The organism is Providencia sp. PROV268 (assembly GCF_028477805.1).
Lineage (GTDB): Bacteria > Pseudomonadota > Gammaproteobacteria > Enterobacterales > Enterobacteriaceae > Providencia > Providencia stuartii.
In genome coordinates this window covers 1-57671 of the sequence record NZ_JAMPLW010000024.1, presented here as the reverse complement: position 1 = coordinate 57671, position 57671 = coordinate 1, and the positions used below count along the sequence as shown (strand labels likewise).

The window sequence follows — 57671 nt, the reverse complement described above, 5'->3', positions numbered from 1 at the left end:
CTTCGCGTTTGGCGAGAATATCTTCTAGGAACTCATCATGGCTGCTGAATTGGCTTTCTAACTCTTCTAATTGGACTAATAGCCTAGATAGCTGGTCATCGCAGCGTTCAGGATCCGTGGAGAGTGATAGGGCATTTGTAATGCCTTGGCTAAATAGGCGGAATTGTGCGCCAAATTGAGCCACAGTCTCGACAGCACTTTGTGATTTACGTTTTTGTTGTAAACGAGCGCGTGACTGGTTTAATTGGGCATAAATTTGTGAAATTGCATCAATGATGTTGGTTTGTTGAGTCACATCATCAAATTTTAGCGAAGCCATTAGATTCGATAGCATATCCAAGTCGGCAGACATTTTTTCCATGCCATTCATTGGAATATCGAGCTGCGCACTATTTTGAGCACTCTCCATTTGCTCTTCAAACTGAGAAAGTTGCGTTTTAAATGGTTGTAGTGCTTTATCGCTCGCTAGGAAAGTCGCGGTAGTTTGAGAAACATACTGCTGTGCTTGCGTAATTTCTTCTTCCATCTGCGCGAGTTTCGTTAAATCCATATAGCGGAATTCGCGTAAGGAGATCAGGTGACCACGTTGGGCACTGAGTGCATTTAACCCATCAACAAACTGCTGAATATCATTCCAGCTTTCAGGTAGTGTTAAAGACATCAGTGTCTTTTGCCGATTAACCGCTTCATTCATCGATTTTGCTGATTGCTGGCGGATACTCTCGACTTTTTCATACTCATCTAAGACCAATTCACTGGTTTGTGTGATCTCTTTGAGTAATTTACCGATACCTAAACATTGCTCGTCATTAAACCAATAATAAATATCAAGTAGGTTTTTCGGTTGTTGGCTCAGTTGTTCATAGCGGGCAACGGAAACTTGATTACCTTCAATTTCTTTAGCAATATGCAGAATTTCTGAGATACCACGTACAAGATCAGCGTTACCAATGCGACCAAAAAAGCCCCCTCGCGCAGGCTGTTGATCGGCAAATTCTTCTGAATAGAAAGGGGTTTGCCAAACTTGCATCGGGTGAACTCGAGTGGCTTCGTCACCTTCACCTTCAAAGAGAACCATTTTCCCATCTTCAAGCATGGCATAACCATGCCCGATCAGCGGAATCGCCAGTTTTCGCTCAATCAAATTATAATTAAAGAGGGCGATACGACCTTGGTTTGGCGAATAGAAGACATACAGGACATCCTCACCGTTTGGGGAACGGCGCAAGCGACGAAAACGCATGCCATCCATAGGTTGATCAAAGGTTTTATACTCACCATTTTGTAAGTAATATCCACCTGGGAAAATAATGCCGTGGTCTTCGGGAAGCTGTACACATGCCTGACCAATCGCATCAATGCGTTGAGCTGTTTGAGTCAGTGTATTGTAGACGAGATAGCGCCAGTTCTCTTCGCGATAGGGTAATATTTTCAGTAAGATCAGGCTGCCTGTTTGGGCATATTCAATTTGGGCATCATCTAGGGATTGGTTTTTATCTAACACCGCTTCGCGATAAATGCCGAGGCCATCTTCTGTGTTATTTTCGCATTTTATGGTGAGGTCGCCACCAATAGTTTCAACGAAAACAGTATCTAAAATATTGATATGCGGAAAACGACCATTAACCGTGTTTTCACGGGTTGTTTTCACCCATTCAAAGTCATAGGCAGGGGGAAGGGCGATGTCGCGTTCACCGCGGTTGTCGATATAATCGATTTTGCTTTTATCACTGGAGATAGACCAGCGGAAAACCCGCACATCGGTGATACGTTCACCAATTTGAAAGCTAGCTAATAGCTTACCATCACGTTCAACTAACTGTAGTAATTGGGTGTTTTTGTAATAGGTGTAAAGCTCAGTAAAATCTTGGATAAAGCGCGTATCACTGAGGAAGGTGCCGTCATAGGAGACCGCTTCAACATCAAACTCACCTTGGTTATCAATCAGTCGATACAGAGAAAACACATCTTCAATTTGTGTTTCTCTTTTGAGGCCAAGGAAAACGTTATAGCCAAATAGAAGCCATTCACCAACTCGGACAATATCCCTTGCTTGGCAATTATTTTCTGTGCGAATACGAATACGGCCAATAATATCCATTTGGCTTTGACCGAACTCTTGTAAACGACTGTCATTGAGTTGCGCTGCTTTTTGATGAAGCTGTTGCCCTTGTTCTGTAAGGCGTTTGCGTAATATTTCATATGCGCCGCCTTGCGCAACAGCACTATCCAGTATGTTTTGCTCGTGACTCGTATCCTGAATTGACATGCGTCGTTGGTTTCCTTGGCTATAACAAAAGACAAAAGTTGAAGGCATACCCGATATGTATGCCTTTGAACTAGGATGCTCGTTTACCGTTAAATGATTATTCGCTACGGTATGAGTGCCATACCGAGCCAGTAATATAATTTAAACACGTTAGAGCATACCCCATTAGAGCTGATCATCCGTTGGTGCTTCAGGTTTTGCCGAGACGGTTTTAACCTGCGGGTTTGCACCTTTTGCAGCCATAAAGCTGTTAATCAAATCTTGAACCTCAGGGTTTTTCAGTAAAGCTGCAATATCGATTTTCTTATCGTCTTTACGGTTGATCAGCTTTTCGACACTCTCTTTAGCAAAGCTGCTTTTATCCATAAAGCCATCAACGGCTTTACCTAAGCTAAGCGCTTTAGAGAAGGTATTAAAGAAGCTACCGTCACCGCCCACAATTTCGATATTGGTTTTGGTTAATGCAGCAGCCAATACATCGGCTTGCTCACGAGCAATCTCTTTATTTGCGTCAATTGATGCCATAGCTTGCTCAAACTCTTTCTCAAGACGCATACGGAACTCTTCATGAGCACGGGCAGTATCGCTGAGGTGATCCATGGATTTGAATTTATCGGTCAAGCCATCCGCTTCTGCTTTCAGACGTTGACGGATCACTTCGGCTTGTGCGGCACCTAATTGACCTTCCCCTCGAGCTTGGGCAGCCAGTTTCTCTTCAAGCACTTTCGCATCCGCCAAGCCCAGTTTTTCTTTCGCATTGGCTTGTTGCTCTTCACCGCGTGCTTGAGCAGCCAGTTTTTCTTCGAGGACTTTCGCTTCAGCAAAGCCTTGTTGTTGTTCAGCAAGCGCTTTTGCTTCCAACACTTGTGCTTCAGTTAAGCCTTTTTCTTTTAATCCACGCGCTTCTGCTAGGAGTTTCTCAGCGGTGATATTCGCTAGGACTAATCCCTCTTTTTCTTCCGCTTCGGCTGTGGCTTGACGTACTCGTGCTTCTGCGAGGCCGAGTGCAGCATGTTCAGCTTCAATCCCTTCTGCTAAGCGTTTTTTGGCTTCTGCTTGTTTTGCTGAAGCTTCAAGTTCCGCTTGTGCCATGGTGCTGATTTCTTCGGCTCTGTGTTTTGCACTCGCTTCATCGGCTTCGGCTTTCTTCACTTGGCGAACTAAAGACTCTTCCGCTTCTGCCTGAGCGTTGATAACGGTCACTTGTCTTAAGCGATCGGCTTCTGATACTTCACGTACCTCTTTGATACGCTCTTCTTCTTGGGCAACGCTTTTTTCAACGATAACGCGTTCACGGATCACGTTAGAAATATTTTTGCGTTCTTCTTCCAACGCTTTTTCTTTTTCAATACGTTGTAGTTCAACCTCACGTTCGCGGGCTACGATTTCGAGGTCACGAGCACGATTAACGCGTTCCTGTTCAATAGCAACTGCGCGGGTCCGGTTCTGCTGAGCAACTTCAACTTCACGCATGCGATTTTCTTCACGAATTTCAATTTCTTGCTGAGTTTGAATACGTGCTTGCTCTGCTTTTAAGCGCTCTTCTTCTTGTACGCGTAATGTTTCGGCTTGCTCACGAGCACGAATATTTTCAATCTCACGTTTTTGGCGAGCTTCTGCATCCGCTTGTTGGCGTTCAAGGGCTAGGCTTGCTTCACGGGTTTCCACATTTTTCTTTTGAATAGCCAGTTCTTGGTCGCGCTCTTTCTGGTTAGTTTCAATATTATGGATAGCGGTGATTTCAGTGATTTTACGGATACCTTCGGAGTCGAAGATATTATTTGGATCAAGAGCGGCTTTTGGCGTTTGTTCAAGGTAGTCAATGGCCACATCTTCAAGTGCATAACCATTGAGATCTTTACCGATAACATCCACGATACGATCACGGAAGTTCTGCCTATCTTCAAATAGCTTAGAGAGTTCAAACTGCTTACCAACCGTTTTGAGTGCTTCTGAAAACTTAGCGCTAAATAAGGTACTGACGGCTTGATGATCGGATGCGCGGTCGACCCCAATGGCTTTAGCCACTTTGAGTACGTCTTCAGTGGTCTCATTAACACGTAAATAGAAAGCGACAGTAATATCTGCACGTAAGTTGTCTTGGCAAATCAGGCCATCTTTACCGCGGCGGTCAACTTCCAAAGTTAAGAGAGAAATTCTCATAAACTCTTTTTTGTAGATGACGGGATAAACTAAAGCACCAGTAAAGTGAACTTTTGGTTGCGACGACATGTCGTTAACAATCAATGCAGTTCCTTGTGGGACCTTGATATAGAAGGCTTTAAATAGCCCAAAAAAGCCAAGTATGACTATGATGATGCCCCCAATAATGGTTAAAAAGGGCATTAGGTCAGCCAATTCCATATTTTCTCTCCATGGGTTTCGATAATGTCGTCGTTAAAGGTTCAAAATAGTGTTTATTACTGGCGAAATTCATCTTCCGTCACCACATTGTAGCTGTGTGACACGGGGTCATAACTAATGATAACAACGCGGTCACCTCGCTTAATATTTTCAGTAGCAGCGGCACGAATTTGCAGAATTAACCCTGCACCACCATCTTCTAGTATGGCTTCGCCTTTATGTTCGGTGACTTCTCCTGAACGTACGGTGGCGAGTTTACCCATTAATCGCTGGGCTGTTTTTGGCGTATTAGATTTAGCCAATTTCTCACGTAATGGTTTTAAACATAGGGCGGTTAAGTGGATTGAAATAAAGGATATAACGAAGAATACAGTGAAGCCGACAAGGTAGCGTAGTAGTGTAATATCAATAAAGCGAATAAACCAATGAACACTAAAGTAACTTAATAACCAGCCAAATAGTGTAAATAAGGTCAGAATAATCGTGACTGGAATACCTGCAAGCCCGAGTTTTGTGAGCCAGCCAGCAAACCCTGTAGCATCAAAGCCGCCACCATCAACGGATGTATCAACATTAAATAAATCAATATCTAATAATCCAAAAGCGGCGCATAACCAATAAAACATAACAATAATAAGTAGGCCGCTAAAAATAATGACGGGGAAGGTCAGACAGTTTTGTAGAAACAAACTCATAAATGTTCTCTCTATAATATTTAGAGTTTCAATTTTGTTATTACCATTACCGTTAACTTAATCATATCAATTTCAATGATTTTCAGTATCGGACTAGTCTTTATTATCTGGCTGATTTTCATGAGTTATTTATGAAATTTTTCTAAGTATCATCAATGACTGATAAAAACGGGCTAGATAGGAGTTATTTTGCCATTAATTGTTAATAAAAGATAATGAATCATAACAGCAATATGTAAGATTATGTTATAACTTATTGAAACCGTAGAATTAAAAAACTCTGAAAAATGCATCAATATGAAAATATTATTTTTTAAATTATCTTTTTCTAGTGATAAACAATAAAATGGTTATTAATAAAAGAAAAAAGTGAGATTAAAGGCGTGCTATAGATTCAAAAACACAGTAAAGCAGCCCATTTCCATGGTCAGCTAGATATTCGTCAATTCACACCAGGCATTGCAATTTTTACCTACAATTTGTGACCTTTAACTTAACTAGCATTATGAAAATAGTTTACAGATACGTACGCGTCATTACGCCATAACTGAGTTAGGTTTGCTTGATATATTTGACATGTTCTATCGGAGTCTATTCGATAAAATAGCAATAAGTGGCTGAATGATGAAAAATTCCTCGTTCAGCCAAAATATCACTAACATCGGCATAGCTCAGAGATATTGAATCATAGCTACGTATACACAAAGGGTGATAGAGGGAGCAAAATACTTCCATTTAAAATCATTCAGTGACATGGTTATTTTCCTAAATAATGAGTAATAACGTCACACCAATGCACTTTTTGCAATAAGCGCCTTTAATCCCTATATCCTAAAGTGACAATCTTAATTCCTTTACTTTTACAAATGAGGCTTCGGTTTGCACCTTAACAACTAACATCGAGTTATATTGTTCATAGTTGTATGGTTGTATACTTATGCTAAAGAGATTATTTAGCGCTTTGCAATCCGATAATATTACAAGTAGATATACTTGAAAGTTCATTTCAATATTAAAAAAACCAATTACGTCATTTTTAAATTCATTTAATGCGTTAATTTCAGGATCACCATAGAAAATTTGAGATGTTGACATGACGTCTTCTATAGTACTAACACAGTCTTGCAGGACACTTATTTGTAACGATATATCATTAATGACATTAGATGAATCAAGTTGCATTTTAGAGAATGCTTCACGACAACTAGATATGTCATTCATATTTATAAAATTGGATATTGATTTAAGTTCATTAATCCAATTTTGGATTTGAGCTGATGAAGCCTCAATAACTTTCTCGCATACAAGCATTGAATTATTAATTGCGATGATTATTTTCTGGGCATAAAAGGGCAAGTTCCATTGCGAATTATTATACTTGCTTAATATACCAAGATAATTAAACATTAGGCTTTTATAATTTAAAATGTTCATACCTTCACCTTATGATTGAGTTAATTTTACTTCATGTTATTAACTTCCTATGCTATTTTTAGTGCTGATTTTTAATTAACATTAATTAAATCATAAGTTAACTTTTTAGGGTTGATGACATATTCAACACCACTCATTTGCGATTTAATTGTATCAGTATCTTTTAATACGATTTTAACTTGGTTATTAGCACTAGATAAGAATAATTCTCTAACATTATCCGTATTGATAATTCCCATATTTAGGTCACTAATAAGGTTATCTATATCATTAGAGAGAAACTGCCATGCATTTGACATTTCAAGTGAAGCTTGAGCTGCTTGTGATATACAAGTTGCCAGTTGCGCATTTCCCGTTGAACATGCTTGAGCGACTCTAACCTCATTTTTCAAATTAGCATCTTCAATTAATAACTTCTCTTTCAATCTAAGGTCACCCTGAAGTTTAAGTACCGCACCTATAACACCAGCAAGACCTGTTGCTATTGCCACCGCCCCTCCAATCACCATGCTTACTGCCGCCCCTCCGGTAACGAGGGAACCCACAGCCCCCACAATAATAGAAAAGAACCCTCCAGCAATACCTAAAGCACTAATCGTTATACCGGCTTGATCAGCAGCTATTTGTGTTTGTATATTGAGTATATTATTTCTATTTTGAGACAGCGCACCGTTATCACCTAGTATCGCGGTGTTTAATCTATCAACAACATCATAGAAACTCGCTACACTATTATCTAGCTTATGGCTAAATTGTGATAAGAGTGTGCTAGTTACATTCGCCTCACTTGCATATTTGTTTGATTGATCTCTAATCGCACCTAAAATATTTAGCCAATCAGAAATACTTTTTCCCGCCGGAACTTGGGATGCTATTGAATTATGAATTGTATAGTAAGCACTAATGCTGGAAATATTCCTAATTATCATTGGTTGTATCGTATCAAGATAATATTTTGCATTTTCTTTTGCTGTGCCTAATGCAGAATTGACATCTTGCTGTAAGCTAATTAATGACGGATTATTAGTGAAATTCACTAATGGCTGTTGCATAACGGAACGACAACTACTTTGTACAATCAAATCAAAACTAGATTGTTTTTTGTTTGCACTATTTATAGCTAAAGGAGATTGATTAAAATCCATGATATACCTCATTAATGTAATGCGATGCTTTATTTCATACGATTTAATTAATCATATGAAATAGAGAGATTGTTTAGTAATATCGGAGTTATCTTTTGCCATGATAATCACAGCCACTACATCAATTGATATTTTAAAAATATCTGATAAGTGATATTATGCGTTTAGAGTTTAAAAGACTGGCTTATCTGATAACCGATAAGGTCTGCTAAGGCGACTAATAAATTTAATGACTCCTAGCAATATGTGAACATATAGTTCATGATTTAATTTAATCATGAATCATAATTATTTTTTTGTGATGAAGTTGGCAAAAAATCAATTATAATGTCTTTATTATTATTTTGTCGTATTTATAGTTCACAACTAGTAAGCGATGGTAAAGTGATTTAATCAATCAACTAATAAAAAATAGGCATGTCGCTAGCCCTATTTCATTGTCTAATAGTTAGACAGCTTACCCTTATATGTTGATGATAGCTCACCAGCTTCGTTAATATGATGGACTGTTTTCACTTAGTTAAATTGCGAATGCTTATGATGTTATTCGATTATTTAAGATAATTTCTGACTGGTTAAAAGGGAGGCTATATTATAATTAACCGTATGTTTAATTTATTTTTGAATCTTAAGTCAAATGAATTTAATCATTAATTGAAGATTTTCTTATTGACACTGGTAAATAAAAATATCAATAAAAACAATATGTAGCATTAATAAGTTGAGCTTTGATAAAAAATAAACGCACCATTTTTAACAGTGACAATAATCATTTGATAAAGAATAGGCTATTGCCATTAATTGGCGTTCAATAAATCTATCTGTCTATTGATAGACTGGGGGTGTTTGTCGAGGGGATGCTAAAAATAGTCATGCCAGATGTGAATTGTTGAATATCTTTTTAGCCATTATTATGGGGCGTTTTACGGTGTTTTGGTTCCCGATCTCACTATTTAAAAACTGAAACAACGAAAAGAGACACGGTGTATTTAGCGCTGCTTCAGTTTTTTTAGTATGAAAAAATTTAAATAGAATTAATCAAGTAAGTTTAAACACGCAGCACCTCTTGCACCACCGGAGTCACCATATCGTGCTTTTTCAATGGCAGGGAGATTCGCGATACCATACAAATACTGAGGCAAAACATCAGGCAGAAGTTGGTAAATACCATCAAATTGCGATAATCCGCCACCAATCACCACTAAATCAGGGTCTAGTATGGTCAATACTTGACCTAAAAACATCCCTAATAAATCGATATAGCGTTCAACATGCTGTTTTGCATTGCGGTCGCCTTGGTAGTAAAGCTGGATAATTTCAATCGCTGATTTTTGTTCACCTGTAAATGAGGTATAGATGCGTTCAAAACCTGGGCCGGACAAATAGGTTTCAAAGCAAGCAGGTTTACCACAACCGCACATGACTTCCGGAACTTGGTTTCCAAGTAAACGAGCGCCCTGTAAGGTCACATTCATATGACCAATTTCGCCAGCAATGCCATTTTTACCGGGAAGGACTTTACCGTGGGTGACAAAGCCGCCACCAACGCCAGTGCCTAATATCAGACCAAGTACCGTTGGGTAATTTTTAAACTCAGGCGCCCAAGCTTCTGAAAGCGCAAAACAGTTAGCATCGTTCTCTACTTTGACTGGGCGTTGTAAGGTATCGGCTAAGTCATAGACCAAAGGCTGATATTTAGCGGCGGGTACATTTGTAGTAAATACCGTTCCTTTCTCGTGGTTGACAATACCGGGTATGCCAACTCCCACCTTTCCTTGACCGTTAAATTGAGTATCAGCTTCTTCAGTAAGATGACGAAAAGCATTAAGGAGAGCTTGATAATCATCTTTTGGTGTTGGTACGCGTTTTTGCCAAATGGGGTTGAGTGATTCATCAAACACAGCAAGTTCAATTTTTGTACCGCCCATATCAAAGCCGTAATACATAGGTATCTCCTTAATGGTGACAATTATCTAATACGCTTAGTATCACTTTGATAAGTCATAAATGGTAGCGTTTGAGGCTGATTATATAAAAGTTTTTAGTCAGATAATGCGGCTTTGCTGCTAGACATTGTTTTTGTTCATGTTAAAGAAAGCGCAGATTTTGCCGTGGCAGTGTAGGGAGGGCAATAAGAGGCTAGTTGTATGGACAAACGAGCCTCCTGTTGTTTTTTTAGACGGTTTAAGGTTCGCTGATTAATATTGATTTGTTCTGTGGATTAAAGTTTTTATAAATAAAATGATGCAATTCCATCGCAATAATATGATGGATTTCTTGGGTTGGATGTACCTCGTCAACAAATACATAGTGAGGGTCGATTTCTAAGGGAGCGTTCCCGAAGATGTACCCATGTGAAAAAGCCTTGTTTACCTCATAAGATCCCGGCTTTCTGGCATTTATGTTATTGACGACATTCATAATGTTATCCATGGTGTTATTGACGTCAAAGAACATGATCCGACAAGGTTGCTGTAAATTCATAAGCTCAACGAGTTGTCTAAGTTTATGATTATGTTCAATAGAAATACGTTGCATTTCCTGCCGGTATTTGGGGTTTTTCTCTGCGACCTTTTTGGCGTAAGGGGTTTGAGAAAGGTCGGGTATCCCCATGACTAAAATTTGCCTAGCGCCTTTTTGCACCATCTTCTCAATTGATTTTTTTTGACTCAAAACGACGAAATTCACGTCTGTTTTATGATAAGTGAGATAATCATTGGCACCGATAAAAACAATGACTAAATCTTTTTCGGTAAAATTTAACCCTTTTATCTGTTTTTCCATATTAGAGAGAAACCTAAATTTAGGGGATGACGTTGAATAAGATGCACAAGGTGCCCCACCTTCTGCCCTATTAATAAGCGTCACTTTCGGGTCGTGAGATATCCCTTTATGGAATGCCACGCTTTGCATTGTCAGAAATTCGGTCCATACGCTGCCATTAGTAAACTTACCTTTATAGTATTGAGAGGAGCGGGGGATAAGCCCTTTTGACTTGTGATACATCCTCTTTTCTGAGTCAGACAAGCTATCACCAATCACAATGACTCTGTCAAAATAATCAATAATGGATTTTTTCGGGTCATTTTCCATTGATAAAAGGCTATCTAGGCTTGATGTATGCACGTTGTGGTGTGGCGGAAAGGTCTTTTGGTACTCCATAGCCAATTGGAACGTTTTGCCGGGGATCCTGCTTTCTATTTTCTTTTCACTACTGAGTGTGGCATGTACTTTGGGGGCAGAAGATTTTATCTTATTTTGTATACTCTTAATCGAACCTAGTAGCGTGTCAGTGAAAGAAGGTTTTATCTGTTTAGCGACAGTATGCTGAGAAGTAATTGATTCTACGTTCATTGATTTACTCTATTAGTTGTTTTGATGATTAATAAAACTATCAACTAATAGTTGGTCTAAATATCAAATAAAGATTATAGCTCCCTATAAAATCAGTGCGTTTTATAGCAAAAACATTCATTTCCACAATAAAAACAAATATTTAATAATTTTTTAGTGTTCCTTTTCAATAAAAGGATTGCATCGCTATTTAAAAGTGTATATTGTTATATTATAACATAACAATTAGAGACGTTATGATGAAATCTGGGATCCATCCTCAATATCGAACCGTCGTGTTTCACGACACCAGTGCTGATGCTTATTTTAAAGTTGGTTCAACGATTAAAACGGAAAAAACAATAGAGTTTGAAGGTGAACGCTTTCCATATGTCACTTTGGATGTCTCTTCACAGTCACACCCGTTTTATACCGGTAAACAAAAAATGATTTCACAAGAAGGGAAAACCGCGCAGTTCCAGAAACGTTTTGCTCGCTTCCTATCAAAAGAGGAGAAATAAACGTGAAAGTCTTGAGTTCATTAAAAACCGCTAAACAGCGCCACCCTGATTGCCAAGTCGTTCGTCGGCGTGGTCGTGTTTATGTGATTTGCAAAACGAATCCACGTTTTAAAGCGGTACAGGGTTGTAGAAAGAAACGTTAAGCTTATCTAGGAACTGTTAGTGATTGATTTTCTTGACTTCAGTTTTCCTGCGCCATCGCGGCAGTCCTGTGTCGCGATGGTTTTTTTTCATTAGCCCCTCTACGTTTAGCCTTTTGCGCGTAGGGTATAAGCGCCAAGATAGGGGGATCATTAGGCACATTTCTAATCTTCTTACTATTAGTGAATAAATTCACTTGCACACTGGTTCATATTTTGTCAGCTTTAATGTACCCAATAAATTTTTTGTTTCTGCTGAGAGCAAAACCTGTTTTCGGATGGAGCAGAGCATTTATTCGGGGGGAGAATTTTAAACAGACAGGGTGAACATAATGAAAAATGTAGGATTTATCGGCTGGCGAGGTATGGTCGGTTCAGTTTTGATGCAGAGAATGGTAGAAGAAGGTGATTTTAATGCAATTCATCCTGTATTTTTTACCACCTCGCAACATGGCGCTGAAGCGCCAACTTATGGTGGGCATCGCGGAACGCTGCAAGATGCGAATGACATCGATGCATTAAAAGCGCTAGATATCATTATTAGTTGCCAAGGCGGTGATTATACGAATGATATTTACCCTAAATTACGTGCATCAGGCTGGGAAGGCTATTGGATTGATGCGGCATCAGCCTTACGTATGAAAGATGATGCGATCATCATTCTCGACCCCGTCAACCAACAACATATCCAAGATGGACTGAATAAAGGCATTAAGACCTTCGTTGGTGGTAACTGTACGGTCAGTTTGATGCTAATGTCGCTAGGCGGCTTGTTTACCAATAACCTCGTTGAATGGGCTTCTGTCGCAACATATCAGGCAGCTTCAGGGGCTGGCGCGCGCAATATGCGTGAACTATTAATGCAAATGGGTGCATTACATAATCAAGTGGCTAAAGAGCTACAAGATCCTGCATCGGCCATTTTAGATATTGAGAAAAAAGTGACCGACTTTACTCGTAGCGGCACCATGCCAACCGATGCGTTCGGGGTACCTTTGGCAGGCAGTTTGATCCCATGGATTGATAAAGCGCTAGAAAATGGCCAAAGCCGTGAAGAGTGGAAGGGCCAAGCGGAAACTAACAAAATTTTGGCAACAGGTAGTAATATTATCCCTGTTGATGGTTTATGTGTACGTATTGGTGCATTACGTTGCCATAGCCAAGCATTCACATTAAAACTGAAAAAAGATATCCCGCTCAATGAAGTTGAACAGTTGCTGGCTTCTCACAATGAATGGGTGAAAGTCGTCCCGAATGATCGTGAAATCACCATGCGTGAGCTGACACCTGCTGCGGTGACTGGCACATTGAGTACCCCTGTGGGCCGCCTGCGTAAACTGAATATGGGGCCAGAATATCTGTCTGCCTTCACCGTCGGTGACCAACTGTTGTGGGGTGCTGCCGAGCCACTACGTCGTATGCTAAACATCCTACTATAAGCCATATAGACATATTAATCTGCACCTCACATCCAACGTGGAGGTGCAGTTTTTTATCTTCTTTTCTGCTCCGCCAGTCTGTTCAAATAGTCCTGTAATAGCATTAGCCTCTTTGGATTATCGTGGTTATTACTTAATCGCTGAATGATTCGCTCTAGCTTGTTTGCATCGATTTTGTCGTGTTGTAAGCGAAAAACTAATGCATTTAGGGCGCGTTTTTTTGAGGGTTGATGCATAAATTGTTTATGCAGTATAACTAAAATCAACCAGATACCTTGCCTTACCTCGAAGAAATCAAGTGTAGCAGAGAAAGACTGCTCGCTTTTTTTGGCAAGTATTAACCCATTTAATAAACGATGCATTAGGCGCGTTGTTGATGGTTTATGGCCTTGAATAAGCTGTGCAACCCCTTGCTTAAATTGTTGATCAGCCAGTTGAAGCAGATGTTGGTAACGTTTTTGGGGGTTAGTTGGATAAATCCACATAAAGGCAATCATAGCCACAAGAGGTCCACAGACAATCGCAATCGCATTCCCCACACTGGTTGTAAAAGAAATTGAAAATGGGTAGCTAGGTTGCAGTAAGATCAGTGAAACCATTATGTAATCAAAAGCAATAAATATTAATCGGCTATGAGCAAAAATAATGATGCCGCTAATGATGACAGGGATAATTAACAAGGTCATTTGCCATGATGAGCTTGCAAAAGGCCACAGGCACCAACTGCAAATTAAGGCGGCAATAGCCCCCAAAAATTGCCCCGTGAAAACATTTTTCATGAACTTATCGGGGTAATCAAATGAAGCAAATATGGTTAGCATCACTGAAAGGCCTAAAGTGAGATAAGCCAGTGTCTGCCATTGTGTTAATAGCCAAAGCACCCCAACCACACCAATGGTGATAAATGACCGCGAAAATGCATGCCATGCCGAAATCTTGTCTTGATGTAATTTGAGCTTATCGACTCGGCTTTCACGCTTTATCGAGGTGCCTTTAATTGCGTAATAGAGCGTGACCAAAAGATTTTTTAAGGGGCCATTTGGGCAAAGTGATAATAAGTGTTTCCACTCTCTTTCTGACGGCTCTTGGTCTGGAAAGGGGAATGCGGCAATCGATTTAAATTGCGTTAAATGCAGTAATATTTGGCTTTGGGCAATTAATCGTTGCCGTGCTTGAGTCACCTGTTTTCGATGGTAGCGCCAACCAATACGGTTTGCTTCTAACTGCTCATCATAGCTTGCGATTTGCTGCCAGAGATGATGAATATCATCTGGTTTAATCGCTTCTTTCTTATGTAAGGCTCGATGTAAAATAGTATAAAACTGTTGATTTATCTGGTTTTTTAAAACAGTTATAGGTGCTTGGTCTCGCTTTGGCGTGAATAGATAATTAAAAATCACAGCAGAGAGAACGCCGACCAAGATAGTCCATAGCCTATCCCAAGCCACCAAAAAGATATTGTTTGAGTCATGTACGCTAAGCATGCTTACCATCACGGCAGAATAACCTGCGAGTAACGTACCATAAGCCACAAATCCTTTTTGGAGTTGCCCAATACCGCTACACGCCCCTAGCCATATGGCAAGCCCAAAGATAAACAGTAGCGGGTGGATAAAATGCAGGTAGATGAGTAGTACCCCAGCGAGTACGCCACTGACAGTACCGGCAAAACGCCACCAACTCTTTTCGAGTAAGTTTTCACGCCAAGGCTGAGCAGATGCCCACACAGTCATCGCTGCCCATTGTGGATGGACAAGCTGAAAATATTGAGCAACAAACAGCGCAATAATTGAGGCGCAAGCAGTGATTGTGGCAAAGCGTAAGCGATCTGAATTAAAACCTAAACGCTGCAACAAAGCATTATTTTGTGACATAAAGTATTGAATATGGGTAATATCTGCGTGTGAATAGTAAGATTAGTTGATATTATCAACTAAATGGATAACAGATTATTAACTAATTAGTTGATAAAATCAACTAATGGGGTATTTATGCGGACAGACCAAGCGCGTGTTTTTGGGATAATTAGCCGTGCAGCCCATCGCTATATGAAATGGATGGGGGAGCCTTATGGGATCAATGCGATTGAGTGTTTGATGTTACTTCATATTCAGCAATATGATGAATCGACGCTTGAGCAAATCTCGCGTGCAATGGTGATTGATAAGTCGGTAACAACGCGCGGGATCAGTAAATTCCTTGAGCAAGGATGGGTCGAGAAGAAGAGTAGCTTAATTGACAAGCGTGCTTACCATATCTCGCTAACGGCGGTTGGGGAGCAAATTGTTGAGGAGCTGAATGATAAATTAAATAAGTGGAATGATTACTTGGCGGCAGATTTAACGGAACAAGACGCTGAGCAACTATTTGGTTTTCTTGACAGCCTGGCAAAGAATGCCGTTGATATTTCTATTAAAGATTTCCCTGAACGGTTTACGGATAACCAAGAGTGATGCACTCGCTCCAATGATTTTAGAGCGAGCCATTGCCTGATTATTGTGGTGATGTCTGTTCTGAGGGGAGCGTATTGAGCTCCAATAAGTTTCGATTACCATCAATCATGGTGATCATTTTCTGTGGCTGATAGCACTCGCGTAGTGGAGATAAACAGGCTTTAGAGGAGCGCTGTTGTATTCCTAACCAATCACTCATTAGCCAATAATTATTCGCGGTAGAATAGGGCTGATTGAGGGCGGTTTCGTTCAATACAGGTTTGGACGCACTCTGGCTGTACCATATAAACAGGGGAATTTCATAGGCCTCTTTGCGTGGGCTATTGACACCATGGTGGTAGTGAATGTTACGGTCACTGTCTAATCGCTGTAAGGCATGATCAGAAAAATACATGACGGTTGCAGCCTTACCATCTAATTTTTGCAAGATCTTATCGATAAATTTATCGGTATAGGCAATCGAACTATCATAACAGTTATCATCCTCTTGCTTGCTAAATTCTTGGTATTGGTCTTCAGGGAAGCGATTACAGGATGGTTCATGACTACCATAGGTATGTAATACAATCAGTTTTTTCTTTTTCCCATTCTGCGGATCATCGCTAATGGCTTGGTCGAAATAGTCTAAAATCTCTTCATCGTAACCGACAAACTCATTCCATTTCTTGTGTTTTGCCATGCTAGCAATGGTGGAGATAACGCTGGTTTTTTTATTGGTTTTACCTTGATTGCTGATCCAATAGGTATCAAAGCCCGCATGGTTAGCTAAGGCAATAATGTTATCAGCATAGTGCTGCTTATCCTGCATCTGTGAAAAGCTAATGTTTGAGAGAGACACTGGCACCGATAGGATGGTGACTGGTGCAGGCGAATAGGCCTGATTAAACAGCAGCATTTGTGGTTTACGGCGGTTTAAATTGGGTGTTGTATCGTATTGATAACCATAAAGGCTTAGGTGGTCTCGGCGTACCGATTCGCCAATGATCAAGACATAAACATCGGCAGCAGTTTCTTTTTTATCGTATTGATATTGAACAGTATAACTGGATATCTTCCGAATGCCTCTATTTTCATATAAATTTCTGATCAGTGCAGACGCGTTATAAAAAGGGGTGTGAGAGAGATATTGTTCCCCTAAAAGTAGATAGCTATCTTGTTTCGCGAATAACGCGGAATAATAGGTTGGGATCAACACAAGATAACCACAAAATAACCCCAAGCTTGCCCAAGTGACTTTGCGATTGAGGTATTTAGCACCTTGACGAATACTCAAAAAATAAACAGCGAAAACAATAATATAAAATAGAACATAGTATTTGTTGTAGGAGAGCATGCCTACAGTTTCACTGCTATTGGTGTTGATAAATGTTTCGGCAATCGACGAGGAAAAGCGGATATCGTGTTTTTGATAAAAGAAAAATGAAACGGAGAGGTTGAGCGCCCATAAAAAGGTAACAAATACCGTGATGATTTTCCCAGCCAGCGTGCGGTAGATCCCCGCACAAAGCAACATAACTAATGCGCCCGTTACGGTGATCGCGAGCTTGGAAAGTAAACTAATATCACCACCCAATAGTGCGGGTATAGCGGAAATCAGCAAAAAGTAAATTAAAGTGATAAATAAACGCATAGTGATAATGATTGGTTATATCTAATTTAAAGATTTAATTGGGTATTATTTTTAATTAAGTTAATTAGGTATGTATTAAGCGTTTATAACATAAAAAAAGAGAGTTTAATCAATATACAAGGGGTAAAAAACTGTAAACTAGCGTTATGTTAAGTCATGGATAAAAGAAAACCCTATGTTTTCACACAGGGTTTTCAAGCTGATAACGGTTTTTTCTCGCCGCAAATTAGATATCAATATTTGCCGCTTTCAGAGCATTCTCTTCGATAAAGGCACGACGAGGTTCAACGGCATCACCCATCAAAGTGGTGAACAGCAAGTCGGTTGCGATAGCATCTTTTACGGTGACGCGCATCATACGACGTGTATCAGGGTTCATAGTGGTTTCCCAAAGTTGCTCAGGGTTCATCTCACCAAGACCTTTATAACGTTGTACCGATAGGCCACGACGTGACTCACGACTTAACCACGCCAGCGCTTCCTCGAAGTTTTTGATATTCTGGCGGCGTTCACCACGTTCGATATAAGCACCTTCTTCAATTAGGTCGGCAATCATGTCACCTAAATGGGTGATGCGGCGGTATTCGCTACCGTGAACAAAATCAAAGTCGAGATTGTAGTCAGTATCGACGCCATGAGTACGGATACGAATGGTCGGTTCAAATAGCTGACGTTCGCGATTTTCCTTGATGGTATAGCTGTAAGTACTACCAAGCTGCTCATTGTCTTCTAAGCGTTGAACTAAGCCTTTAGTCCACTCTTCGACTTGTTCACTGCTTTTCAGTGCTTCTTCCGTCAAGGTAGAGTGATACACCAAGCTATTCAGTAATGCTTGCGGATAGAGACGCTCAAGACGACGAATGATCTTGTGTGCAGCATTGTATTCAACAACCAGTTTTTCTAGCTCTTCGCCTTTCATCGCCGGTGCATCAGCACTTAGATGTAGCGCGGCTCCATCAAGTGCAATAGAAATGAGATACTCATCCATCGCATCATCATCTTTGATGTATTGCTCTTGCTTACCTTTTTTCACTTTGTACAGTGGAGGCTGAGCGATATAAACATGACCACGCTCAACAATTTCAGGCATTTGGCGATAGAAGAAGGTCAATAACAACGTACGGATATGCGAACCATCGACGTCAGCATCCGTCATGATAATAATGCTGTGATAACGCAGTTTATCTGGGTTATATTCATCACGCCCAATACCGCAGCCTAAAGCGGTGATCAACGTAGCGACCTCTTGTAAGGAGAGCATCTTATCGAAACGCGCTTTCTCAACGTTAAGAATTTTACCTTTTAGAGGCAAAATAGCTTGGTTCTTGCGGTTACGGCCTTGTTTTGCAGAGCCGCCCGCGGAGTCCCCTTCCACAAGGTAGAGTTCAGAAAGTGCTGGGTCGCGCTCTTGGCAGTCTGCCAGTTTGCCCGGCAAACCCGCCAGATCTAAGGCGCCTTTACGGCGAGTCATTTCACGTGCTTTACGTGCTGCCTCACGCGCACGCGCTGCATCAATAATTTTACCAACAACAATTTTTGCGTCAGTTGGGTTCTCTAATAGATACTCAACAAACCGTTCATTCATCATGGTTTCAACGGCTGTTTTCACCTCAGAAGAAACGAGTTTTTCTTTTGTTTGTGATGAAAACTTAGGATCAGGCACCTTAACAGAGATAACTGCAATCAAGCCTTCACGGGCATCGTCACCGGTTGCACTGACTTTAGCTTTTTTCTGATAGCCTTCTTTATCCATGTAGTTGTTGAGTGTACGTGTCATTGAGGCACGGAAGCCTGCAAGGTGAGTACCCCCATCACGCTGTGGAATATTATTGGTGTAGCAATAAACGTTTTCTTGGAAGCCATCGTTCCACTGCATGGCGATTTCAACACCAATACCATCTTTCTCAGTTGAGAAGTAGAATACAGATGGGTGAATTGGGGTTTTATTGCGGCTTAAATACTCAACGAACGCTTTAATTCCACCTTCATAGTGGAAATGGTCTTCTTTGCCATCACGTTTATCAATCAGTCTGATTGAGACACCAGAGTTTAAGAATGACAGTTCGCGCAGACGCTTAGCTAAAACGTCGTATTCAAATTCAGTGACGCCTTTGAAGGTGTCTAAGCTTGGCCAAAAACGGACGCGAGTTCCGGTTTGATCGGTTTCACCAACAACAGTTAGTGGGCCTTGTGGCTCACCGTGGCAATAAGTTTGTTCATGAACTTTACCATCACGGCGGATAGTGAGCTCTAATTTTTCGGATAAGGCGTTAACAACAGAAACCCCAACTCCGTGTAGACCGCCGGAGACTTTATAGGAGTTATCGTCAAATTTCCCGCCCGCATGCAGTACCGTCATGATAACTTCTGCTGCTGATACCCCTTCTTCCTCATGGATACCTGTTGGAATACCACGACCATCATCTTGAACAGAGACTGAGTTATCAGCATGGATTGTGATCACGATGTCGTCACAAAAACCGGCGAGGGCTTCGTCGATAGCGTTGTCGACAACCTCGAAGACCATGTGATGAAGACCTGTACCATCGTCGGTATCACCGATATACATGCCTGGGCGCTTACGCACGGCATCCAGCCCTTTTAATACCTTGATACTTGAGGAGTCATATGTATTCGACATCAACGTTTCCCGCTATATTTATTCCTGTGGTTTAACTTCTATTTTGCCATGTTCTACGCTAAACATCTTGCTATTTACATCAATCATGTCTTTAACTTGCTCAGGTGTTATTGCACTAACAAACACTTGAGCTTGCGTAGCCTTAAGCCGAGCAGCCAATAATTGACGGCGTCCCGAATCAAGTTCTGAGGCAAAATCATCCAGTAGATACAGGCATCTTTGCCCGCTCTGTTGGGTGAAAAACTCACCCTGCGCTAACCTTAATGCGCACATTAAAAGTTTCAATTGACCGCGTGAAAGCATATCTTCCACAGGGGTTCCATTCGCCCTGATCCGCAAATCAGCTTTATGTGGCCCAGAGGCGGTATAGGTTAACATTTTATCACGCTCAAATTGGCGTTCTAATAGCTCTGAATAATCGATTTCTTTATCCCAACCGCGTTGAAAAGAGACCGATAATACAAATTCAGGCAAAAATTGTTGGCAGGTTTGCTCAATATTTTCCGCAATACCTGCAATATATTCACTACGCCATTGGCTGATTTGCTCTGCAAGCGGAGCTAATTGCTGATCCCAATGGCGTATTTGTTCATAGCGACTGACCTGCCGTAATGCAGCATTGCGTTGCTTTAATAACCGTTTTAAGTCTGACCAAACGGAAAAAAACAACGGTTCGTTATGAAAACAGCCCCAGTCGATAAATGCACGTCGATACTTAGGGCCACCGTTTAGTAAGGTAAACCCTTCTGGGGTAATTAATTGCATTGGCAGTAATTTTGCCAGTTCTGCAATTTTATGGCCGTCTGTGCCATCAATTCTGACTTTACTGTCACCCTCACGGTTTTTACTCAACCCTAACGACAATGCTTTGCGCGATGCATCCAGATGGCCTAATTTCCCATGTAGGATAAATTGAGCCTGTTCGTGACGGATCACGCGGTTCGCTTGGATACTACGAAAAGCACGACCATGTCCCAAGGTGTATATCGCTTCAAGCACACTGGTTTTGCCGCTCCCATTGGGGCCAATTAAAAAATTGAACCCATTAGCTAAAGCGAGATCGGCATCTTCAATGTTACGAAAATCGCGGATCAATAAACGCGAAAGGATCATAAAACGATTACAAACGCATTGGCATAACAACGTAAACAGCCGCGCTACTTGCGGAGTCTTCAATTTGAACACTCGACACAGCATCGGTTAAAAACAGAGTGACGTTTTCACTCTTCAGGGCATTGAGCACATCAAGGATATAGCTAACGTTAAAGCCTATTTCCATTTCAGTACCCTGATAATTCACATCAACAATCTCTTCCGCTTCTTCTTGCTCTGGGTTGTTTGCCGTAATGCGTAACTGATTTTCACTGAAATATAAGCGAACGCCACGGAATTTTTCATTCGATAAGATGGCCGCGCGTGAAAATGCTTGCTTGAGCAGATCACAACGAGCTTCTAATGTCTTATCCGGGTTTTTCGGCAGAACACGACGATAATCAGGGAACCTGCCATCAACCAGTTTTGAGGTGAAAATAAAATCACCCACATGGGCACGAATATTATTACTGCCTATTTGCAATTGGACAGGGGTATCACCGCCATCCAAGAGGCGCATTAACTCAATGACCCCTTTGCGTGGCACGATGACCGAATGTGAAGGTAAATCTTGCCCGATATCCATCGCACATACAGCAAGGCGGTGCCCATCGGTTGAAACGGTTCTTAATAACTGGCCTTCGGTTTCAAATAGCATGCCGTTGAGGTAATAACGGACATCTTGATGAGCCATTGAAAACTGAGTGGCTTCGATTAAGCGTTTGAGGATTGACTGTGGAAGCGAAAACTCCACCTCACTTTGCCAATCATCTAAATTCGGGAAATCTGTGGCTGGTAATGTCGATAGTGAAAAACGGCTACGCCCTGAGCGAACAAGCAGCCTGTCATCATCGAGTTCTACACGAATTTCAGAACCTTCAGGAAGCCCACGCCAGATATCAAAAAACTTGCGTGCTGGAACGGTGGTTGCTCCAACGTCATGCTCCTGCGTTAAAGGAACATGGGCCATCATCTCCATTTCTAAGTCGGTTCCGGTTAATAGCAAAGCGCCTTCTTTAACTTGTAAAAGAAGATTACCTAAAATAGGTAGCGTTGGACGCCCACCTAATGGACCACTAACCTGTTGCAACGGTTTTAATAACTGCTCGCGTTCAATAGTAAATTTCATAGCAATTAAGATGATAATGTTCTGATTAAGTTAGAAAAATCCTCTTTGATGTCATGGCTTTCTTCCCGCAATTGTTCAATTTTACGGCAAGCATGCAATACCGTTGTATGATCACGGCCACCAAAGGCATCCCCGATTTCAGGCAAACTATGATTGGTCAGTTCCTTCGCCAACGCCATCGCCATCTGGCGCGGACGGGCGACAGAGCGAGAACGACGTTTAGAAAGTAAATCCGCAACTTTTATTTTGTAATATTCAGCCACAGTTTTCTGAATGTTATCGATAGTTACCAGTTTTTCTTGTAGTGCTAGCAAATCTCGCAGCGCTTCACGCACAAAGTCAATGGTGATAGCGCGGCCAGTAAAGTTTGCATTGGCAATAACACGGTTTAACGCACCTTCCAGTTCACGCACATTGGAGCGTAGGCGTTTAGCGATAAAAAAAGCCACCTCGCCCGGAAGCTGGATCTCATTTTCATCGGCTTTCTTCATCAAAATCGCTACACGGGTTTCTAATTCAGGTGGTTCAATGGCCACTGTTAAACCCCAACCAAAACGCGATTTTAAACGATCTTCAACCCCATTGATCTCTTTAGGGTAGCGATCGGAAGTCAAAATAATTTGTTGGTTGCCTTCCAACAGCGCATTGAAGGTATGGAAAAACTCTTCTTGAGAACGCTCTTTATTCGCAAAAAATTGGATATCATCAATCAGCAGTGCATCAACAGAGCGGTAATAGCGTTTAAACTCTTCAATCGCATTGTTTTGTAAAGCTTTGACCATATCTTGCACAAAACGTTCAGAATGCATATATACGACACGCGCATTGGCTTTGTGCTGCATGATGCTGTTGCCTACAGCATGTAATAAGTGTGTTTTACCTAAGCCCGTTCCCCCATAAAGGAATAATGGGTTGTATGCTCCCCCTGGATTTTCGGCAACTTGCCTCGCAGCAGCACGAGCGAGTTGGTTTGATTTACCTTCAACAAAGTTATCAAAGGTGTGTTTGGGGTTAACATTGGAGCGATAGGCAACATCAGGTTGCGCTTTGGTTGAGTTATCCCAACTTGGCTTCACTGGCGCCGACGGAACGGCGATAGCTGGCGCTTCATGGGTATGGCGAGCCTGAGTATTGGTAGGAGAAACGGTGATGGGTTTGCTCCCCACCTCAAAACGCAGAGCTGGCGCATCAGTACCACAAAAGTCATTCAATAACTCGTTGATGTTATTGATGTACTTATCTCTAACCCAATCAAGGACAAAACGATTCGGGGCATAAAGTGCCAGTGTATTATCGTTTAATTCAGCTTGAAGAGGGCGTATCCACATACTGAATTCTGTGGCAGGTAGTTCATCCTGCAATCGGGCAAGACATTGCTGCCAAAGCGAAAGTGACACGGTGGACTCCCCTAAACAAGATCAATGAAACAAAAGAAGTACGGATTAAACAAAGAATTTTTTACTGGCCGCTTTTTTATACAAGCGCCAGAGAAGTCAAAGTGATTCATTTTTACTCATCGTATTTTTCCGATCCGCAGATCAGAAACGTGACCAGAGATCATACCGTAAAATTGGCAAGAGATCTTCATTCTTTTACACAGTTTTTATGCTTTTTATCCACAGGTAATTGTGGTAAGACATCGCGATTAGAGGAGAACCCTCTTGTTTGATCTCGATCATTTGCTATTTTTCCACAAAGCTGGGGATAACTTTAGACGATTTATGGAAAATTTTCTCTAAGGATCAAAAAATATTTTTAGATCGGCCGATGATCCTTGCGCTTTGAGGCGGAGTCCGTATAATCTTCCACCCTGTGTACTGCATTGAAGTGATTTTCACGATAGACCATTTCGAGGTAAGTTATGAAAATGGCGCTTCATTCGCTGTTGCAGCATATGTCAGCAAACCTGTCAGCCAGGCTATAAATAAAGTGGTTTGATTGCGTCATTTCATTGACGTGACCCCCTATGTTTTATTACAATCCTGCCTCTTTCTATATTGTTGCGATAGAGGCACAGGTGTAAATCAGTTTCCACTGGTTGCCAACGCGTTTACTGAATCAGTAATAAATTTTAAAGTTAGGTAGAAATCGTTATGAAACGCACTTTTCAACCGTCCGTACTGAAACGCAACCGTTCACACGGTTTCCGTGCTCGTATGGCCACTAAAAATGGTCGTCAGGTTCTGGCTCGCCGTCGTGCTAAAGGCCGCGCTCGTCTGACCGTTTCATCTAAGTAATAAAGCTAGCCCTCTATTCAAGTGGTTACGCTCGCTTTTACCCGGGAGTTACGTTTGTTAACTCCCAGGCACTTCGATAATGTCTTTAAGCAGCCGCAGAGGGCGAGTTCCCCAGAGATAACAATCCTTGGTCGCCTAAACGAGCTGGGGCATCCCCGCATCGGTCTCACCATCGCCAAAAAAAATGTTAAACGAGCTCATGAGCGAAATCGTATTAAGCGATTAGCCCGTGAATATTTTCGTTTGCATCAACATGAGTTGCCTCCCATGGATTTTGTGGTATTGGTAAGAAAAGGGGTTGCTAATCTCGATAATCAACAAATAACGGAAACATTGGGTAAATTATGGCGTCGACACTGTCGCTTGGCTCAAAACTCCTGATTGGGTTGATTAGGGGATACCAATTGGCAATTAGCCCACTGTTAGGGCCTCGTTGCCGTTTCAATCCAACTTGTTCAAATTATGGAATTGAGGCATTGCGCAGGTTTGGAATGTTAAAAGGTAGTTGGTTAACGGCGAAACGCGTATTAAAATGCCACCCTTTACACGCTGGTGGAGACGATCCTGTTCCGCCTAAAAAAAACGATGATAATAGAGAATTATAACGATGGATTCGCAACGCAATCTTCTACTCATCGCTTTGCTATTTGTTTCGTTCTTAGTATGGCAGGCCTGGGAAAGCGATAAAGCTGCTCAGGATCTAAAAACTGTCCAAACGACACAACAAACAGATATGCCAAGCAGTGATTCCCAAGCTGTTACAAGCAGTGGGCAAGGTAAGCTAATCACAGTGAAAACGGATGTGTTAGATTTACGCATCAATACTCGTGGTGGTGATATCGATGAGGCTGACTTGTTAGCCTATCCTGCAACCCTTCATTCGGAAAGTCCCTTCCGTTTACTGGAAACTACACCCGATTTTATCTATCAGGCACAAAGTGGTCTGATTGGCCAACATGGCCCAGATAACCCAGATAATAGCAATGGTCAACGCCCTGTTTATAGTGTGGAATCATCAAGTTTCATTCTTGCGGATGGCCAAGATGAGCTACGTGTTCCGATGACATTCACCGACAAAAACGGTGTGGTTTATCAAAAAACCTATGTGTTGAAACGCGGCCACTACAATGTTGATGTTGAATACAATATTCAGAACCCAACAGCGCAAGCTTTGAACCTTGCCTTCTTTGGTCAGTTAAAACAAACTATCCAACTACCAAAAGAACGTGATACAGGTAGCAGCAACTTCGCATTACATACATACCGTGGTGCAGCCTATTCTTCAGATGAATCTAACTATAAAAAATATAGCTTTAGTGATATCGAAGATAAAAAACTCAATGTCACCACTAAAGGTGGTTGGGTGGCGATGTTGCAACAATACTTTGCAACCGCGTGGGTTCCTGCAAGTAATGAAAATAGCACGTTCTACACCATCGACCTTGGTCAAAAAGAGGCGATTATCGGTTATAAGAGCCAACCATTAACGATTGCTGCTAATGGTGCTGGTACTTATTCATCGACGCTATGGGTAGGCCCTGAAATCCAGTCAGAAATGGCTGAAGTGGCACCTCATTTAGACTTAACGGTTGATTATGGTTGGTTATGGTTTATCTCTCAGCCACTGTTCAAGCTGTTGAAATTTATTCACGGTTTTGTCGGTAACTGGGGTATTGCTATCATCATCATTACCTTTATCGTCCGTGGTATTATGTACCCGCTGACTAAAGCACAGTACACCTCAATGGCGAAAATGCGTTTATTGCAACCAAAACTGGCGGCAATGCGTGAGCGTATTGGTGATGACAAACAGCGTATGAGCCAAGAAATGATGGCGTTGTACAAAGCAGAGAAAGTCAACCCACTAGGTGGTTGTTTACCGCTGCTTATCCAGATGCCAATCTTCCTTGCTCTTTATTACATGTTGATGGGTTCTGTTGAACTACGTCATGCACCATTCTTTGGTTGGATTCAGGACTTGTCAGCACAAGACCCATACTACATCCTGCCAGTGTTGATGGGTGTGACTATGTTTGTTATTCAGAAGATGTCGCCAACAGCCGTGACCGATCCTATGCAGCAGAAGATTATGACCTATATGCCGGTCGTCTTTACTATCTTCTTCCTGTGGTTCCCTTCTGGTCTGGTACTGTACTACATCGTGAGTAACTTGGTGACCATTATCCAGCAGCAGATCATCTACCGCGGTCTGGAAAAACGTGGTCTACATAGCCGCGATAAAAAAGAGAAGAAATAATAGAGGTCTTGGGTAAGCAAGAAGCTTATTTCAGGATATAGTATTAAGGCGGCCATTCATGACCGCCTTAATTTTTTATAGGAATGACAGAGAGACATCATGCAAACCAACGATACGATTGTTGCACAGGCAACACCTCCCGGTCGTGGTGGGGTCGGTATTTTACGTGTATCAGGCCCAAAAGCGGCTGTAGTTGCTCAAACTGTGTTGGGTAAGCTACCAAAACCGCGTTATGCGGATTACCTACCTTTTCGTGACGTCGATGACACCGTACTGGACCAAGGTATTGCCATTTTTTTCCCCGGCCCTAACTCATTTACAGGGGAAGATGTTCTAGAACTGCAAGGCCATGGTGGTCCTGTCATTCTTGATTTATTACTTAGACGTATTTTGACGATTGATGGGGTGCGTATTGCTAACCCAGGTGAGTTCTCTGAACGTGCATTTTTGAATGACAAATTAGATTTAGCACAAGCTGAGGCGATTGCAGATCTGATTGATGCAAGTTCAGAGCAAGCCGCCCGTTCGGCAATGAACTCGTTACAAGGGGCATTTTCAGCACAAATCCATCAAATGGTCGAAGCATTGACGACATTGCGTATTTATGTCGAAGCTGCCATCGATTTCCCTGATGAAGAAATTGATTTTCTTTCTGACGGTAAAATTGAAGCCAAATTGGATGACGTGATAGCGGATTTAGAGCGAGTGCGCTCAGAAGCTCGCCAAGGCAGCTTGTTGCGTGAAGGGATGAAAGTGGTGATTGCGGGTCGTCCTAATGCAGGGAAATCGAGTTTATTGAATGCGTTAGCAGGTCGTGAAGCAGCGATTGTGACTGATATTGCAGGAACCACACGTGATGTTTTGCGTGAGCATATTCATATTGATGGTATGCCATTGCACGTGATTGATACAGCGGGCTTACGTGAAGCGAGTGATGAAGTTGAACGTATTGGTATTGAGCGAGCATGGAAAGAGATTGAACAGGCAGACCGAGTTTTGTTTATGCTTGATAGCACCACCACGGATGCGACAGAGCCTCAAGAGATTTGGCCTGAATTTATGGCACGCCTGCCAGAAACATTGCCTGTTACTGTGATCCGCAATAAAGCGGATAAAACAGGTGAAAAAATTGAGTTTGTTGAAGATGTTCGTTACCCATTAATTCGCCTATCTGCACGTGAAGAGAAAGGGATTGATTTGTTGCGCGATCACCTAAAAGAGACGATGGGTTTTAATAGTAATACCGAAGGTGGTTTTTTGGCTCGTCGCCGTCATCTACAAGCCCTTGATGCAGCGGCAATGCACTTAGCGCAAGGTCATGAGCAATTGGTCGTTGCTCGCTCCGGTGAGCTACTTGCAGAGGAGTTGCGCCTTGCACAGCAAGAGCTGAGCGAGATCACCGGTGAATTTACATCAGATGACCTGTTAGGCCGTATTTTCTCCAGCTTCTGTATCGGCAAGTAAAAATTTGCTTAGCTAAAAGTTGTGGCAGCTTGCTATCTTATCAGCAAGCTGCAGTCAATCTATCGCCGTTAGATCTGTTAACTGGTTATAAAACTGAGACTTCACAGGATATGCATGACGATCGGTGAATACAAAAGGTATCTTTACGGCGGCTAATGAGGTCTGTATTGTCAATAGTCACCCAATTCGGTGACAGATGTTCACTATTTCCTGCATATAAACTATTGGCAAAAAGCCAAAGGGTGCCTTAGGATAATTTTCCAGTTTTCTTTTTAAGCCAACTCTCTTTTAATCGTAATGAGTACAAATTTTTCATTAGGAAAATTTTTTTGCACTCTGCCATCAAAGGGATTGCGTGAAAACCAATGAAACGGAACATAGCTATCTAATTGATGTTTTTTTCTACCTTCGATGATCTCTTTGTCTGCAATATCATGAAATTTCTTAATGTCTACTCTTGGCTTTAAGCCCTCAATCAATATATTTCTTATATTTTTCAAACTAGTAAGATGATATATTAGCTTTTTTGTTTTGATATCATTCATATAGTATTCCTTTGATTATTATAAAAATAATATAATTAGAGTGTTAGTTTAATTATTTCATCTAATTATCAAGAGAATATCGCAATATATGGCAAAGAGCAGTGATAGTGCTAACATCATTAAGAAATACTTATTATTTGGATGATGTCTGCTTAACGTTAATTTTGTCTTAATCCTTCTTGTGATTTTTCTTTTTATAATGTCGAGCTAATTTTAGTCATAGGTTATATTCATGAGCATTAAGCTTCCTACCAATATACACATCTACAATTTTGTACAGCGACCTGACCTTATCGATGAATCCGATGAACTGCTGGATAAATTATGGCCAGAGTTTATGAGCCAAACTGCTGTTTGTGATGAATATTGGCAAGTATTGTATGAAGAGCCGAATGCACAATTTCAGTTTTTAGCTGTCGCGAATGTGGATGGAAAAGAGAAGGTCGTCGGTGTCATTAAAGCGATCTCCTTTCTATGGCCTGATGAAAATCTGACAAAACTGCCTGATTTTGGTTGGGATGATATTTTCAATTTTGCGGTTGAGAATAAACAAGGTGAAGATCGCTATATTTCTGCATTATCAGTGACGATTGAGCCTGAATATCGTGGTTATCAAATTCCAGCACTACTGATTAATGCGTTGAAAAAAGCGGCTGTAGCGTATGGGGCGAAGGCGGTTGTTGTTCCTGTACGACCCACTTTAAAGCATCGTTATCCTCTACAATCATTTGACGATTATTGTGCATGGAAAAATGCACAAGGGGAGCCTTTTGACCCTTGGATACGCACACATTGGCGATTAGGGGGTAAAATTTTACAGCCTGTATATCGTTCTATGGTGATTGTTGGCACCATTAAACAATGGGAGTCATGGACAGGCATGCGTTTTATGCAGTCTGGCCAATATATTGTACCGCAGGCGTTAGTTCCCGTTAATATCGATACACAAGCTCAATGGGGCGAATATATCGAGCCTAACCTTTGGATGTTGCACTCTCTGGGAAATGAATAAAGGGAGTGCTATGTAAATGTTTATGCATGCCATACTATTTCTAATGTTAGGGCGTTGATATTTTTCTTTTTTAATTGTTTATTTGAAATATCAGTCGGTGACTTAATCTGTAATTCGATTACTGTGGGTAAATACTGTGGCTTTTCCTTGGCGGCAGAAACCGACTAACGTTAAATTTGCTTTTTGCGCGACTTCAATGGCTAATGAGGTCGCAGCAGAAACAGCAAACAAAATTTCAGCGCCACAGCTTGCCGCCTTTTGCACCATCTCATAACTCGCTCGACTAGAAACCAATACGGCACCTTGTTGCCAATCATGACGGTGTTTCATACCTAAAAGTTTATCCAATGCGACATGGCGACCAACATCTTCACAACCGCCAACCAATTGGCCCTCTGGTGAAATCCACGCGGCAGCATGAGTACATCCAGTGAGTGCTCCGATTTCTTGCACTTTTTTTAGCTCAGATAATGCGTTATCTAAGTGACTTAGTGAGAAAGTTTGGGTGAATGGCAGTGGGGAAATAGGTTTAAAAATTTCGTCGAGTTGTTCCGTGCCGCAAATACCACAGCCTGTCCGGCCGGCGAGGTTGCGCCTGCGCTCTTTCAACCCCATAAAACGGCGGCTGGATAATTCAACATGCACTTCAATACCACGATGGCAGCCTTGAACAATATCAATTCCACGAATTTCTTGCCTTGACTGTATGATCCCTTCCGATAATGAGAACCCAACAGCAAAATCTTCTAAATCTTTTGGCGTTGCCATCATAACGACATGAGATATCCCATTATAAACCAAAGCAACAGGTAATTCTTCGGCTACCCAATCAGTTACAGACTGATCGAGGTTGCCTTTTTGTTGCACACTTGTGTGATTTGCGCCAATCATTTTGATGGATTTTGACAATTTCGTGTTATTTGTTTCATGCATTAGATGAATTCCTAGCATTAATGATACATAATATTGATTATGGGTAAAAAGAATTTACACCATTTATCAGGCAATGAACCTGAATACGATACGGAAGACGTTGAATAAGAACAGTTTACCTGAATAATGCGATTTAAAACATTCACCGGGTAACAAGAGCAATGTAAATGAGGAGATCCCCATGCAAGTCAGCAGAAGACAGTTCTTTAAGATCTGTGCTGGCGGTATGGCGGGTACGACGGCAGCAGCATTGGGTTTTGCACCCTCAACTGCGTTAGCGTCCACACGTCAGTATAAATTACTGCGTGCGAAAGAAACCCGAAATACCTGCACGTACTGCTCTGTCGGTTGTGGGCTATTGATGTATAGCTTAGGCGATGGAGCGAAAAATGCGAAAGAGAGCATTTTTCATATCGAAGGTGACCCGGACCATCCGGTAAACCGCGGCGCACTCTGCCCGAAAGGTGCAGGACTTATCGACTTTATTCATAGTGAAAGTCGACTCAAATACCCTGAAGTACGCGAACCAGGTACGAATGAGTGGAAACGTATCACTTGGAACGAAGCGTTTGACCGCATCGCCAAGTTGATGAAAGAAGACCGTGATGCCAATTTTATTAAACAGAACAAAGATGGTGTAACGGTTAACCGTTGGCTGACAACAGGTATGCTCTGTGCATCAGCCGCCAGTAACGAAACAGGTTTTGTCACCCAAAAATTTAGTCGCGCCCTCGGCATGCTTGCCGTGGATAACCAAGCGCGTGTCTGACACGGACCAACGGTAGCAAGTCTTGCTCCAACATTTGGTCGCGGTGCGATGACCAACCACTGGGTTGATATTAAAAACGCTAACCTTGTTGTTGTTATGGGTGGTAATGCGGCAGAAGCGCATCCAGTCGGTTTCCGCTGGGCGATGGAAGCCAAAATCCATAATAAAGCCAAACTGATTGTTATTGATCCACGCTTTACCCGTACAGCGGCAGTGGCGGATTTCTACACGCCTATACGTTCTGGTACTGATATTGCGTTCTTGTCAGGTGTGATCAAATACCTACTGGATAATAAAAAAATCCAGCAAGAGTATGTGGAAGCCTACACTAACGCCAGCCTGATCATCCGTGAAGATTACGGTTTTGATGATGGTTTGTTCACAGGCTATGATCCCGAAAAACGTCAGTATGATAAAACGACGTGGAACTACGAGATGGATGAGAATGGTTTCGCACGACGCGACCCAACGCTCACTCACCCTCGCTGTGTCTTGAACTTACTAAAAGAGCACGTTAGCCGTTATACACCAGAAGTGGTGAATAACATCTGCGGTACCCCAATCGAAGATTTCCTGAAAGTTTGCGAGTACATTGCAGAAACGAGCGCGAAAGATAAGACGGCCTCATTCCTATACGCACTTGGCTGGACACAACATACTATCGGTGCGCAAAACATCCGTACGATGGCGATGATCCAGTTACTGCTAGGTAATATGGGTATGCTAGGTGGCGGTGTTAACGCATTGCGTGGCCACTCGAATATCCAAGGTCTGACCGACTTAGGTTTATTATCTCAAAGCTTACCGGGTTATCTGACTTTACCGTCAGAAAAACAAACTACCCTCGAAAGCTATTTGGCTGCGAATACACCCAAAATGACCCTACCAGGTCAGGTTAACTATTGGGGCAATTACCCGAAATTCTTCGTCAGTATGATGAAGACATTCTATGGTGATAAAGCGCAGAAAGAGAATGATTGGGGCTTTGACTGGTTGCCTAAATGGGATCAGGGCTACGACGTATTGCGTTATTTCGAGATGATGGATAAAGGTGAAGTCAATGGCTATATCTGCCAAGGCTTTAACCCATTAGCCTCATTCCCGAACAAAAACAAAATTATCAAATCGCTATCTAAGCTGAAATTCTTGGTCACCATCGATCCGCTGAACACAGAAACGTCAAACTTCTGGCAAAATCACGGTGAAATGAATGACGTTGACCCGTCTGCAATTCAGACAACGGTCTTCCGTCTGCCATCTTGCTGTTTTGCTGAAGAAAATGGTTCGATTGTTAACTCAGCGCGTTGGCTACAGTGGCACTGGAAAGGTGCAGATGCACCCGGTGAAGCGATTAGCGATGGCGAAATTCTGTCGGGTATCTACCACCGTATACGCCAACTCTATGAAACAGAGGGTGGTGAGTCGCCAGAGCCAGTCTTGAACATGACTTGGAACTACTTTGACCGTGATAATCCAACACCGGAAGAAGTGGCTCAGGAAAGCAATGGTTATGCGCTGGTGGATCTGAAAGATGCCGATGGCAACATCATTGTGAAGAAAGGCGAACTACTGAGTTCGTTCGCTCAATTGCGTGATGATGGTACGACATCAAGTGGCTGTTGGATCTTTGCTGGTAGCTGGACACCGAAAGGTAACCAGATGGCGCGCCGTGATAACTCTGACCCTACTGGCCTAGGTAATACCCTTGGTTGGGCGTGGGCATGGCCATTAAACCGTCGTGTTATCTATAACCGAGCATCTGCTGACCCAATGGGTAAACCATGGGATCCTCGCCGTCAAATTCTTGAGTGGGATGGCAGCAAGTGGATTGGTATGGACGTACCAGACTATAGCAATGCGCCTCCGGGAAGTGGTGTGAATCCGTTTATTATGCAACCGGAAGGGATGGGTCGCCTATTTGCACTAGACAAAATGGCAGAAGGTCCGTTCCCAGAACACTATGAACCGATTGAAACTCCGCTCGATACTAACCCATTACATCCAAATGTGGTCTCGAACCCGGCTGCGCGTGTGTTCAAAGATGACTGGGCGCAAATGGGTAAAGCGACAGAGTTCCCTTATGTTGGAACAACCTATCGCTTAACAGAGCATTTCCACTATTGGACAAAACATGCGTTGTTGAATGCCATTATTCAGCCACAACAATTCATTGAAATTGGTGATCGTTTGGCGAAAGAAAAAGGTATTAAACAAGGTGATATGGTGAAAGTCAGCTCTAAGCGTGGCTATATCAAAGCGAAAGCAGTTGTGACGAAACGTATTCATACGTTGAAAGTCAACGGCAAAGATGTGGATACGATTGGTATTCCTATCCACTGGGGCTTTGAGGGCTTAGCAGTGAAAGGCTTTATTGCAAATACACTGACACCATATGTGGGTGATGCCAACACGCAAACGCCGGAATTTAAATCATTCCTTGTCAATGTGGAAAAGGTGTAAGGAGATAAATTATGTCAATGCAATCACAAGACATTATTCGTCGCTCCGCCACCAATTCCCTGACGCCCCCCGCGCAAGTGAGGGACTTTAAGGAAGAAGTGGCGAAGCTGATTGACGTGACTACCTGTATTGGCTGTAAGGCTTGTCAGGTAGCATGTTCAGAGTGGAACGATATTCGTGACAAAATCGGCACTAACGTTGGGGTATATGATAACCCAACGGATTTGACCGCGAAGTCATGGACCGTTATGCGCTTTTCTGAAGTGGAAGAAAATGGCAAGTTCGAGTGGCTGATCCGTAAAGATGGCTGCATGCACTGCTATGACCCAGGCTGTTTGAAAGCTTGTCCGTCAGAAGGTGCGATCGTTCAGTATAAAAACGGTATTGTTGACTTCCAATCTGAGCACTGTATTGGGTGCGGCTATTGTATTGCGGGGTGTCCGTTCAACATTCCACGCATCAACAAAGAAGATAACCGTGCATACAAATGTACGCTCTGTGTCGACCGCGTTGAAGTTGGACAAGAGCCTGCTTGCGTGAAAACCTGTCCTACTGGCGCTATTCATTTTGGTAGCAAAGAGGATATGACGGCGCTGGCAGGCGACCGTGTGGCTGAACTGAAAACACGTGGTTACAACAACGCGGGTCTTTATGATCCAGAAGGCGTTGGTGGTACACACGTAATGTATGTTTTGCATCACGCTGATAAACCTCAGTTGTATCATGGTTTGCCGGACAACCCGACAATCAGTCCAACAGTCACTTTCTGGAAAGGTATCTGGAAGCCGTTAGCAGCGGTTGGTTTTGCTGCGACCTTTGCGGCGGCCATCTTCCACTATGTGGGTATTGGTCCGAACCGCGTCTCCAAGAAAGAAGAAGAAGAGGCTCTGAAAGATATTCAGGACTCAAAATCTTCTGAGACTTCAAAGTCAGTTGAAGGGGAGGATCAAAAATGATGCCGCAGGATAATGAAAAAATTATTCGCCATAAGCCGATTGAGAGGATCAATCACTGGGCGGTTGTGATTTGCTTCTTGTTCACTGCTATCAGTGGATTGGGGTTTTTCTTCCCATCACTGAACTGGTTCATGAACATTTTTGGTACATCACAACTCGCTAGGATCCTGCATCCTTTTGTTGGTACCGCGATGTTCCTGCTGTTCGTCTTTATGTTTTTCCGTTATTTTCACCACAACTTTATCAACAAAGAAGATATTAAGTGGGCGAAAAATATCGGTAAAGTATTGAAAAACGAAGAAGCTGGGGATGTTGGTCAATATAACCTTGGTCAAAAAGGGGTATATTGGGTTGTCTCTATCTGCTTAGTGCTACTGGCTGTAAGTGGCGTGATTATGTGGCGTCCTTACTTTGCAGACTTTTTCTCAATCCCAATTTATCGTGCAGCGATTATCGTGCACTCCATTTCAGCGATAGCTCTGATCATTATGATTATCGTGCACGCTTATGCCGCAATCTGGGTGAAAGGCTCTGTGCGTGCGATGGTGGAAGGTTGGGTAACCCGTGGTTGGGCGAAAAAGCATCACCCGCGTTGGTACCGTGAAATCGTCGAAAAAGAGAAACAGCAGCAACAAGAGAAAAATTAAACCTTTCAATTGTTGAGTTCTGATAATAAACCCACAAACAAGAATATTGTTTGTGGTTTTTTTCATAAAAAGAGGATTAAAAAATGGAACACTTTCTTTTTATATTCATATAAAGTGTGCGCTTTGATTAATTTTAAGAATAAACATAATGAGTGTAATAACTTTTTTCTCTATTATCATAATATAGAAAAATACATAACCGATTCTATTTTAATAAAACAAATATGACGTACCGATAAAGATCATTATTAATCACCTTCTTTTTATGAGTTGTTTTATTCACCTGATTAAGGAGTAGATCAAATAAATAATAATTGAATATTATTCAATAATAATTAACTTATTGTTGAATTTTATTTAATCCAATAAAACAGCAACGCGGTTAATCAATTGATTTTAAATATAATTTGTTGTTTGTGAATGTTTATTTAAGAACATCCAATTATGTTATTGATTTTTAGTCAACCAAATAGGACTCTCTAAATAAGATGTAATAATGTCTTATTATAATAATCCATATTGTTTATTTTGGTATATATAGATAGAGGTTTGTTCTATTATTGAAAGAATAGGGTATTAATAACTGTTAATCATTAATAGGAAAGGATAATTGAGCTATTAAAACACATTATTTCTGTCGCCTAGACATTAAGTGAAATATTTATTATAACGGTGTAAATCATTATTTATTAATAAAATCCATCTAAATAAAATCTTTATTTTTTGAAATGACTTTCACCACAGCTAAATAAATATTCAATTCCATTTACGACAGCTAAATAATGAGGTAATTCATGGATCTTCCTTTACAAGGTATCAAAGTACTCGATTTCACCGGTGTACAGTCAGGGCCATCTTGTACCCAAATGTTAGCGTGGTTTGGTGCTGACGTAATTAAAATTGAACGCCCAGGCGTCGGTGATGTGACGCGCAATCAGTTAAGAGATATTCCTGATGTCGATGCGCTTTATTTTACCATGCTCAACAGTAATAAGCGTTCTGTTGAACTGAATACCAAAACGCCGGAAGGCAAAGAGGTCATGGAACGCCTGATTAAGCAGGCGGATGTATTAGTTGAAAACTTCCATCCGGGTGCTATCGACCATATGGGCTTTACTTGGGAACATATTCAAGAGCTAAATCCACGGTTAATCTTTGGCTCTATCAAGGGGTTCAATGAGAACTCCCCTTATGCAGATGTAAAAGCGTATGAAAACGTTGCGCAAGCTGCGGGTGGAGCGGCGTCAACCACAGGTTTTTGGGATGGCCCACCATTAGTCAGTGCAGCAGCACTAGGCGACAGCAACACGGGAATGCACTTATTAATTGGTCTACTAGCCGCCTTGTTACACCGTGAAAAAACCGGAAAAGGGCAACGCGTGACAATGTCGATGCAAGATGCCGTATTAAACCTTTGCCGTGTGAAGTTGCGCGACCAGCAGCGTTTAGAAAAAGTGGGCTATCTTGAAGAGTATCCTCAGTATCCAAACGGTAAATTCGGTGATGCCGTTCCTCGTGGGGGCAACGCTGGTGGCGGTGGCCAGCCGGGTTGGATCTTGAAGTGTAAAGGTTGGGAAACGGATCCAAACGCATACATCTATTTTACTATCCAAGAGCAAGATTGGGAGCAAACTTGTATTGCTATTGGCAAGCCAGAGTGGGCGAAAGACCCTGCCTACAGCACGCCACAGGCGCGCCAACCACATATCTTCGATATTTTTGCTGAAATTGAAAAATTCTTAGCCGATAAAGACAAACATGAAGCCGTTGAATATTTAAGCAAATATGGTGTGCCATGTGCGCCTGTATTGAGCATGCGTGAGATTGCTCGTGACCAATCATTACGCGATAGCGGCAGCATTGTTGAAGTTGAGCAACCAAAACGCGGGACTTATCTCACTGTTGGTTGTCCAATGAAGTTCTCATCATTCACCCCTGAGATTAAGAGTGCGCCACTGTTAGGTGAGCATACCGAGGAAGTGTTAACTGAGTTAGGTTATAGCGCGGAGCAGATCGCCTCAATGCGCACCAATAAAGCCATTTAACGCGAATAAATGAGGGGGGCCGCTGATAAGCCCCCTCCACACTTTCTTTTTACATATTTCATGAGGTGGACATGTCGACTGATCAAACCCAAAATTTGACTGATGGTATGCATATTATTGTTGATGCACTGAAAAAAAATGGCATTGACACAATTTATGGTGTTGTGGGGATCCCTGTGACGGATATGGCTAGGCATGCACAGGCTGAAGGTATTCGTTATATTGGTTTTCGTCATGAGCAATCTGCGGGTAATGCTGCGGCAATCAGCGGCTTTTTAACCCAAAAACCCGGCATCTGTTTAACGGTGTCTGCACCGGGGTTTCTAAATGGTATGGTGGCATTAGCGAATGCGACGACCAATGGCTTTCCAATGATACAAATCAGCGGCTCCAGTGATAGAGCAATTATCGACCTACAACAAGGCGATTATGAAGAGCTGGATCAAATGAATACCGCTAAGCCCTTTGTTAAAGCATCCTACCGAGTCAATAAACCGGAAGACCTTGGTATTGCTCTGGCTCGCGCAATTCGTGCTGCTGTTTCTGGTCGCCCTGGTGGCGTCTATCTTGACTTAACAACCGAAGTATTGGCTGCGGTTATGGACAAAGATGCCGCAGACAAAACAATCTTTACGGTTGAAGACCCTGCTCCACGCCAACTACCTGCGCCTGAATCTGTTGATAAAGCACTTAAATTATTGGCATCGGCAAAGCGTCCGTTGATTATTTTAGGTAAAGGGGCAGCCTATGCCCAAGCGGATGAAAATATTCGTCAATTTATTGAAACAACAGGTATCCCTTACTTGCCTATGTCGATGGCAAAAGGGTTATTGCCAGATAATCACCCACAATCAGCCGCGTCAGCACGTTCCCATGCACTCTCTAATGCCGATGTCGTCGTATTAATGGGGGCACGCCTAAACTGGTTATTAGATCACGGAAAAGGCAAACACTGGTCGCCAGAGACGAAATTTATTCAATTAGATATTGAGCCATCTGAAATCGATAGCACTCGTCCAATAACAGCCCCTGTTGTCGGCGATATCTATTCAAGTGTTGCCGCACTACTTGAAGGGTTAAAAACCACACCAGTGAAGTCACCGAGCGATTGGATGGCTGGGATTGATGAGCATAAGAAAGCAAATAGCGAGAAGATGGCCGCTAAGCTGAATACCGATACATCACCGATGAACTATTTCAATGCATTGCGCGCAATTCGCGATGTGTTAGTCGACCATAAAGACGTTTATGTGGTGAATGAAGGGGCTAACACCCTCGATAATGCACGAAATATCATCGATATGTATGAACCTCGCAAACGTCTCGACTGTGGTACTTGGGGCGTGATGGGAGTTGGTATGGGTTATGCTATTGGTGCAGCGGTCACTAGCGGTAAGCCTGTCGTGGCTATTGAGGGAGATAGTGCGTTTGGTTTTAGTGGTATGGAAATTGAAACTATCTGCCGTTATCAACTGCCAGTCACCATTTTAATCTTTAACAATGGGGGGATTTACCGTGGCGATGGCGTCAATTTACATGGCGATAAGGACCCGTGTCCAACGGTATTAATGGCAGGCGCGCGTTATGACAAGATGATCGAGGCTTTTGGCGGCATCGGTTATAACGCAACGACACCAGATGAAATTCAACAGGCGCTAAAAGCAGGTCTTGAGTCTGGTAAACCGACATTGATTAATGTGGTTATTGATCCAGCAGTAGGAACAGAAAGTGGCCATATTGGTAACTTAAATCCGAAATCTGTTGTGAAAAACTAGCGTTATTTCAATGAAATAAATATTTAAATGGTTTCTGTGCCACTTATTCTTTTAAGTGGCATAGGAACGCTTTTGCCCAAAATAGGTGAAAATCATATGGCTGATTTTATGTTTAAGATATTTATGAGCGATTTATTGCCCATAATTATCATTATGGTTCTGGGATACGCTAGCGGTAAACGCAACGTATTTACCAATGACCAAGCAAAAGCATTTAATAAACTGGTTTTAAACTATGCTTTGCCTGCCGCGTTATTTGTCTCCATTGTACGTGCAAACCGTGAAATGATTTTTGCAGATACTAAGCTAACAATTATTTCGTTTGTCGTGCTATTGGTCTGTTTTTTCTTTTCTTTCTTTAGTTGTAAGTACATTTTTAAACATAGTCGTGGTGAAGCCGCGGTGTGTGCATTGATTGCTGGCTCTCCTACCATTGGCTTCCTTGGTTTTGCGGTTTTGGATCCTATCTATGGGCAAACCGTATCAACCGGTTTAGTTGTGGCGATTATTTCGATTATCGTGAATGCGATTACTATCCCAATTGGCTTATTCTTACTTAACCCTTCCAATGCTGATGGTAAAAAAGGCGGCGGCGGTATGGATGCTCTTATTTCGGCATTCAAAGAGCCTGTTGTCTGGTCACCAGTATTGGCGACAGTTTTGGTATTAATCGGTATTAAAATTCCTGATGTTTGGGACCCGACCTTTGACCTTATTGCCAAAGCTAACTCCGGTGTCGCGGTATTTGCAGCCGGCCTGACACTAGCCGCGAATAAATTCGAATTTGATGGTGAAATTATCTACAACACCTTACTCAAATTAATATTGATGCCGGGCTTATTATTACTAGTTGGTATGACATTTAATATGAGCTCAGAGCAACTACAGATGATGGTATTAGCCGGCGCATTACCGCCTGCCTTCTCTGGAATTATTATCGCGAGCCGTTTTAACCTGTATACCCGTACGGGAACAGCATCCCTCGCAGTAAGTGTACTTGGTTTTATCATCGCTGCACCGTTGTGGATCTACGTTGCGCGTTTGGTTGCATAATAAATAGATGAATGTGAGGCATCAAATAGATGCCTCGTATCCATCATACAATAAGGAGTGATTATGGCTTTTCCACTTCCACTTGAAGGCATTCGTGTTCTTGATTTTACAGGGGTACAGTCTGGCCCATCATGTACTCAGATGTTGGCTTGGTTCGGGGCAGATGTAATAAAAATTGAGCGACCGGGTATTGGGGATGTCACTCGTAACCAGCTTAGAGATATTCCTGATGTTGATGCATTGTATTTTACCATGCTCAATAGTAATAAGCGTTCGCTAGAGCTGAACACGAAAACCCCTGAAGGCAAAGAGGTGATGGAAAAGCTGATCCGCCAAGCGGATATTTTGGTTGAAAATTTCCATCCGGGAGCGATTGACCATATGGGGTTTACCTGGGAAGTCATTCAACAGCTAAACCCACGCCTGATTTTTGGCTCCATCAAAGGGTTCAATGAAAACTCCCCTTATGCGAATGTGAAAGCCTACGAAAACGTTGCGCAGGCCGCGGGGGGATCCGCATCAACAACGGGTTTTCCTGATGGTCCACCGGTTGTGAGTTCAGCGGCACTAGGCGATAGCAATACTGGTATGCATCTATTAATTGGTTTATTAGCGGCATTACTGCAACGTGAGAAAACGGGGAAAGGGCAACGTGTCACTATGTCGATGCAAGATGCCGTGCTTAACCTATGCCGCGTTAAATTGCGTGACCAGCAACGCCTCGAAAAACTCGGTTTTTTAGAAGAGTATCCTCAATATCCAAATGGTTCATTTGGTGATGCAGTACCGCGTGGCGGTAATGCCAGCGGTGGAGGGCAACCGGGAACGATGTTGCGATGTAAAGGGAGTGATCATGACCCGAATGCCTATATCTATTTTATCAATCAAGATCACAACTGGGCCAATACCTGTGATGCATTAGGTAAACCTGAGTGGAAAACCGATCCTGCCTTTGCAACCACAGAAGCACGGGTCAGCCATATCCAAGATGTTTGGGATGCTATTGAAGAGATTGCTAAAGACAAAGATAAACATGAGCTAACAGATTACTTTGACCAGTTCGGCGTACCTTGCTCGGCGGTTTTGAGTATGAAAGAGATTATGTATGACCCATCTTTGCGTGACAGTGGCTCTATTGTTGAAGTAGAGCAACCATTGAGAGGCCATTATTTGACGGTGGGTTGCCCAATGAAATTTTCAGCTTTTACGCCTGAAATAAAAAGTGCACCACTTTTAGGTGAACATAATAGCGAAATTTTAAAAGAGTTAGGCTATAGCGAACAACAAATAGCTGAAATGAAAACGAAAAAAGTTATTTAAATTATCCAGCCCAATTAATTTTATTATTTAAATAAATTAATTGGGCTGCGGCTAAATAATAGAGATTAATGATATCGAAATAAGAGTGCTACGCATTAATTAAATAAACGTAATAAATCAATTAAGAAGTTTGTTACCTCATCATTATTGATGAGGCGGCTTCACTCATCCATTTTTTGAATATTCGTTATTTGTTGGTTTAGCCAATAGTTGGGCTGCTTTATATGACTTCTGACAATAACGGTGGTTATTAAATAAGGACGAATAGCATGAACCATTTAACAGTGAAGAAAAGCAGTAAAGTTGCTGCTGTTGATTTTGTTCCCGCTTGGGGCGACTTAGAGGGGAATATTCGCCGTCTCGCGGAAGCAGCGGAAAAAGTGGCGGCACAAGGCGTTGATTATGCGGTATTCCCCGAAACGGCAGTAAGTGGCTATTTATTTTCTGATTCAGCAGAATTAGCACCTTATTTAGATACTATCCCAGGAAAAACAACGGCGGCAATTTTACCCATATTGGCGCGTACAGGGATGTATATGAGTGTTGGTATTGCAGAACGTGATACCGAGACCGGATTAGCTTATAACTCAGCCGTTTTAATGGGGCCGGAAGGGATTATTGGTAAATATCGCAAAATTGGTTTGAACTCTCAAGACCAAAAAGTTTTTGCACCGGGAAATACGGGGGTGAAAACATTTGATACCGCGATTGGGCGTATAGCATTATTAATTTGCTATGATGATACTTATTGGCAATATGCGCGTTTAGCGGCATTAGAAGGTGCCCAAATTTTGGGATGGCATTCAGTATCGGACCGTATGATGCCTGATGCAACGCCCGCAGAAATGTTAGGTGATCACTCAACCATTGCACATGTTCAGCATATGAGCGCATTTAATGGGATGTGGGTTATTTGTGCTACGCGTAGTGGCATTGAAACAAATCCAATCACACAAGGTCAGCTTTACTATAATGGTGGGTCGAGTATATGGGCGCCTTCAGGCCATAAAGTGGCTCAATCTCCTGTGTTAAGTCCACTTGAATTAGAGCCGGGTTTGAATGGTATTTTCTGTGCGACTATCGACCTTAATGAGGCAGATAAACAGCGAGAAGCAATACTGGCGAAACGTCGCCCTGAATTATATTTTCCTACGCTGGCTTTTCACCGCAGCCCGACCGATATCAATGCGACAACCACTAAAACGCAAACAACATTCATTGCTGCTCAATGGGATAAATCCACCTCTGACTTGGCTTCGGCAACAGTGGGTGAAAATGAGTTGCTGGTACTACCCGAGTTTTCAGCACTGCCGTACACCAATGACCCTAATGTACTGTTGTCTCACGCGCAGAAGCAGGGGGGAACCTTTGAGCAGACGCTCAGTAAAATAGCCGCTGATGGGAAAGGCTATGTTGTTGGGAGTTACCCTGAAATTGATGTCGATAAACTCTATCACACGGTTGTATTAGCGGGTCCTACGGGCGATATTTTAGCACGATACCGTGTTACTCACTTGAATGAGCGTGATAAAGGTTGGGCGAGTGCTGGGAACGTCATGAGTGTTACCGCTACACCGATTGGGCGCATTGCGTTGGCGGCGGCACATGAGTTAGAAATGCTCGAAGTTGGCGGACTTTATAGCACGTTACGTGCCGACATTATTGCGGCCCCTGCTGGAATGCCGAGTGATTTACGTGTTGAAATCGAAAGCCATCTCTATTCGGTGGAGAATCCACCAACAGGACGAGCCGACTTTATTCCTTATGCAATAGCGACGCTAAACCAACTATGGGTTGTGTGTGGGGGGCGTCAAGAACGAGACTTCACCTCAGCGGCAATTTATGGGCCTGAGCCAGTCGTATTAACACCGACTCTGACCGCAGAGCGTGGTGCATCTGATGTTAGGCTACAAGCGCAAGTACCAGCACCGTTTACGTGGATCAATCAGGAACGCCTGATCAGTGGGCAACAGGCGATTTGGTTCACGCCGCTTGTGTCTTAAACCCTTTACCTATATTCATGTTGTTAGGTAGGTAATCGAATAGGTTACCTACCTATTTGATGATAAAGATAAAATGAACATAACAGCACCTCAAACGCTCTATAGCAAGCAAACCCTGATCAAAACACTGCATTTTCTCGGTGTTGTGGCTTCGCTATTTTTGATTGCAAGTATTTCTCTAGAGACATTTCGGCATGATCCATTTTTGGCGCATTCGATTTATTTCGATATTCAATTTTGGATTTGTATTTATTTTACGATCGATTTTTTCATTTTTTTATTTCTATCGAAAAATAGAAAAAAGTTTATCGCTAAATATTTTATTATTATTTTTCTTTCGATTCCGTATTTGACTATTTTAGATTACACATCGATTCAATTTACGGAAGAACAAATTTATTTAATTCGTTTTATTCCTTTATTTCGTGGCGGAGCCGCTTTTGTGATGCTCATGATGATGGTTGTAAAACGAAACACCACGGCACTCTTTCTCTCTTATATTATTCTACTTTTTTCAACAGTGTATTTTATCAGTTTGATCTTTTTTATTTTTGAACGAGGCAATAACGCTGAAGTTAAAAATTATGGTGATGCGATCTGGTGGGCGGCAATGACGGTAACGACATTGGGCTCGAATATCATTCCTGTGACAACCGCAGGAAAAGTCATTACCACTGTATTGGCAGCGACAGGGATGACGGTATTTCCAATATTTACCGTTTATATTACCTCAGTGATCAGTCGCTTAAGCCAAACCAAAAAAGCAGCCTCAGAAAATCCAGATGCACTGTAATCGCTAAAAATAACAATATATTGATAGGTTTAATCACAATGACAACTTCAACACCCAAAATTCCATTTATGCAATTGCCGACCATCGCGTTTTTATTGGCAATCACATCAGGTATGCTCGATGGCTATGCATTTTTTACGACCAAATCATTTGCTACCTTTCAGTCGGGTAATATCATCATGTTAGGCTATGAGTTTGCTAAGCACGGTATTACGGCGGTAATTCCTTATGTTATTGCAATTTTTTCGTTTGGCGCAGGTGCTATGTTATTGGCGTTATTACGTTATAAATACAATACCGATGAGAAAACATGGACATTTACGCTGCTATCTTTAGAAATCATACTGCTGTTACTGCTCATTGCTTATATTTACTTTTTTAAAGTGGAGGCAAGTGGTTTCCACGCGGTATGGGCGCTATCGTTTATTGCGGGTATGCAAGGTAATGCGTTCCATAAAATTAATGGCATGTTATATGGCAATATTGCTGTGACACTTAACGTACAATTAGGTTTTAGCTCATTAGCAGAATCCGTGGCATTTAAAGGGCAAGAGCGCAAAGAGGCGTTATACAAAAGTTATTGCTACTTTTTAACCTTATTTGGCTTTGCTGGTGGTGCTTTTATGATGGCAATGTTAGCTGACTATGCGAGAGAGTACGCATTATTAATTACCCTAATCCCATTATGTTTGATTTTTACCATGGGGCGACATTTCGCAAAAGAAGACAGTAGCTTACCTATTGATTCAAATTAGTCTGAGTCCGTTTAACAAATATAACGCGATATGGGTGATATTCAGGCGTAGTGAAATCACCCATTATCTTTAATATCATCATTTCCTTCCCCACATCACCTCATCTAAAGAAACGGTATAAAGATTGCTTCGCTCTGATATAAAAAGCAGGCGATACGCACGATACAAAGGGAACAAGGTGGCTACTGAGCGACTTTTGTTTTATCCTGAGCGATAGATAACAGCAATTTCCGCTGATAAGCATACAATACGATAGATAGCTCTAGGGAAATCCCCTAGAGCTATCATTTTAAAAATTTGAAAGAGAGCAATGCGATGGGTATTCGTATCGTCCCTAAAGAAGAATTAGGGCAAGAAAGACTAAAAGAAAAAGGTATTGGTTTTATCCCGCCTGTCCTATTCCCGAATTTAAAAAATCTGTATCAACGACGCGCAGAAAGATTAAAAGCACTGGGTGTGGATGAACATCCTTTTGCAGATTATCTTAATTTTGCAGCGGAAGTGGCAACAGCACAAAACAATGCGCAGCATGATAATCCTTTAGAAATGGATATGAATGCGGTATTAGAGCGCGCAACGGCGACCAATAATCCGCCTCTTGATGCGAAAACATTCCCACGTACAGCCCATTGGCATAAGTTATTAAATGCGATTATTGCTGAATTATTACCAGTGGTTCCAGAGTCAGTACGCCCTGCATTAGAGAATCTCGATAAGGCGTCTGAAAATGAGCTTGAAGAGATGGCGACCGCGCTACTTAACGAGCAATTTGAGAAGGTTCCCGCTGATAAATCCATGTTTATTTGGGCGGCACTGTCTGTGTATTGGGCACAAATGGCAGCACAAATTCCCGGAAAAGCGCGCGCTGAACATGGTGATCATCGCCACTTCTGCCCCGTTTGTAACAGCATGCCTGTGTCTAGCATTGTACAAATTGGCACAACGCAAGGCCTACGCTATTTGCACTGTAACCTGTGTGAAACAGAATGGCATATGGTACGTGTCAAATGCAGTAACTGTGAACAAACCCGTGATCTCCACTATTGGTCTCTTGATGATGAGAATGCTGCGGTAAAAGCAGAAAGTTGTGGTGACTGCGGTAGTTATCTCAAAATTCTTTATCAAGAAAAAGATGCGAAAGTCGAAGCCGTTGCTGATGATCTGGCGTCTATCATCCTAGATGCTCGGATGGAAGAAGAGGGCTTTGCCCGTAGTAGCCTTAACCCATTTTTATTTCCCGGTGAAAAATAGTCACTAAAAGAGAGTAATCACGATGGCAGACTCCACCGCCGAACTATACCGCCAGCTTCCTGCTGTTGATAAACTCCTCCAACTTGACGAGGTGCAAACCCTCGTCATCGAGTCAGGACACCACTGGGTAACCGAGCAGTTGCGAGAGATGCAACAGCAAGCTCGCGAGTATATCCGACAACATAGTCAGTTGCCCGCTTGGCATCCTGATTGGGTTGCTGAGTTGGTTAGGCGCCATGGTGCTTTACAAGAAAGCGCATTAAAACCCGTATTTAACCTGACGGGAACGGTGCTGCACACCAACCTTGGTCGCGCGGTGATGGCCTCTTCAGCGATTGCTGCCGTTAATAAGGTGATGAGCTCACCTGTGACTTTGGAATACTCTCTTGATGGCGCGACGCGAGGGCATCGTGATCGCGCTTTGGCTGAATTGCTATGCCAACTCACGGGCGCCGAAGATGCTTGCATTGTGAATAATAATGCTGCTGCCGTATTATTGCTTTTGGCGACGGTGGCTCAAGGCAAGCAAGTTATTGTTTCACGTGGCGAATTAGTTGAAATAGGCGGTGCTTTCCGAGTACCGGACGTGATGGCACAAGCAGGTTGCCAATTAGTCGAAGTAGGAACAACCAACCGGACTCACCTGCGTGATTATGCGGGCGCTATTAATGAGCAAACCGCGTTATTGATGAAGGTGCACACCAGCAACTACAGTATTGAGGGGTTTACCGCAGAAGTTGAAGGCGCTGAATTGGCGGAATTAGGTCAACAGCATCAGTTGCCGACCGCAATTGATTTAGGCAGCGGATCAATGATCGATATGACCGCCTATGGACTACCTGCCGAGCCAATGCCGCAAACGTACCTTGCTCAAGGGATTGACCTTGTTTCTATTTCTGGGGATAAGCTACTGGGAGGGCCGCAAGCAGGGATTATTCTCGGGAAGAAAAAGTGGATTGAAGCCATTCAAAAGCACCCGCTTAAGCGTGCCTTACGTGCTGATAAAATGACGTTAGCCGCATTAGAGGCCACATTAAAACTCTATTTAACGCCCGAAAAACTGGTCACGGAGCTTCCAACACTACGCTGGTTAACACGTAGTGCCGATGAAATCAAAGCGCGAGCTGAACGTTTGATCGTTCCATTACAAGCCTTCTATGGCGATAAATTTGTCGTAGAAATGGAGCCTTGTTTATCCCAAATTGGTAGCGGCTCATTACCGATTGATAGGCTACCGAGTTATGCTGTGACGTTTACGCCATTTGATGGGCGGGGCAATACGTTGGCCTTACTGACGGCACGTTGGCGTCACACCGACCAACCAGTAATTGGTCGATTAAAAGATGGCAAATTATGGCTAGATCTCCGTTGCTTAGATGATGAACATGGATTATTGCAGGTATTGTTGTCATGATTTTTGCTACTGCTGGCCATGTTGACCATGGTAAAACATCGCTAATTCAATCAGTCACTGGGGTGAATACGGCGCATTTACCCGAAGAAAAAAAACGGGGTATGACCATCGACCTCGGCTATGCTTATTGGCCTCAACAAGATGGTAGTTCAATCGGTTTTATCGATGTTCCCGGACATGAAAAATTTTTAGGGAATATGTTAGCGGGGGTCGGCGGGATCAATCATGCCTTGCTGGTGGTTGCTTGTGATGATGGGGTCATGGCGCAAACGCGAGAGCACTTAGCGATTTTACGTTTAGCTGGTTGCCAAAATATAACAGCTATTTTGACGAAAGCAGATAAAGTTGATGCAGAGCGAATTGCACACATTTCTTTGCAAGTGAAAAATGAGCTACAGCACCAAGATTGGCCTGATGCTGCGATATTTGTGACCTCGGCCAACGATGGACGCGGAATTGCGGAATTACAGGCTTACTTACAACAATTACACCAGCAAAGAGCCGATCACCAAAATCGTCAACAACGTTTTCGTTTAGCGATTGACCGTGTATTCCATGTCAAAGGGGCCGGTATTGTTGTCACAGGCACGGCCTTAGCAGGGCAAGTGCAGCTTGGTGATACTTTATGGTTAACGGGCGCTGACACCACTGTTCGTATTCGGGGGATCCACCGCCAAAATCAGCCAGCAGAGCTAGCTCAAGCGGGTGACCGGGTTGCACTCAATTTAGCAGGAGATATTGATAAAGCGGCTATTACACGTGGTGATTGGCTGCTATCAGAGAAGCCTTTCGCTGCGGCAACAAGAGTGATTGTTGAATTAGAGTGTGATTCGGTGATTAAACATTGGCAGCCGGTCCATTTATACCATGGTGCGAGCCATATTACAGGTCGAGTCTCATTATTAACCGAACTTGGCTCGACGCCCTTACTCGCGGAACTCATTCTCGATACACCGTTGTGGCTTGTGGATAACGACCGCCTCATCATTCGTGATATTAGTGCGCGAGAAACACTGGCGTCAGCAAGAGTGATCCGGCTTACCTCTCCACGTCGAGGTAAGAGATTACCTGAATTCATTGAATGGTTAACTCGCCTCTGTATGACAAATGATGAACTTACCCATCTGAAATTACAGTTACCTAATGGTGAGTTAGATTTAAAGCGTTATAGTTGGGCTCGTCAATTAACCCCGCCCGCCCTTGAACAGCTATTATCACAGGTTGAACTCGTTCGCGTAGGGGATTTGGCTCTTTCTGCTTTTAAAGCCCAAGTGGCGAAAGAACGGCTCGTTCAAACATTAGAAGATTTCCATGAAGTGCACAGTGACCAAATTGGGGTTGGGAAAGCACGCTTAAAACGCATGGCATTACCGACAGTAAGTGAATCATTAGTTTTTAAATTAATTAATGAGTTGATTGCTGATGAGCGTATTAAACAGACCCGTGGTTGGCTACACATGCCACAACATGGGTTAGTCTTTGATACGGAACAACAACAAATTTGGCAACAAATAGCGCCTTTATTCCCTCGAGCCGAGGCATGGTGGGTCCGTGATCTGGCTAAAGAAATCAATCATGATGAAGACGCTGTCCGACGTGCGATGAAAAAAGCGGCACAAATGGGGCTAGTGACGGCGATTATCCGTGACCGCTACTACAGTAGTGATCAAATAAAGCAATTTGCCGAGCTTATTTTGCGTTACTGTACGCATAAAGGAGAAATAGGCGCCGCTGATTTTCGCAATGAATTAGGGATTGGTCGGAAATTGGCGATTCAAATTCTTGAGTTTTTCGATAGAAGTGGCTTCACTAGACGCAAAGGCGATGGGCACTTTTTACGAGATAAAGGCATTTTTGTTGAATAGATTTATCGTCTAAATTAGTTAAAATAGCCAGTCTGTGGCGGCCTTTATCTGTTGGAGGTCGTCGATACTTACATATTTTGTGGTAAACCCGATGAAGAAAAGAGTATTTTCCGCCGTTTATCTAACACTGATATTCATTGCTTCCCTTTTCCTAGTCTTCGAGAAAACGAGTGTGATTTACCCCGGATTGATCTCGGTAAGTGTTTATGCCGTTATCTTTGGGGGGCTCTATCTTGTCTCAGCTAGATGGTTATTTTCTGCCGTTGTTACCAGTACGCTGTTTATTATTATTAAATTCCTTAACCAACTCAAAGTTCACTATTATAAAGAGCAATTATTTTATTCCGATATTAATATCATGATGGATACGTCAAATATGGGAACCTTGGGGCATTATTGGTTAGCTGGCGTTGCATTGATCGGATTATTGATTTTGTTAATCATTAATGCAGTGCTTAGTTGGCGTCTATTACGCCCAACGAAAACATTTTCTTGGCGATTAATCGGCATATTACTTGGCGTTGGTGGCTATTTTGGCGCGAGCTTTGCGGCCTCCCATTATTACAACCAATGGACGGAGACCTTACCGAAAGGTAGAGGAACCGTTACCAACTTGGTTATGTCGGCGAAAAATTCAAATTACCATTCCCCCCAAATTAAAGGTTCATCTGATTATTTTATACAAAAAGCGGCAACGGTATCATTACCCGCATCTGATATAACAGAAAAACCGGATATCTTATTGTTATTACAAGAGTCCACTGTTAATCCAAGCATCTATAAATTACCAGACGGCACTAAACTACCCGATTTATTTATGTTTCAACAGGATAACGAGTTGATCGCGCATAGCCATATGCGAGTGCAAACTTTCGGGGGAGGAACTTGGTTGTCTGAATTTGCCGCTTTAACAGGGCTAAACAGTGATGACTTTGGCTCGCAAAAAAGTGGTGTCTTTTACTTTATTGTCGACCATCTAAATAACAGCTTGTTTAAAGAGATGAAGGCAAATGGTTATTATACCGTCGTTCTGACGCCATTTAACCGTGGTGCTTACCATTCAGGCCATGCTTATCAAACATTAGGTGTCGATAGAATTATTCAGCCTCAAGAGTTGGGTTACCCAGGAAAATTACAAGATAACTTATGGACGATCAGCACTGAAGATATGCTGAAATATGTCAAAGAAATCTTAGCAAAAGAGACTGATAAACCAGTATTTATTTTCTCGTTAACCATGTATGAGCATGGCCCTTATAAAGAGAGCCATCATGATGATTATGGCTTAAAAGGGAAGGTAAAAAATGCAGACTCCGTTGGTGAATTTAGCCATTATATGGAAAAAATCGTCGCGTCTGATAACGCGATACGCGATTTTGTAGAATTTATGGCGAAGCGCGAACGTCCATTAATGTTTTTATATTTTGGTGACCACCAGCCGGGGATCAGCTTAAATCAATATCAATCTGAATTTTCTAACCCCGCCTTTATCACACAATTTACGTTACGTGATAATTTGAAATCGGGTAATCAGATTAAAACGGGTCCGTTAACCGATATTGCCTTCCTTGGAGGGATAATATTAGAGCGCGCAAATTTACATGTTTCCCCGTTCTATGAAGCGAATATTAAGATGCGTCATTTGTGTGATGGCAAGTTAGATGACTGTGAAGATAAAAAATTATTAGAGAGTTATCACCACTACATCTATCACACATTACAGGCGGCGAATAAAAACGTCGAGGAATAAGGGGTAGGAAAATAGCGGGGCTGTGCTCCGCTATTTTTTATCTCCGCTGCAATCACTGGCGAGTCGCGAGGATCACACTAGAGGCTTTCACTAAGGCGATGATATCGACCCCTTTAGTGAGCGCCATCTCTTTTAGACTTTCATTGGTGATCACGGCGGTTAGCTCAACACCTTTATCGGTGACGAGGAGAACGGTACTGTTGACGGCGCCTTCAATAATATTGCTGATTTTACCGTTGAATTGATTACGGGCTGAAAATTGCAAACCACAGTCCGGTGTGGCGAGTACCACCCAAGGGGCCTTAATAATAGCGACCGCCTCTTTGCCTACCTCTAACCCCAAGGTTTTGCAGCTTTCACAGGTAATGACGGTGGTAAGTTGTTCTCCGTTGCCTAAACTGAGCACCACTTCGTTGTTAACTGCACCTTCTTTAATTTCACTAACTGTACCGATTAATTGGTTACGAGCAGAAACCTGCATGATTTACCCCCTCTCTTTAATAGTAAAAACGACTATTAATTAGAATAAAGGTAAATGTTTAAGTAATCTAAATTATCAATCGTGTTCGTGGATAAGATCACGCCAAGCGTTATGGTGAATTAAACTCCAGTTCATAGATATCCCCACGGCAGATGATTTCACTGTACTCAATGATCACGCCACCTTGCAGGGTGCTAGTTTGTTTCACCTGTAATAATGGAGCCCCTACCGTTGTGTTTAACCAATTTGCATACTCTTCATTGCAACTGATCGCTTTCACTTTATGTTGCACATGATTGAAAGTAATACCTTGGCTCCCCCATAGGGCATAGAGAGAGTCGGTCAGTTTTTCCGGTTCAGGAAGATATTGAGCAGGAATATAGTTATTTTCAAAAGAAACAGGCTGACCATTTGCGATACGGATACGCCTTAATTGCGCGATTTGGCTACCAACAGCTAAACCTAATTTTGCGGCAATATCAGCCGTTGCTTCGGTGAGTGTGCGCAATAACCACTGTGTGGTGACTGTACCACCTGCTTTAATCACTTGAGAGGTAAAACCACTTTCATGTGATAACGAATAACCTAGATATTTTGCGACTTGAGTACCAACCCCTTGCTGCCGAACAACGGCTCCCTTTTTTTCAAGAGATTGCATTGCTTTACTGATTGTCACTCGAGAAAGATTTAACTGTTGTGCAAGATAGCGCTCTGCTGGAAGATAATCGCCTGCATCCACAATTTTGTGCTCAATCGCGGATTCAATCGCTTGTTGCAATTGGCGATACAGAGGCATTGTGGAATTCACATCTAGTTGATTCTTAATCCATTCAAGAAAGCGTACTTGCATTGTATTTTTCCATAAAACTTTCAACAAATTAAGTTTATAACAGAGTTCAGGATATGCATAATATCATCGATTGGACTTACATTGGCATTATTTTTTAACTGATTGGACTGGTATTGGACTTAATTGCTGCTAATATAATTAGTGTTGTTAAGGAAAGTACTGGGAGTAAAAATGGGCCTGAAACCCAACATTGAAGCGGCGATACTTGGATGCTTATATGGTCAGGCTACAGGGGATGCCATGGGCATGCCTTCTGAACTATGGCGCCAAGACAAAGTTCAACAATTTTTCGGCTGGATAGATCACTTTTTACCAGGGCCAGACGAAAATATTGCCGCGATTGGGTTTCGTGCTGGTGAAGTGACGGATGACACTCATCAAGCAATTGCGTTAATGGATGCGATTATCGCTTGTAATGGTCAGGTAGAGCCGAAGGTGGTTGCACAAAATATTTTAGCGTGGGCAGACCGCATTAATGCCTTTGATAAAAATATTTTTGGACCAACATCCAAGCAATCTCTATTAGCTATTCAAGCAGGCGTTCCAATTAACGATATTGTGTCAAATGGTGTCACCAATGGTGCGGCAATGCGGATAGCCCCTGTAGGGTGCATTGCTTCAACTGCTGATCGCAATCAATTTATAAAAACCGTTGAAGCGGCTTGTATCCCGACACATAAGTCGGACATTGCGATTGCAGGTGCCTGTGTCATTGCTTGGGCAATTAGCCGAGCTATCGAGCAAACTCCATGGCCTCAAATAAAACAAGAACTTCCACTACTCGCCGATGAGGTGCAACAGTTATATGCCTCAACGTTTAGTCCATCTTTAGGCCAACGAATTTTATTGGCCTTTAAGAAGGCTAGCGAGTTGCAAACATGCTCTCCTCAAACAACACTTAAAGAGCTGTACGATTTTATCGGAGCCGGTATGGACACGATAGAGTCTATTCCCTGCGCTCTGGCCATAGTTGACCTAACAAATGGTGATCCTGTCATGTGTGCGAAATATTGTGCCAACCTGGGGGGAGACACGGACACCATTGGTGCTATGGCCGGAGCGATTTCGGGAGCTTTGTCAGGTATTCAATCTTTTCCTGAAGAATGGATTGCAATGATTAACAATTCTAATAATATAGATTTTTATCCCTACGCAAAAATACTCAGCGCCTTACGTCATTAAGGAGAGTTGAATGAGTGCACTACCTGACGCTGCACAAAAAAATGAAGCATGGAAAATCGAAAATACAGGTATTGATATCGTACCTGAGCATGAGCGAACAGCCACTCCTCTTGAGTTATTTTGGATCTGGTCTGCCGCGAATATCGGGATCCTCGGTATTGTTTATGGCGGAATTATTGTTTCTTTTCGTCTCTCTTTCGTGCAATCGCTGCTCGCGGCGATTATCGGTATAGCCAGCTTCGCATTAGTTGGTTACATCAGTTTATCAGGCCAAAAAGGCCGCACCTCTACACTAACACTCTCGCGAACCATTTTCGGCAAAACAGGGAATATAGCCCCGACATTTTTCAGTTGGGTCACTTTGATGGGATGGGAAGCCATCAACATGATCACTGGGACACTGACATTAAAAGCGCTTTTTCAGGTGCTTGGATTTAGTGATTCAGTGACATTAACCGTTGTCTGTATGGTGTTATTTGGTGGTTTAGCTATCACTATTAGCCTACTCGGGCAAGCAACGGTTGTGGTTATGCAAAGCTGGATCACGCGTATCTTTGGCACCATGACCTTGATTGCCGCGCTGTATATTATTTGGCATACAGATTGGCAGGCAGTGTTATCCATGCCTTCTGGTAGCTGGCTAACGGGCTTTTTACCTGCTGTCTCAATTATTGCGGCAGGAACAGGTATTGGCTGGGGGATTGCAGGAGCAGATTACAGCCGTTATCAAAGCGAACGGTCATCAAAATCATCTATTTTTAATGCCGTCACATTTGGAGCGATGCTACCGCTATTTATTCTGTTATTTACAGGGATTTTGCTGTCGGCACGCTTGCCGGAATTAGCTTCCGCTGAAAACCCGATTGCGTTAATTGGTGCAGAGCTGCCAAGTTGGATGTCTATCCCTTATTTATTAACGGCAACTGCGGGTATTATTACTATTGCGGTACTAAGCCTCTATTCTGCGAGTCTCAACTTACTGACGATTGGCATAAAAATTCGCCAAGTTTATGCGGTCGCAATAGATGCTATTTTAGTCATGGGTGTGGCGATTTATATCCTATTTATTTCAGGCGAATTTATTAATTCATTTATTGCTTTCTTACTATTTTGTGGCGTGTTCTTAGCCTCATGGGAAGCGGTATTTATGTTGGATTATGCCGTATTGCGTAGTCGCCAAGGTTATAAGTTTGAGCAACTGTTTGGTCAGTCGAACGCAGGAATTCGTTGGATACCGCTGCTGTGCTGGCTGTTAGGTGCGCTGGCTGGCTTGTTAGTCAGTGATAATGAGTTTATTAAAGGGCCTTGGGCAACAGGGATTTTTGAAGGCTCTAGTTTATCCATTCTTCTTTCATTTGTATTAAGCTTTTTGCTTTACGGCTTATACTTGATGTTTAGTCATTCAGCGGAGAAAGATTAATCATGCGTACCGTTGCCGTGATAGGGGCTGCTGCTGGTGATTGCGTTTTAAGCGTCGCGAGAATGCCACGTAGTGGTGAAGATATCGCAGCCCACGATCACGGCTGGCAAATCGGTGGCTGTGCATTTAATGTTCTTCGTGCTTTAGCTCGTCTACAACTCCCTATAATTAATGGTATTCGTGTGGGCAATGGCCAATGGGGACAGCGAGTTCGCCAAGCGCTATCAGAGCTTGGTGTGTCACCTTTTTTCGTTAGCGAAACCCAAGATAATGGTTGGTGCTTTGCATTAACAGAGCCTAACGGCGAAAGGACGTTTATTTCTATCGCGGGTTGTGAAGAAGAGTGGAATAGGGAGGAGCTACAAACTCTCGCTTTACCGAACGACAGTATTATCTATGCGAGCGGCTACGAACTAGGCTGCTTGCAAGGGGAAGCGTTACAACAATGGTTGCTGAATGACTGCCCAACACAAACCCTCGTTTTAGATTTAGGACCAAGACTTGCAGCGCTTCCTCAGAATTTCTTACAGCAATTACCCGCCAATAGAACCCTTTTAACGGTCAACCGTGATGAGGCGCGTTTCCTCTGTGGTGAAGGTGACCTTGTAAGGTTGTCAGCGGAGTATGCGTATCGTCGTGGTATTACGCTGATTGTTCGCTTGGATAGCCAAGGTGCTTGGCTATGTCAACCGAATCAACAGCCACTGTTCGTGCCTGCATACCAAGTTGCCGTTGTGGATACGATTGGTGCTGGGGATGCACATACCGCAGGAGTATTGGCGGGATTATCCCAAGGCTGGTCATTACGCGATTGTGTTGACTTTGGTAACCAAGTTGCTGCCATCGTTGTCAGTAAGCAAGGCCCCGCGGGTGCACCGACATTAAGTGAAATTAATCAATCTGCACTATCATAAGCCATACCAGAAACTTTCGAATAGCTCACTGAGAGCATTATTTTATTTCTTTAGAAATAAAACCATTGTTACATTTACAGGTCTTAACTCTAAATGGATATTGAATGCGGCTTATATTGAGTCGTGAGAATGGTTTAATACTAAAAGATAATTAACATGAAATATTTAGTTACTGGTAGTGCAGGTTTTATCGGTTTTAGACTATGTCAGCGTTTATTAGATAGTGGTCATGAGGTTGTTGGGATCGACAACATGAATGCTTATTACGATCAGGGTCTGAAACAGTCTCGTCTACATATTCTTGAGCAATACCCTCATTTTCGTTTTATTCCACTTGATATTACCGACCGTGAAAAAGTCGTGGTGTTGTGTACCCAAGAAGATTTTGACCGTGTGATCCACCTTGCTGCTCAAGCAGGAGTTCGCTATTCATTGCAAAATCCATTTGCTTATGCAGATAGTAACCTTTCCGGTCATTTGGCTATCTTGGAAGGGTGCCGACAGGCAAACGTCAAACACCTTGTGTATGCGTCTTCTAGCTCTGTGTATGGCATGAGTGAGCAAACTCCATTTAGTACCGATATGCCGACCGACCACCCAGTCTCCTTGTATGCGGCAACTAAAAAAGCCAATGAATTGATGGCACACTCCTATTCACATATCTATCAGTTGCCAACCACCGGTCTGCGTTTCTTTACAGTTTATGGTCCGTGGGGGCGTCCGGATATGGCCTTATTCAAGTTTACTAAGGCAATTTTGGCGGGCGAGCCTATCGATGTTTATAATAACGGCAATCTCAGCCGTGATTTCACTTTTATTGATGATATCGTGGAAGGGGTTATCCGTATTTCCGATATAATCCCACAAGCAGACCCAGAAAATGGTTCTCTTTCACCTGCACAAAGTCGTGCGCCATACCGTTTATACAATATCGGTAATGGTCAGCCTGTGAAGTTAACTGACTTTATTACTGCACTTGAAAAATCACTGGGCAAAAAGGCAATCAAAAACTTTTTACCGATGCAGGCTGGGGATGTGTATACCACATGGGCCGATACCGAAGACTTATTTAAGGTCACGGGATACCGCCCACAAGTTTCGATAGAGCAAGGGGTGCAGGCGTTTGTTGACTGGTATCAGTCATACTATCACCTGTAATTTGTCGCTGATGAAGGATCCCTTGTCATACACTAAGATGGATTTGAGAGGTCAGTTTTGAAAATAGCAATTGCGGG

Annotated in this window: 45 protein-coding genes (1 of these 45 running past the window's edge); 28 read left to right on the top strand and 17 right to left on the bottom strand. The window is 42.4% G+C overall.

The window, feature by feature from the left end:
- From PR699_RS16400 to PR699_RS16370, 7 genes are all read right to left on the bottom strand, one after another.
- Positions 1-2269: the 5' portion of a DNA repair ATPase gene (locus PR699_RS16400; RefSeq protein ID WP_014657155.1), read on the bottom strand. The gene continues 2672 nt to the left of window position 1, outside the view; only the first 2269 of its 4941 coding nucleotides appear in the window; its start codon is at positions 2267-2269; the stop codon falls past the left edge of the window.
- Between the two features lie 165 nt (positions 2270-2434).
- Positions 2435-4633, bottom strand: a complete 2199-nt coding sequence (locus PR699_RS16395) for a flotillin family protein (RefSeq protein WP_004924051.1) — start codon at positions 4631-4633, stop codon at positions 2435-2437.
- 56 nt (positions 4634-4689) lie between these two features.
- Positions 4690-5328 (bottom strand): OB-fold-containig protein, encoded by a 639-nt coding sequence (locus PR699_RS16390; RefSeq protein WP_004924054.1) that lies wholly within the window; start codon positions 5326-5328, stop codon positions 4690-4692.
- A gap of 831 nt (positions 5329-6159) precedes the next feature.
- Positions 6160-6762: a hypothetical protein gene (locus PR699_RS16385; protein ID WP_004924062.1), complete on the bottom strand. Its 603-nt coding sequence runs from the start codon at positions 6760-6762 to the stop codon at positions 6160-6162.
- A gap of 71 nt (positions 6763-6833) precedes the next feature.
- On the bottom strand, positions 6834-7907 hold the full coding sequence (locus PR699_RS16380; RefSeq protein WP_014657156.1) for an HBL/NHE enterotoxin family protein: 1074 nt from the start codon (positions 7905-7907) through the stop codon (positions 6834-6836).
- Positions 7908-8941: 1034 nt separating this feature from the next.
- Complete coding sequence (nagK, locus tag PR699_RS16375; protein WP_004924069.1) at positions 8942-9853, bottom strand: N-acetylglucosamine kinase; 912 nt, start codon at positions 9851-9853, stop codon at positions 8942-8944.
- A gap of 238 nt (positions 9854-10091) precedes the next feature.
- Positions 10092-11261, bottom strand: a complete 1170-nt coding sequence (locus PR699_RS16370; RefSeq protein ID WP_272572954.1) for an SGNH/GDSL hydrolase family protein — start codon at positions 11259-11261, stop codon at positions 10092-10094.
- Between the two features lie 239 nt (positions 11262-11500).
- Between PR699_RS16370 and PR699_RS16365 the strand changes: the two genes are divergently transcribed.
- The 3 genes from PR699_RS16365 (at position 11501) to asd (ending at position 13340) form a co-directional block, all read left to right on the top strand.
- Positions 11501-11761 (top strand): type B 50S ribosomal protein L31, encoded by a 261-nt coding sequence (locus PR699_RS16365; RefSeq protein ID WP_014657159.1) that lies wholly within the window; start codon positions 11501-11503, stop codon positions 11759-11761.
- Between the two features lie 2 nt (positions 11762-11763).
- Entirely contained in the window at positions 11764-11904 is a 141-nt protein-coding gene (ykgO, locus tag PR699_RS16360; protein ID WP_014657160.1) for a type B 50S ribosomal protein L36, read from the top strand.
- 329 nt (positions 11905-12233) lie between these two features.
- Positions 12234-13340, top strand: a complete 1107-nt coding sequence (gene asd / locus PR699_RS16355; protein WP_004924086.1) for an aspartate-semialdehyde dehydrogenase — start codon at positions 12234-12236, stop codon at positions 13338-13340.
- A 53-nt stretch (positions 13341-13393) separates the two neighbouring features.
- On the opposite strand, the gene PR699_RS16350 is transcribed toward asd, so the two are convergent.
- Positions 13394-15214 (bottom strand): FUSC family protein, encoded by a 1821-nt coding sequence (locus tag PR699_RS16350; protein ID WP_014657161.1) that lies wholly within the window; start codon positions 15212-15214, stop codon positions 13394-13396.
- 117 nt (positions 15215-15331) lie between these two features.
- Between PR699_RS16350 and PR699_RS16345 the strand changes: the two genes are divergently transcribed.
- Positions 15332-15793 (top strand): MarR family winged helix-turn-helix transcriptional regulator, encoded by a 462-nt coding sequence (locus tag PR699_RS16345; protein ID WP_004924091.1) that lies wholly within the window; start codon positions 15332-15334, stop codon positions 15791-15793.
- 40 nt (positions 15794-15833) lie between these two features.
- Here the strand turns inward: PR699_RS16345 and PR699_RS16340 are convergent, their stop codons facing one another.
- The 5 genes from PR699_RS16340 to dnaA form a co-directional block, all read right to left on the bottom strand.
- Positions 15834-17423 carry a phosphoethanolamine transferase gene (locus PR699_RS16340; RefSeq protein WP_014657162.1) on the bottom strand — a complete coding sequence of 530 codons (1590 nt, stop codon included), beginning with the start codon at positions 17421-17423 and terminating at the stop codon, positions 15834-15836.
- Positions 17424-17649: 226 nt separating this feature from the next.
- Entirely contained in the window at positions 17650-20064 is a 2415-nt protein-coding gene (gene gyrB, locus PR699_RS16335) for a DNA topoisomerase (ATP-hydrolyzing) subunit B (protein ID WP_272577862.1), read from the bottom strand.
- 18 nt (positions 20065-20082) lie between these two features.
- The gene (gene recF / locus PR699_RS16330; protein ID WP_004924099.1) at positions 20083-21177 is read right to left on the bottom strand and encodes a DNA replication/repair protein RecF; all 1095 of its coding nucleotides are present in this window, start codon (positions 21175-21177) and stop codon (positions 20083-20085) included.
- 7 nt (positions 21178-21184) lie between these two features.
- Positions 21185-22285 carry a DNA polymerase III subunit beta gene (gene dnaN / locus PR699_RS16325; RefSeq protein WP_004924103.1) on the bottom strand — a complete coding sequence of 367 codons (1101 nt, stop codon included), beginning with the start codon at positions 22283-22285 and terminating at the stop codon, positions 21185-21187.
- Positions 22286-22290: 5 nt separating this feature from the next.
- Positions 22291-23682: a chromosomal replication initiator protein DnaA gene (gene dnaA / locus PR699_RS16320; RefSeq protein ID WP_004924106.1), complete on the bottom strand. Its 1392-nt coding sequence runs from the start codon at positions 23680-23682 to the stop codon at positions 22291-22293.
- A 696-nt stretch (positions 23683-24378) separates the two neighbouring features.
- Between dnaA and rpmH the strand changes: the two genes are divergently transcribed.
- From rpmH to mnmE, 5 genes are all read left to right on the top strand, one after another.
- A complete protein-coding gene (rpmH, locus tag PR699_RS16315; RefSeq protein ID WP_004906236.1) occupies positions 24379-24522 on the top strand; it encodes a 50S ribosomal protein L34 in 144 nt (47 codons plus the stop codon).
- Between the two features lie 21 nt (positions 24523-24543).
- The gene (gene rnpA / locus PR699_RS16310; RefSeq protein WP_004924110.1) at positions 24544-24903 is read left to right on the top strand and encodes a ribonuclease P protein component; all 360 of its coding nucleotides are present in this window, start codon (positions 24544-24546) and stop codon (positions 24901-24903) included.
- On the top strand, positions 24867-25127 hold the full coding sequence (gene yidD, locus PR699_RS16305) for a membrane protein insertion efficiency factor YidD (protein ID WP_014657163.1): 261 nt from the start codon (positions 24867-24869) through the stop codon (positions 25125-25127). The genes rnpA and yidD overlap by 37 nt, the downstream gene beginning before the upstream one ends.
- Before the next feature lie 2 nt (positions 25128-25129).
- Positions 25130-26779 (top strand): membrane protein insertase YidC, encoded by a 1650-nt coding sequence (gene yidC, locus PR699_RS16300; RefSeq protein WP_004924116.1) that lies wholly within the window; start codon positions 25130-25132, stop codon positions 26777-26779.
- Between the two features lie 99 nt (positions 26780-26878).
- Positions 26879-28243 carry a tRNA uridine-5-carboxymethylaminomethyl(34) synthesis GTPase MnmE gene (mnmE, locus tag PR699_RS16295; RefSeq protein WP_004924119.1) on the top strand — a complete coding sequence of 455 codons (1365 nt, stop codon included), beginning with the start codon at positions 26879-26881 and terminating at the stop codon, positions 28241-28243.
- A gap of 272 nt (positions 28244-28515) precedes the next feature.
- Here the strand turns inward: mnmE and PR699_RS16290 are convergent, their stop codons facing one another.
- Complete coding sequence (locus tag PR699_RS16290) at positions 28516-28788, bottom strand: DarT ssDNA thymidine ADP-ribosyltransferase family protein (RefSeq protein ID WP_014657164.1); 273 nt, start codon at positions 28786-28788, stop codon at positions 28516-28518.
- 232 nt (positions 28789-29020) lie between these two features.
- Here PR699_RS16290 and PR699_RS16285 point away from each other — a divergent pair, with 232 nt between their 5' ends.
- Positions 29021-29800 (top strand): hypothetical protein, encoded by a 780-nt coding sequence (locus PR699_RS16285; protein ID WP_014657165.1) that lies wholly within the window; start codon positions 29021-29023, stop codon positions 29798-29800.
- Between the two features lie 102 nt (positions 29801-29902).
- Here PR699_RS16285 and fdhD read toward each other — a convergent pair whose 3' ends face one another.
- Positions 29903-30733 carry a formate dehydrogenase accessory sulfurtransferase FdhD gene (gene fdhD / locus PR699_RS16280; RefSeq protein WP_014657166.1) on the bottom strand — a complete coding sequence of 277 codons (831 nt, stop codon included), beginning with the start codon at positions 30731-30733 and terminating at the stop codon, positions 29903-29905.
- 181 nt (positions 30734-30914) lie between these two features.
- Between fdhD and fdnG the strand changes: the two genes are divergently transcribed.
- The 14 genes from fdnG to PR699_RS16210 all read left to right on the top strand — a co-directional run bounded on the left by fdnG (position 30915) and on the right by PR699_RS16210 (position 51589).
- Entirely contained in the window at positions 30915-33962 is a 3048-nt protein-coding gene (gene fdnG, locus PR699_RS16275) for a formate dehydrogenase-N subunit alpha (RefSeq protein WP_080728249.1), read from the top strand.
- A gap of 11 nt (positions 33963-33973) precedes the next feature.
- The gene (gene fdxH / locus PR699_RS16270; RefSeq protein WP_014657167.1) at positions 33974-34918 is read left to right on the top strand and encodes a formate dehydrogenase subunit beta; all 945 of its coding nucleotides are present in this window, start codon (positions 33974-33976) and stop codon (positions 34916-34918) included.
- The gene (fdoI, locus tag PR699_RS16265; RefSeq protein WP_004924143.1) at positions 34915-35565 is read left to right on the top strand and encodes a formate dehydrogenase cytochrome b556 subunit; all 651 of its coding nucleotides are present in this window, start codon (positions 34915-34917) and stop codon (positions 35563-35565) included. Before fdxH ends, fdoI begins: the two co-directional genes overlap by 4 nt.
- Positions 35566-36359: 794 nt before the next feature.
- On the top strand, positions 36360-37610 hold the full coding sequence (frc, locus tag PR699_RS16260) for a formyl-CoA transferase (RefSeq protein WP_014657168.1): 1251 nt from the start codon (positions 36360-36362) through the stop codon (positions 37608-37610).
- Positions 37611-37681: 71 nt separating this feature from the next.
- Positions 37682-39385: an oxalyl-CoA decarboxylase gene (oxc, locus tag PR699_RS16255; protein ID WP_014657169.1), complete on the top strand. Its 1704-nt coding sequence runs from the start codon at positions 37682-37684 to the stop codon at positions 39383-39385.
- 108 nt (positions 39386-39493) lie between these two features.
- Positions 39494-40438 carry a transporter YfdV gene (gene yfdV, locus PR699_RS16250; RefSeq protein ID WP_014657170.1) on the top strand — a complete coding sequence of 315 codons (945 nt, stop codon included), beginning with the start codon at positions 39494-39496 and terminating at the stop codon, positions 40436-40438.
- Between the two features lie 63 nt (positions 40439-40501).
- Positions 40502-41758 carry a formyl-CoA transferase gene (frc, locus tag PR699_RS16245; RefSeq protein ID WP_014657171.1) on the top strand — a complete coding sequence of 419 codons (1257 nt, stop codon included), beginning with the start codon at positions 40502-40504 and terminating at the stop codon, positions 41756-41758.
- Positions 41759-42027: 269 nt separating this feature from the next.
- On the top strand, positions 42028-43761 hold the full coding sequence (locus PR699_RS16240; protein WP_014657172.1) for a nitrilase-related carbon-nitrogen hydrolase: 1734 nt from the start codon (positions 42028-42030) through the stop codon (positions 43759-43761).
- Positions 43762-43834: 73 nt separating this feature from the next.
- On the top strand, positions 43835-44554 hold the full coding sequence (locus PR699_RS16235) for a potassium channel family protein (RefSeq protein WP_040132612.1): 720 nt from the start codon (positions 43835-43837) through the stop codon (positions 44552-44554).
- Positions 44555-44592: 38 nt separating this feature from the next.
- Positions 44593-45309 carry a YoaK family protein gene (locus PR699_RS16230; RefSeq protein WP_014657173.1) on the top strand — a complete coding sequence of 239 codons (717 nt, stop codon included), beginning with the start codon at positions 44593-44595 and terminating at the stop codon, positions 45307-45309.
- 315 nt (positions 45310-45624) lie between these two features.
- Entirely contained in the window at positions 45625-46560 is a 936-nt protein-coding gene (fdhE, locus tag PR699_RS16225; protein WP_014657174.1) for a formate dehydrogenase accessory protein FdhE, read from the top strand.
- A gap of 22 nt (positions 46561-46582) precedes the next feature.
- On the top strand, positions 46583-47974 hold the full coding sequence (selA, locus tag PR699_RS16220) for an L-seryl-tRNA(Sec) selenium transferase (RefSeq protein ID WP_004924163.1): 1392 nt from the start codon (positions 46583-46585) through the stop codon (positions 47972-47974).
- The gene (gene selB, locus PR699_RS16215; protein WP_150376185.1) at positions 47971-49839 is read left to right on the top strand and encodes a selenocysteine-specific translation elongation factor; all 1869 of its coding nucleotides are present in this window, start codon (positions 47971-47973) and stop codon (positions 49837-49839) included. The genes selA and selB overlap by 4 nt, the downstream gene beginning before the upstream one ends.
- 91 nt (positions 49840-49930) lie before the next feature.
- A complete protein-coding gene (locus tag PR699_RS16210) occupies positions 49931-51589 on the top strand; it encodes an LTA synthase family protein (protein WP_041705124.1) in 1659 nt (552 codons plus the stop codon).
- A gap of 52 nt (positions 51590-51641) precedes the next feature.
- Here the strand turns inward: PR699_RS16210 and PR699_RS16205 are convergent, their stop codons facing one another.
- Entirely contained in the window at positions 51642-52070 is a 429-nt protein-coding gene (locus PR699_RS16205) for a molybdopterin-binding protein (RefSeq protein WP_004924171.1), read from the bottom strand.
- Positions 52071-52179: 109 nt separating this feature from the next.
- Complete coding sequence (locus PR699_RS16200; RefSeq protein ID WP_014657178.1) at positions 52180-52920, bottom strand: GntR family transcriptional regulator; 741 nt, start codon at positions 52918-52920, stop codon at positions 52180-52182.
- 171 nt (positions 52921-53091) lie between these two features.
- Here PR699_RS16200 and PR699_RS16195 point away from each other — a divergent pair, with 171 nt between their 5' ends.
- From PR699_RS16195 to PR699_RS16180, 4 genes are all read left to right on the top strand, one after another.
- The gene (locus tag PR699_RS16195; protein WP_014657179.1) at positions 53092-54102 is read left to right on the top strand and encodes an ADP-ribosylglycohydrolase family protein; all 1011 of its coding nucleotides are present in this window, start codon (positions 53092-53094) and stop codon (positions 54100-54102) included.
- Between the two features lie 10 nt (positions 54103-54112).
- Entirely contained in the window at positions 54113-55522 is a 1410-nt protein-coding gene (locus PR699_RS16190; RefSeq protein WP_004924182.1) for a cytosine permease, read from the top strand.
- A gap of 2 nt (positions 55523-55524) precedes the next feature.
- Complete coding sequence (locus PR699_RS16185) at positions 55525-56436, top strand: PfkB family carbohydrate kinase (RefSeq protein ID WP_014657180.1); 912 nt, start codon at positions 55525-55527, stop codon at positions 56434-56436.
- A gap of 156 nt (positions 56437-56592) precedes the next feature.
- Complete coding sequence (locus PR699_RS16180; protein WP_014657181.1) at positions 56593-57594, top strand: NAD-dependent epimerase; 1002 nt, start codon at positions 56593-56595, stop codon at positions 57592-57594.
- The last annotated feature ends 77 nt before the right edge of the window (positions 57595-57671 follow it).

Excerpts from the sequence above, each read along its gene's own strand:
- PR699_RS16395 (WP_004924051.1), bottom strand. The coding sequence starts at position 4,633 with ATGGAATTGGCTGACCTAATGCCCTTTTTAACCATTATTGGGGGCATC.
- PR699_RS16390 (WP_004924054.1), bottom strand. The coding sequence starts at position 5,328 with ATGAGTTTGTTTCTACAAAACTGTCTGACCTTCCCCGTCATTATTTTT.
- PR699_RS16385 (WP_004924062.1), bottom strand. The coding sequence starts at position 6,762 with ATGAACATTTTAAATTATAAAAGCCTAATGTTTAATTATCTTGGTATA.
- PR699_RS16380 (WP_014657156.1), bottom strand. The coding sequence starts at position 7,907 with ATGGATTTTAATCAATCTCCTTTAGCTATAAATAGTGCAAACAAAAAA.
- nagK (WP_004924069.1), bottom strand. The coding sequence starts at position 9,853 with ATGTATTACGGCTTTGATATGGGCGGTACAAAAATTGAACTTGCTGTG.
- PR699_RS16370 (WP_272572954.1), bottom strand. The coding sequence starts at position 11,261 with ATGAACGTAGAATCAATTACTTCTCAGCATACTGTCGCTAAACAGATA.
- PR699_RS16365 (WP_014657159.1), top strand. The coding sequence starts at position 11,501 with ATGAAATCTGGGATCCATCCTCAATATCGAACCGTCGTGTTTCACGAC.
- asd (WP_004924086.1), top strand. The coding sequence starts at position 12,234 with ATGAAAAATGTAGGATTTATCGGCTGGCGAGGTATGGTCGGTTCAGTT.
- PR699_RS16350 (WP_014657161.1), bottom strand. The coding sequence starts at position 15,214 with ATGTCACAAAATAATGCTTTGTTGCAGCGTTTAGGTTTTAATTCAGAT.
- PR699_RS16345 (WP_004924091.1), top strand. The coding sequence starts at position 15,332 with ATGCGGACAGACCAAGCGCGTGTTTTTGGGATAATTAGCCGTGCAGCC.
- PR699_RS16340 (WP_014657162.1), bottom strand. The coding sequence starts at position 17,423 with ATGCGTTTATTTATCACTTTAATTTACTTTTTGCTGATTTCCGCTATA.
- gyrB (WP_272577862.1), bottom strand. The coding sequence starts at position 20,064 with ATGTCGAATACATATGACTCCTCAAGTATCAAGGTATTAAAAGGGCTG.
- recF (WP_004924099.1), bottom strand. The coding sequence starts at position 21,177 with ATGATCCTTTCGCGTTTATTGATCCGCGATTTTCGTAACATTGAAGAT.
- dnaN (WP_004924103.1), bottom strand. The coding sequence starts at position 22,285 with ATGAAATTTACTATTGAACGCGAGCAGTTATTAAAACCGTTGCAACAG.
- rpmH (WP_004906236.1), top strand. The coding sequence starts at position 24,379 with ATGAAACGCACTTTTCAACCGTCCGTACTGAAACGCAACCGTTCACAC.
- yidD (WP_014657163.1), top strand. The coding sequence starts at position 24,867 with ATGGCGTCGACACTGTCGCTTGGCTCAAAACTCCTGATTGGGTTGATT.
- yidC (WP_004924116.1), top strand. The coding sequence starts at position 25,130 with ATGGATTCGCAACGCAATCTTCTACTCATCGCTTTGCTATTTGTTTCG.
- mnmE (WP_004924119.1), top strand. The coding sequence starts at position 26,879 with ATGCAAACCAACGATACGATTGTTGCACAGGCAACACCTCCCGGTCGT.
- PR699_RS16290 (WP_014657164.1), bottom strand. The coding sequence starts at position 28,788 with ATGAATGATATCAAAACAAAAAAGCTAATATATCATCTTACTAGTTTG.
- PR699_RS16285 (WP_014657165.1), top strand. The coding sequence starts at position 29,021 with ATGAGCATTAAGCTTCCTACCAATATACACATCTACAATTTTGTACAG.
- fdhD (WP_014657166.1), bottom strand. The coding sequence starts at position 30,733 with ATGCATGAAACAAATAACACGAAATTGTCAAAATCCATCAAAATGATT.
- fdxH (WP_014657167.1), top strand. The coding sequence starts at position 33,974 with ATGTCAATGCAATCACAAGACATTATTCGTCGCTCCGCCACCAATTCC.
- fdoI (WP_004924143.1), top strand. The coding sequence starts at position 34,915 with ATGATGCCGCAGGATAATGAAAAAATTATTCGCCATAAGCCGATTGAG.
- frc (WP_014657168.1), top strand. The coding sequence starts at position 36,360 with ATGGATCTTCCTTTACAAGGTATCAAAGTACTCGATTTCACCGGTGTA.
- oxc (WP_014657169.1), top strand. The coding sequence starts at position 37,682 with ATGTCGACTGATCAAACCCAAAATTTGACTGATGGTATGCATATTATT.
- yfdV (WP_014657170.1), top strand. The coding sequence starts at position 39,494 with ATGTTTAAGATATTTATGAGCGATTTATTGCCCATAATTATCATTATG.
- frc (WP_014657171.1), top strand. The coding sequence starts at position 40,502 with ATGGCTTTTCCACTTCCACTTGAAGGCATTCGTGTTCTTGATTTTACA.
- PR699_RS16240 (WP_014657172.1), top strand. The coding sequence starts at position 42,028 with ATGAACCATTTAACAGTGAAGAAAAGCAGTAAAGTTGCTGCTGTTGAT.
- PR699_RS16235 (WP_040132612.1), top strand. The coding sequence starts at position 43,835 with ATGAACATAACAGCACCTCAAACGCTCTATAGCAAGCAAACCCTGATC.
- PR699_RS16230 (WP_014657173.1), top strand. The coding sequence starts at position 44,593 with ATGACAACTTCAACACCCAAAATTCCATTTATGCAATTGCCGACCATC.
- fdhE (WP_014657174.1), top strand. The coding sequence starts at position 45,625 with ATGGGTATTCGTATCGTCCCTAAAGAAGAATTAGGGCAAGAAAGACTA.
- selA (WP_004924163.1), top strand. The coding sequence starts at position 46,583 with ATGGCAGACTCCACCGCCGAACTATACCGCCAGCTTCCTGCTGTTGAT.
- selB (WP_150376185.1), top strand. The coding sequence starts at position 47,971 with ATGATTTTTGCTACTGCTGGCCATGTTGACCATGGTAAAACATCGCTA.
- PR699_RS16210 (WP_041705124.1), top strand. The coding sequence starts at position 49,931 with ATGAAGAAAAGAGTATTTTCCGCCGTTTATCTAACACTGATATTCATT.
- PR699_RS16205 (WP_004924171.1), bottom strand. The coding sequence starts at position 52,070 with ATGCAGGTTTCTGCTCGTAACCAATTAATCGGTACAGTTAGTGAAATT.
- PR699_RS16200 (WP_014657178.1), bottom strand. The coding sequence starts at position 52,920 with ATGCAAGTACGCTTTCTTGAATGGATTAAGAATCAACTAGATGTGAAT.
- PR699_RS16195 (WP_014657179.1), top strand. The coding sequence starts at position 53,092 with ATGGGCCTGAAACCCAACATTGAAGCGGCGATACTTGGATGCTTATAT.
- PR699_RS16190 (WP_004924182.1), top strand. The coding sequence starts at position 54,113 with ATGAGTGCACTACCTGACGCTGCACAAAAAAATGAAGCATGGAAAATC.
- PR699_RS16185 (WP_014657180.1), top strand. The coding sequence starts at position 55,525 with ATGCGTACCGTTGCCGTGATAGGGGCTGCTGCTGGTGATTGCGTTTTA.
- PR699_RS16180 (WP_014657181.1), top strand. The coding sequence starts at position 56,593 with ATGAAATATTTAGTTACTGGTAGTGCAGGTTTTATCGGTTTTAGACTA.